General features: G+C 69.6%; 53 protein-coding genes (2 of these 53 only partly in view). 37 read left to right on the top strand and 16 right to left on the bottom strand.

Going from position 1 to position 56,736, the window contains the following annotated elements; all coding sequences use genetic code 11:
* Positions 1-1,022 carry the 3' portion of an MFS transporter gene (locus P2Q00_RS17630; RefSeq protein WP_275773494.1) on the top strand. The gene continues 199 nt to the left of window position 1, outside the view, so the window shows 1,022 of its 1,221 coding nt (coding positions 200-1,221); the start codon falls outside the window, past its left edge; it ends in the stop codon at positions 1,020-1,022.
* Positions 1,023-1,075: 53 nt separating this feature from the next.
* Positions 1,076-1,777, top strand: coding sequence for a Crp/Fnr family transcriptional regulator (locus tag P2Q00_RS17625; protein ID WP_275773493.1), 702 nt, complete (start codon positions 1,076-1,078; stop codon positions 1,775-1,777).
* A 59-nt stretch (positions 1,778-1,836) separates the two neighbouring features.
* Here the strand turns inward: P2Q00_RS17625 and P2Q00_RS17620 are convergent, their stop codons facing one another.
* The gene (locus P2Q00_RS17620) at positions 1,837-2,355 is read right to left on the bottom strand and encodes a Pycsar system effector family protein (protein ID WP_275773492.1); all 519 of its coding nucleotides are present in this window, start codon (positions 2,353-2,355) and stop codon (positions 1,837-1,839) included.
* A gap of 290 nt (positions 2,356-2,645) precedes the next feature.
* Here P2Q00_RS17620 and P2Q00_RS17615 point away from each other — a divergent pair, with 290 nt between their 5' ends.
* The 4 genes from P2Q00_RS17615 (at position 2,646) to P2Q00_RS17600 (ending at position 8,673) form a co-directional block, all read left to right on the top strand.
* Positions 2,646-3,413, top strand: a complete 768-nt coding sequence (locus P2Q00_RS17615) for a hypothetical protein (RefSeq protein WP_275773491.1) — start codon at positions 2,646-2,648, stop codon at positions 3,411-3,413.
* An 18-nt stretch (positions 3,414-3,431) separates the two neighbouring features.
* Positions 3,432-5,888: an nSTAND3 domain-containing NTPase gene (locus P2Q00_RS17610; protein ID WP_275773490.1), complete on the top strand. Its 2,457-nt coding sequence runs from the start codon at positions 3,432-3,434 to the stop codon at positions 5,886-5,888.
* Entirely contained in the window at positions 5,881-7,257 is a 1,377-nt protein-coding gene (locus P2Q00_RS17605) for a hypothetical protein (RefSeq protein ID WP_275773489.1), read from the top strand. The genes P2Q00_RS17610 and P2Q00_RS17605 overlap by 8 nt, the downstream gene beginning before the upstream one ends.
* Positions 7,258-7,323: 66 nt before the next feature.
* A complete protein-coding gene (locus P2Q00_RS17600; RefSeq protein ID WP_275773488.1) occupies positions 7,324-8,673 on the top strand; it encodes a DUF4407 domain-containing protein in 1,350 nt (449 codons plus the stop codon).
* 48 nt (positions 8,674-8,721) lie between these two features.
* On the opposite strand, the gene P2Q00_RS17595 is transcribed toward P2Q00_RS17600, so the two are convergent.
* Positions 8,722-9,537: a slipin family protein gene (locus P2Q00_RS17595; protein ID WP_275773487.1), complete on the bottom strand. Its 816-nt coding sequence runs from the start codon at positions 9,535-9,537 to the stop codon at positions 8,722-8,724.
* Positions 9,538-9,610: 73 nt separating this feature from the next.
* Between P2Q00_RS17595 and P2Q00_RS17590 the strand changes: the two genes are divergently transcribed.
* Positions 9,611-11,140 (top strand): flavin-containing monooxygenase, encoded by a 1,530-nt coding sequence (locus P2Q00_RS17590; RefSeq protein ID WP_275773486.1) that lies wholly within the window; start codon positions 9,611-9,613, stop codon positions 11,138-11,140.
* Positions 11,141-11,299: 159 nt separating this feature from the next.
* On the opposite strand, the gene P2Q00_RS17585 is transcribed toward P2Q00_RS17590, so the two are convergent.
* The 3 genes from P2Q00_RS17585 to P2Q00_RS17575 form a co-directional block, all read right to left on the bottom strand.
* On the bottom strand, positions 11,300-14,209 hold the full coding sequence (locus tag P2Q00_RS17585) for a M36 family metallopeptidase (RefSeq protein ID WP_275773485.1): 2,910 nt from the start codon (positions 14,207-14,209) through the stop codon (positions 11,300-11,302).
* A 156-nt stretch (positions 14,210-14,365) separates the two neighbouring features.
* Positions 14,366-14,545, bottom strand: a complete 180-nt coding sequence (locus P2Q00_RS17580) for a DUF397 domain-containing protein (protein WP_275773484.1) — start codon at positions 14,543-14,545, stop codon at positions 14,366-14,368.
* 3 nt (positions 14,546-14,548) lie between these two features.
* A complete protein-coding gene (locus P2Q00_RS17575) occupies positions 14,549-15,430 on the bottom strand; it encodes a helix-turn-helix domain-containing protein (protein WP_275773605.1) in 882 nt (293 codons plus the stop codon).
* Positions 15,431-15,539: 109 nt separating this feature from the next.
* Here P2Q00_RS17575 and P2Q00_RS17570 point away from each other — a divergent pair, with 109 nt between their 5' ends.
* The 3 genes from P2Q00_RS17570 (at position 15,540) to P2Q00_RS17560 (ending at position 16,706) form a co-directional block, all read left to right on the top strand.
* A complete protein-coding gene (locus tag P2Q00_RS17570; protein WP_425579569.1) occupies positions 15,540-16,046 on the top strand; it encodes an ATP-binding protein in 507 nt (168 codons plus the stop codon).
* Between the two features lie 62 nt (positions 16,047-16,108).
* Positions 16,109-16,462 carry a hypothetical protein gene (locus P2Q00_RS17565; protein WP_275773483.1) on the top strand — a complete coding sequence of 118 codons (354 nt, stop codon included), beginning with the start codon at positions 16,109-16,111 and terminating at the stop codon, positions 16,460-16,462.
* The gene (locus P2Q00_RS17560) at positions 16,455-16,706 is read left to right on the top strand and encodes a hypothetical protein (RefSeq protein WP_275773482.1); all 252 of its coding nucleotides are present in this window, start codon (positions 16,455-16,457) and stop codon (positions 16,704-16,706) included. Before P2Q00_RS17565 ends, P2Q00_RS17560 begins: the two co-directional genes overlap by 8 nt.
* Before the next feature lie 415 nt (positions 16,707-17,121).
* On the opposite strand, the gene P2Q00_RS17555 is transcribed toward P2Q00_RS17560, so the two are convergent.
* A complete protein-coding gene (locus P2Q00_RS17555; RefSeq protein WP_275773481.1) occupies positions 17,122-20,487 on the bottom strand; it encodes a dsDNA nuclease domain-containing protein in 3,366 nt (1,121 codons plus the stop codon).
* A gap of 688 nt (positions 20,488-21,175) precedes the next feature.
* On the opposite strand from P2Q00_RS17555, the gene P2Q00_RS50945 reads away from it, so the two are divergent.
* The 4 genes from P2Q00_RS50945 to P2Q00_RS17540 all read left to right on the top strand — a co-directional run bounded on the left by P2Q00_RS50945 (position 21,176) and on the right by P2Q00_RS17540 (position 26,154).
* Positions 21,176-21,850: a DUF6338 family protein gene (locus P2Q00_RS50945; protein ID WP_369293669.1), complete on the top strand. Its 675-nt coding sequence runs from the start codon at positions 21,176-21,178 to the stop codon at positions 21,848-21,850.
* A complete protein-coding gene (locus P2Q00_RS17550; RefSeq protein WP_275773480.1) occupies positions 21,843-22,052 on the top strand; it encodes a hypothetical protein in 210 nt (69 codons plus the stop codon). The genes P2Q00_RS50945 and P2Q00_RS17550 overlap by 8 nt, the downstream gene beginning before the upstream one ends.
* 277 nt (positions 22,053-22,329) lie before the next feature.
* A complete protein-coding gene (locus P2Q00_RS17545; RefSeq protein WP_275773479.1) occupies positions 22,330-22,545 on the top strand; it encodes a hypothetical protein in 216 nt (71 codons plus the stop codon).
* Positions 22,546-22,941: 396 nt separating this feature from the next.
* Positions 22,942-26,154 carry an amidohydrolase family protein gene (locus P2Q00_RS17540; RefSeq protein ID WP_275773478.1) on the top strand — a complete coding sequence of 1,071 codons (3,213 nt, stop codon included), beginning with the start codon at positions 22,942-22,944 and terminating at the stop codon, positions 26,152-26,154.
* Positions 26,155-26,178: 24 nt separating this feature from the next.
* Here P2Q00_RS17540 and P2Q00_RS17535 read toward each other — a convergent pair whose 3' ends face one another.
* The 4 genes from P2Q00_RS17535 to P2Q00_RS17520 all read right to left on the bottom strand — a co-directional run bounded on the left by P2Q00_RS17535 (position 26,179) and on the right by P2Q00_RS17520 (position 30,375).
* Complete coding sequence (locus P2Q00_RS17535; RefSeq protein ID WP_275773477.1) at positions 26,179-27,210, bottom strand: LacI family DNA-binding transcriptional regulator; 1,032 nt, start codon at positions 27,208-27,210, stop codon at positions 26,179-26,181.
* A 75-nt stretch (positions 27,211-27,285) separates the two neighbouring features.
* Positions 27,286-28,122 (bottom strand): ATP-binding cassette domain-containing protein, encoded by an 837-nt coding sequence (locus tag P2Q00_RS17530; RefSeq protein WP_275773475.1) that lies wholly within the window; start codon positions 28,120-28,122, stop codon positions 27,286-27,288.
* Entirely contained in the window at positions 28,119-29,114 is a 996-nt protein-coding gene (locus P2Q00_RS17525) for an ABC transporter permease (protein WP_275773474.1), read from the bottom strand. Before P2Q00_RS17525 ends, P2Q00_RS17530 begins: the two co-directional genes overlap by 4 nt.
* Positions 29,115-29,358: 244 nt before the next feature.
* Positions 29,359-30,375: a sugar ABC transporter substrate-binding protein gene (locus tag P2Q00_RS17520; protein ID WP_275773473.1), complete on the bottom strand. Its 1,017-nt coding sequence runs from the start codon at positions 30,373-30,375 to the stop codon at positions 29,359-29,361.
* A gap of 191 nt (positions 30,376-30,566) precedes the next feature.
* Between P2Q00_RS17520 and P2Q00_RS17515 the strand changes: the two genes are divergently transcribed.
* Together P2Q00_RS17515 and P2Q00_RS17510 are read left to right on the top strand one after the other, a co-directional pair.
* On the top strand, positions 30,567-31,556 hold the full coding sequence (locus P2Q00_RS17515; protein WP_275773603.1) for a carbohydrate kinase family protein: 990 nt from the start codon (positions 30,567-30,569) through the stop codon (positions 31,554-31,556).
* Positions 31,553-31,846, top strand: a complete 294-nt coding sequence (locus tag P2Q00_RS17510; RefSeq protein ID WP_275773472.1) for a putative quinol monooxygenase — start codon at positions 31,553-31,555, stop codon at positions 31,844-31,846. Before P2Q00_RS17515 ends, P2Q00_RS17510 begins: the two co-directional genes overlap by 4 nt.
* Before the next feature lie 14 nt (positions 31,847-31,860).
* Here P2Q00_RS17510 and P2Q00_RS17505 read toward each other — a convergent pair whose 3' ends face one another.
* The gene (locus tag P2Q00_RS17505; RefSeq protein ID WP_275773471.1) at positions 31,861-34,812 is read right to left on the bottom strand and encodes a SpoIIE family protein phosphatase; all 2,952 of its coding nucleotides are present in this window, start codon (positions 34,810-34,812) and stop codon (positions 31,861-31,863) included.
* Between the two features lie 208 nt (positions 34,813-35,020).
* Positions 35,021-35,965, bottom strand: coding sequence for a LysR family transcriptional regulator (locus tag P2Q00_RS17500; protein ID WP_275773469.1), 945 nt, complete (start codon positions 35,963-35,965; stop codon positions 35,021-35,023).
* An 80-nt stretch (positions 35,966-36,045) separates the two neighbouring features.
* Between P2Q00_RS17500 and P2Q00_RS17495 the strand changes: the two genes are divergently transcribed.
* Both P2Q00_RS17495 and P2Q00_RS17490 read left to right on the top strand, forming a co-directional pair.
* A complete protein-coding gene (locus P2Q00_RS17495; protein WP_275773468.1) occupies positions 36,046-36,996 on the top strand; it encodes an EamA family transporter in 951 nt (316 codons plus the stop codon).
* Entirely contained in the window at positions 36,993-37,682 is a 690-nt protein-coding gene (locus P2Q00_RS17490; RefSeq protein WP_275773467.1) for an NAD(P)-dependent oxidoreductase, read from the top strand. Before P2Q00_RS17495 ends, P2Q00_RS17490 begins: the two co-directional genes overlap by 4 nt.
* Before the next feature lie 344 nt (positions 37,683-38,026).
* Here the strand turns inward: P2Q00_RS17490 and P2Q00_RS17485 are convergent, their stop codons facing one another.
* The 4 genes from P2Q00_RS17485 to P2Q00_RS17470 form a co-directional block, all read right to left on the bottom strand.
* On the bottom strand, positions 38,027-38,248 hold the full coding sequence (locus tag P2Q00_RS17485; protein WP_152784187.1) for a hypothetical protein: 222 nt from the start codon (positions 38,246-38,248) through the stop codon (positions 38,027-38,029).
* Between the two features lie 128 nt (positions 38,249-38,376).
* Positions 38,377-40,176: an endo alpha-1,4 polygalactosaminidase gene (locus P2Q00_RS17480; protein WP_275773466.1), complete on the bottom strand. Its 1,800-nt coding sequence runs from the start codon at positions 40,174-40,176 to the stop codon at positions 38,377-38,379.
* A 207-nt stretch (positions 40,177-40,383) separates the two neighbouring features.
* Positions 40,384-40,686: a hypothetical protein gene (locus tag P2Q00_RS17475; protein ID WP_275773465.1), complete on the bottom strand. Its 303-nt coding sequence runs from the start codon at positions 40,684-40,686 to the stop codon at positions 40,384-40,386.
* A gap of 295 nt (positions 40,687-40,981) precedes the next feature.
* Complete coding sequence (locus tag P2Q00_RS17470; RefSeq protein ID WP_275773464.1) at positions 40,982-41,662, bottom strand: response regulator transcription factor; 681 nt, start codon at positions 41,660-41,662, stop codon at positions 40,982-40,984.
* Positions 41,663-41,998: 336 nt separating this feature from the next.
* Between P2Q00_RS17470 and P2Q00_RS17465 the strand changes: the two genes are divergently transcribed.
* From P2Q00_RS17465 to P2Q00_RS17375, 19 genes are all read left to right on the top strand, one after another.
* Positions 41,999-42,319: a TcmI family type II polyketide cyclase gene (locus P2Q00_RS17465; RefSeq protein WP_275773463.1), complete on the top strand. Its 321-nt coding sequence runs from the start codon at positions 41,999-42,001 to the stop codon at positions 42,317-42,319.
* 35 nt (positions 42,320-42,354) lie between these two features.
* A complete protein-coding gene (locus tag P2Q00_RS17460; RefSeq protein WP_275773462.1) occupies positions 42,355-42,618 on the top strand; it encodes an acyl carrier protein in 264 nt (87 codons plus the stop codon).
* Between the two features lie 22 nt (positions 42,619-42,640).
* Positions 42,641-43,126 (top strand): SRPBCC family protein, encoded by a 486-nt coding sequence (locus tag P2Q00_RS17455; protein ID WP_275773461.1) that lies wholly within the window; start codon positions 42,641-42,643, stop codon positions 43,124-43,126.
* A 92-nt stretch (positions 43,127-43,218) separates the two neighbouring features.
* Positions 43,219-43,656: a cupin domain-containing protein gene (locus P2Q00_RS17450; RefSeq protein ID WP_275773460.1), complete on the top strand. Its 438-nt coding sequence runs from the start codon at positions 43,219-43,221 to the stop codon at positions 43,654-43,656.
* Positions 43,653-43,877: a hypothetical protein gene (locus P2Q00_RS17445; protein WP_275773459.1), complete on the top strand. Its 225-nt coding sequence runs from the start codon at positions 43,653-43,655 to the stop codon at positions 43,875-43,877. The genes P2Q00_RS17450 and P2Q00_RS17445 overlap by 4 nt, the downstream gene beginning before the upstream one ends.
* On the top strand, positions 43,874-45,178 hold the full coding sequence (locus P2Q00_RS17440; RefSeq protein WP_275773458.1) for a beta-ketoacyl-[acyl-carrier-protein] synthase family protein: 1,305 nt from the start codon (positions 43,874-43,876) through the stop codon (positions 45,176-45,178). Before P2Q00_RS17445 ends, P2Q00_RS17440 begins: the two co-directional genes overlap by 4 nt.
* Positions 45,175-46,410 (top strand): beta-ketoacyl synthase N-terminal-like domain-containing protein, encoded by a 1,236-nt coding sequence (locus P2Q00_RS17435; protein ID WP_275773457.1) that lies wholly within the window; start codon positions 45,175-45,177, stop codon positions 46,408-46,410. Before P2Q00_RS17440 ends, P2Q00_RS17435 begins: the two co-directional genes overlap by 4 nt.
* 73 nt (positions 46,411-46,483) lie before the next feature.
* Positions 46,484-46,843: a SchA/CurD-like domain-containing protein gene (locus P2Q00_RS17430; RefSeq protein WP_275773456.1), complete on the top strand. Its 360-nt coding sequence runs from the start codon at positions 46,484-46,486 to the stop codon at positions 46,841-46,843.
* Between the two features lie 27 nt (positions 46,844-46,870).
* Positions 46,871-47,242 (top strand): SchA/CurD-like domain-containing protein, encoded by a 372-nt coding sequence (locus P2Q00_RS17425; RefSeq protein WP_275773455.1) that lies wholly within the window; start codon positions 46,871-46,873, stop codon positions 47,240-47,242.
* Complete coding sequence (locus P2Q00_RS17420; protein WP_275773454.1) at positions 47,239-48,192, top strand: NAD(P)-dependent oxidoreductase; 954 nt, start codon at positions 47,239-47,241, stop codon at positions 48,190-48,192. Before P2Q00_RS17425 ends, P2Q00_RS17420 begins: the two co-directional genes overlap by 4 nt.
* A complete protein-coding gene (locus P2Q00_RS17415; protein ID WP_275773453.1) occupies positions 48,189-49,316 on the top strand; it encodes an amidohydrolase family protein in 1,128 nt (375 codons plus the stop codon). Before P2Q00_RS17420 ends, P2Q00_RS17415 begins: the two co-directional genes overlap by 4 nt.
* Entirely contained in the window at positions 49,309-49,689 is a 381-nt protein-coding gene (locus P2Q00_RS17410; RefSeq protein ID WP_275773452.1) for an antibiotic biosynthesis monooxygenase family protein, read from the top strand. Before P2Q00_RS17415 ends, P2Q00_RS17410 begins: the two co-directional genes overlap by 8 nt.
* 1 nt (position 49,690) lies before the next feature.
* The gene (locus tag P2Q00_RS17405) at positions 49,691-50,857 is read left to right on the top strand and encodes an FAD-dependent monooxygenase (protein ID WP_275773451.1); all 1,167 of its coding nucleotides are present in this window, start codon (positions 49,691-49,693) and stop codon (positions 50,855-50,857) included.
* A gap of 152 nt (positions 50,858-51,009) precedes the next feature.
* Complete coding sequence (gene metK / locus P2Q00_RS17400; RefSeq protein WP_275773602.1) at positions 51,010-52,203, top strand: methionine adenosyltransferase; 1,194 nt, start codon at positions 51,010-51,012, stop codon at positions 52,201-52,203.
* Positions 52,204-52,216: 13 nt separating this feature from the next.
* A complete protein-coding gene (locus P2Q00_RS17395) occupies positions 52,217-53,191 on the top strand; it encodes a carbohydrate kinase family protein (RefSeq protein ID WP_275773450.1) in 975 nt (324 codons plus the stop codon).
* A 122-nt stretch (positions 53,192-53,313) separates the two neighbouring features.
* Entirely contained in the window at positions 53,314-54,036 is a 723-nt protein-coding gene (locus tag P2Q00_RS17390; RefSeq protein ID WP_275773449.1) for a LuxR C-terminal-related transcriptional regulator, read from the top strand.
* A 263-nt stretch (positions 54,037-54,299) separates the two neighbouring features.
* On the top strand, positions 54,300-55,133 hold the full coding sequence (locus tag P2Q00_RS17385; protein ID WP_275773448.1) for an AfsR/SARP family transcriptional regulator: 834 nt from the start codon (positions 54,300-54,302) through the stop codon (positions 55,131-55,133).
* A gap of 223 nt (positions 55,134-55,356) precedes the next feature.
* The gene (locus P2Q00_RS17380) at positions 55,357-55,812 is read left to right on the top strand and encodes a MarR family winged helix-turn-helix transcriptional regulator (RefSeq protein ID WP_275773447.1); all 456 of its coding nucleotides are present in this window, start codon (positions 55,357-55,359) and stop codon (positions 55,810-55,812) included.
* Positions 55,813-55,932: 120 nt separating this feature from the next.
* Positions 55,933-56,736 carry the 5' portion of an ATP-binding cassette domain-containing protein gene (locus P2Q00_RS17375; protein ID WP_275773446.1) on the top strand. It continues 183 nt past the right edge of the window, so only the first 804 of its 987 coding nucleotides appear in the window; it begins with the start codon at positions 55,933-55,935; its stop codon lies beyond the right edge, outside the window.

The raw sequence follows: 56,736 nt of genomic DNA, 5'->3' as shown, positions 1-56,736 counted from the left end.
TCTCGGGCTCCGACCGGCTGCCCCCTCGCTCGACGATCTCCGGGATGGGGCTCGCCTTCGCGGCCGGTACGGCGGTGACGGCGCTGCCCGGACTACCGGTCGGGGCGGTCTTCGGCCTCGTGTTCCTGCAGGGGCTGATCGCCTCGCTGGGCGGCGGGGTGCGCGGCGGCCTGCTGAACGAGATCCTCCCCAAGGACGGCTATGTACTGGGGCGTTCGGTGTTCAACATGCTCTGGGGGCTCATCCAGATCAGCGGCTTCGCGACCGGCGGCGTCCTGCTGACCGTCCTGTCCCCGCGCACCTGTCTGCTGCTTGCGGCCGGGCTCTACGCCGTCTCCGCCCTCGTCACCCGCCTCGGCCTCACCGCCCGGCCGCCGCGCTCCTCGGGCCGCCCGTCCGTCTCGGCGACCTGGCGCACCAACGCCCTGCTGTGGTCCTCGCGCCCCCGCCGCCTGACCTATCTGGGCCTGTGGGTGCCCAACGGCCTGGTGGTCGGCTGCGATTCCCTCTTCGTCTCCTACGACCCGCGCCACGCCGGTGCGCTGTTCGCGTGCGGGGCGGTGGGCATGTTCGCCGGTGACCTGACCGTGGGCCGTCTCGTGCCGCCGGCCCTGCGCCCCCGGCTGGACATCCCGCTGCGGCTGCTGCTGGCGGCGCCGTATCTGTTCTTCTTCCTGCGGCCGGGAACGGCGCTTGCGGCCCTCGCGTCGGCCGTGGCGTCCGTCGGCTTCGCCGCGAGCCTGGTCCTGCAGGAACGCCTGATGTCCCTGACCCCCGACGAACTCGCGGGCCACGCCCTCGGATTGCACTCCGCCGGAATGCTCACCATGCAGGGCGTGGCCGCGACCGTGGCCGGCTCGGTGGCCCAACTCACCTCGCCCGCCACGGCGATGACCGTGATGGCGGCCGGGTCGCTCGCCGTGACGCTGGTGCTGGGGATCGAGCGCAGGCGGGCGGAGCGTGCCGTCGACGAGACGGGCGGGTTGGACGGCGAAGGGTATTTTCCGCTCCCCAGGGCATGAACAGCGGGCAGGATGCAGGGACGTTCGCCGACACCGGCTGGGGGAGTCCGCTCATGCCGAACAGTTCTGCCGCCCGGTGGCCGTCGCGCAGTCTGCTGGGCGCGATGTCACCGGAGGCGTGCCGGGAACTGCTCGGGCTGGGTGTGCGGACCCGGTTCGAGGCGGGAGATGTACTGCTGCGGGAGGGCGACACCGACAGGCATGTGCTGGTGCTGCTCTCCGGCTTCGCCAAGGTGACGGCGCGGGTGGAGAACGGCGAGGAGTCGCTGCTCGCGGTCCGGGTCGGCGGTGACATCGTCGGGGAGATGGCGGCCATGGACGGGGCGCCGCGTTCGGCCACGGTGGCGGCCTGCGGCACGGTGGACGCGCGACTGCTCCGACACGACCTGCTGCGGGGCCTGCTGGTGCGCCGGCCCGAGGTGCACCTGGTGCTGACCGGGATCGTCGCGGACCGGCTGCGCTGGGCCAACCGCAGGCGCCTGGACTTCAGGGGCTACCCGGTCAAGGTGCGGCTGGCCCGGCTCCTGGTCGAGCTCGCCACCTCCTACGGCCGCCCGACGGAGCGCGGCCCCGAGATCGGCTGCCGGCTGACCCAGCCGGAGCTGGCGGCGCTCACCGGCGCCGCCGAGACGACCATCCACAAGGGGCTGCGCGAACTGCGCAGGTCCGGCCTGCTGGAGACCGGCTACGGCTCCACGGTCATCCTGGACCTGCCCCGGCTCCGGCGGTTGGCGGACCTTCCGCCGGATGACTGACCGGATGACTGACCGGATGACTGACCGGATGACTGACCGGAGGTCCGTCCGGACAGGGCCTACGACCACAGCGGTCGCAGGACGACCAGCAGCCCGGCGACGGCGCCCATCACCGCGGTGCAGACCACGGCGGCGGTGAGGCACCGGTACTTGCGGACGGCCACCAGGGAGAGGAAGCGGATCGTCCCGGACAGCTCCCGCCGCTCCTCGGCCGCCGCGCCGCCGGAGCCGTCGGCGGGCAGGATGTCGGGGCCCGAGGCGAGGCCGACGAAGCTGTAGCGATTGGCGCCGACCGGGCGCAGCACCCGGGGGCGCAGGGTCGCGGCGAGGAATCCGGCACCGCCCAGCAGAGCGCACACGAAAACGGCGAGCAGGGTGCCGGACACGACCGCCGCCGGGCCGCCGCGCCCCAAGGCGCGCATGGCGGGGCCGCTCCAGGAGCCGGCGGTGCCGACCAGGGCTGCCTGGGCGGCGGCCAGGATCCCCGCCTTGGTGTCCGCGTGCTGATGGGTGGTCTGCAGGGCGGAGAACATGAACTCGGCGGGACGGTTGTCCGAGCGGGCACCATGGGACGGCATACGGCTCCTTCTGCCGACGGGCGGACGGTCGCCTTCAAGTAGGGCCCGAAACGGGGCGCGGAACCCGGGATTTCTCCGGGATTCGCCGAGCCCGTCCTGCCGTACCGGTGGGCAACTCATCGAACCCGTCCGTAACTCGCAGCCGCCCCGGTATGTTTCCGCTCCTTTCCGCATCCCGTACTTCGACGGGGTTCGCCGTGTCCCGGGCGTGTACCACTGGCCTACCGGCGTCCGCCTGACCGGGGGAGCGGACGCCGGTGTGATCCATTGAGTGAGCGGGGAGTTCGAGCATGGCAACGTTCGGTCGCAGACTGCTGCTGGCAGTCGATGCGAAGGGTTACGGCGGCGTCCGCGTGGTGACGCAGGGCCAGTTCCAGGAGGCCATCCAGAAGCTGCTCGGCCAGGCGGCCGAAGCGGCCGGGCTGGAGCGGGAGCGCTGGCAGACGCAGGAGGGCGGGGACTCGGTGCTCGCGGTCCTGCCCGAGGGGGCCTCGGAGCCCGACCTGGTCGACACGTTCATGCGCAGACTGGACGCCGGGCTGCGGGACTTCAACCACGACCGCCTGCCGGAGAGGTGGCTGCGGCTGCGGGCCGCCGTGCACTTCGGCACCGCCTCACCGGCCGCCAACGGGTTCGTCGGCCGGGCCCCGGTCGAGATCGGCCGGATCCTGGACAGCGCCCCGCTGCGGTCGGCCCTGGCGGCGGCACCGGACGCGTGCCTGGCCGTCGCGGTCTCCGCGACCGTCTTCAACGACGTGATCAGCGAGGCCTATACGACGATCCGGGCGCAGGAGTTCCGCGAGGTGCGGATCGCGGAGAAGGAGTACAGCGGGACGGCCTGGATCTGGGTGCCCGGGTACGACGCGCGGGCGCTCGGCATCGAGGGGCCGACGGTGCACGCGGGTCCGGACGAGCCCAGCGCGCAGGGTGGTGACGGGGGTGGTGCAGAAAATCCCGCGCGCCCCCAGAGTGCGCCAACTGCCCCCGGAGACACGGTCGTTCAGCACTTCAACGGAACCGTGAACGCCGAGGGTGCCGTCTTCGGAATCTCCAAGTGACCCGAGCGACGGTCGAGAATGAACACCGAAAACGAGGAAGACAACGCATCGCCGGGGGAACCGCCCCGCCCCGCCGACGGCCCTGAGCCGGACGGGGAACGGGCGGCCCGAGGGCCCGGTCCGGCACGCACCCGCGAACCCGGTCCCGCACCCGCCCGCGGCCCCAAGGCCGCGGGAGCGGCCGCTGATGCCGGTACGGGCGCCGATGCCGATACGGGCGCCGCTGCCGCGTCGGCCGATGGCGCCGCGTCCACGTCGGGTGCCGCGCCCGTGTCGAGCGCCGTGCCTGCGCCGAATGCCGCGCCCGCGTCGAACGCCGCAGGCGACCCCGCGCAGGGCATCGCGTCCGGATCCGCCGGCCCCGCGGGCCCGTCCGATACGGCGGATCCGGCCGACCCGGCGGCGGACTCACCCGCCGCAGCGTCCGGGACCCCCGCAAAACCGGTTCCGGCGGATCACGAAACCCCTGCGCAGGACGATCCCGAAGACCCCGGACCCGAGCCCGCCCAGGTGCACCACAACAACGTCTACCAGTTCTTCAACGGCGCCCTCGACGCCCGCCAGGCCCGTTTCGGCATCGGCGGCGCGGAAGCCGGCGGCACCCGGCGCCGGGCCATCGGCCGGCTCGACGCCGGTGAGGCGCACGCGCTGCTCGCGCCGTACGTGAGACCGCCCGGCTTCGAGGGCACCTGCAAGGCGCTCGAGAAGGACGGCGTGGTCGTGCTGGTCGGGCCGCCGGGCGTGGGCAAGAGGTCGGCCGCGGTGAAGCTGCTGCACGAGGTCACCGGAGGAGTGGAGTACGTGGTGCTCTCGCCCGACCGGAGCCTGGAGGAGCTGGCCGGCCGGCCCACCTGCTACCTCCTGCTCGACCGGATGGACGAGGGGGCATCCGGGACGGCCGACTTCGACTGGCGGCGGGTGCGCGACAAGGTGCGCGAGAAGGGGGCGTACCTGGTCGTCACGACCGTGCACCCGGTCGACGGGCAACCGTCCGAGTCGGTGCGGCACGTGGACTGGCAGCTGCCCGACCTGGCGAACGTGGTCCGGGTACGGCTGCGGCAGGCGGGCTGCGCCGACACGCTCGTCAAGGAGGCCGTCGAGCGGCTGCCGGGCGGGTGCCGGATCGCGGAGGCCGCCGCGGCCGCCGAGCGGATCGCCCGGGGCGGCGATCCCGAGAGGGTCTGGTCGGAGTACGGCAGCAGTGCGGCCCGGCCCGTGCGCGAGTGGTTCGCGGCCGACCGCTCGCTGCAGGAGGTGGCCGAGGTGACGACGCTGGCCTTCGTCACCGGCGCCGGACGCCGCGACTTCGAGTCGGCGCAGACCCTCCTGGAGCCGCATATCGCGCCCGCCTTCCCCGATGTGCCGGCCGGGGCGGGGGAGGCGCCCGTGCCGCGGCCGTTCGTCGACCGGCGGCGCTCCCTGAGCCGTAACGCGCTCGCCGCCACCGAGGACCAGAAGCACGACGCGCTCACCCGGACGGTCGTGGTGTTCCCCAGCCCGCAGTACCGCCTGTGGGTGCTCGAGGAGCTGTGCCGCACCCACTCCACCGAGTACTGGAACGGCGTACGGGACTGGCTGACCGAACTGGTCCGCACCCAGCCGGACCCGGCCCTGCAGATGTCCGTCGCCTCCGGTCTGGCCCTGCTGGCCCGGCCCGACTTCGGCGAGGTCGTCCGCTGCTATCTGACCCCCTGGGCGCAGGGCGAGGCCGGGCCGAGGGGGCAGTCCGCGGCCGCCATGGTGCTGTGGTGGATGTGCCTGGACGAGGCACTCGGCGCCACCGCGCTCACCCTCGCCCGCGGCTGGGCCCAGTCCTTCGATCCGGTGATGCGGTCGACGGCGGCCTGGGCGTTCAGCGGGGAGCTGGGCGTCCGCTTCCCCACGGACGCCGTGAAATGGCTGTGGCACCTCATCCGCCGGGGCGGCATCGGGGCCACGCGGGCCGTGTCCGCCCTGGCCGACCTCGTCGCCGTCCTGGCCGAGAGCCGCCAGAACACGAGCGTCGTCTTCCGGGCCCTCGCACACCGGCTGGAGCTGCAGCGCGGCACGGCGGTCACCACCCAGCTGAAGAGGACCACCTTCGACACCGTCCTGGCCGTCCTGACCGTGCGCGACCTGCGCACAGGACGACCCGTGTGCGCCGCGCTCGCCGACCGGCAGCCCCAACTGGCCGACCCCATGGGCATGTTGTGGGCCGGGGTGGTGTGCCACCGCCCCCGGCGGGCCGCGGCACTGCGGGCCCTGTACGACACCCTGCGCGCCCTGCCCGCCACGAGCGAGGACCCCGAGCCGGTCGCCGGACGGCTGGGCACGGCCGTCGGCGTCGAACTGTCCCCGCGTGAACGCGAGCTCCTGGAAGCGGAGTTGGGGCCACTCGCGGCACGCGGCGACGACGCCATCGCCGAACGGCTCACCGGCATCTTCCTCTCCGCCGTACTGAGCGCACCGAGCACGAAGGAAGCACACCATGGCTGACAGATACCCCCTGGTCGAACAGCGGGAGTTCGGGCGGGCCGGCAAGCGCGTCGGCTTCCTGGCCCGGCGCCAGGCCAGGTCCGACGACGAGCTGCCGAGGCTCGCGCCGCACGAGGTGCGGGTGTTCCGGGTCGGCGCGGACTACATCGAGGACAGCGGGCAGCTGAGGCCGGACCACGGCATGGTGGTCGAGGCGACCTCCGTCACCGTCGTCGACCGCAGTGTCGGCGTGCCCGTCGTGGTGGAGATGCGGATCCCCTCCGCCGAGGCGGGCGACTTCACGCTGCGGACCACCTTCCACTGCACGGTCACCGACGCCCGGGCCGTCGTACGCGACGGTGTCACGGACGTCGAGGCGCTGCTCCTCGGCTATCTGCGCTCCGTCCCCGGCCTCGCCGAGGAGGGCGGCGACCTCGGGATCACCGACTCGGCCCTGGTACGCCGCCGGATCGACGCCCGGCTGACCGCGTACCAGGAGATGCAGCCCCCGCAGGTCTCCGGACTGCGCGCGCTGCCCGGCGCGGTGGACGTCCTGACACCCGAGGAACTGGCCGCGCATGTCCGGGAGGTCGAGGAGGCCCGGCGCCGGCGCGACAAGGAACGCTTCGAGGAGGAGCTGGCGCTGGAGAAGGCGCGCGCCGACTCGGAGATGGAGCTTCTGCGCGAGCAGCACCGGCAGGAGCTGGAGCGGCTGCGCATGAGCTACGAGCGGGACAGCAGCGCCGTAGGACAGCAGCACGACCTCACGCTGAAGGCGCAGAAGAACAGGTTCGACCGGGATCAGGTGACCGAGGACCTCAGGGTGCTCAGGGACGACCCCGCCGCCGCCGAGGTCCTTGCCCACCACAGGGAAGACGCCGGCCCGCTCGCGGAACGGATGCGCGAGGACGAGCAGCGCCGCTACGAGCGGGAGATGGAACTGGCCAGGCTGGAGCAGGAGGAACTGGAGCGCCGCAACGCCGTCGAGTGGGAGCAGCAGCGGTTCCGCCTCGAACGCGGCGACCGCATCCGGGAGTCGCACCGCCAGGACCGGCGCGAGGACGAGGCGGCCCGGCGCGAGGACATGCACATGCTGCGCAACGAACAGCGCGAGTGGCGGGAGAAGATGCTCAGCGCCGAGCACGACCTCAAGAAGCAGGCCATCGCCCGCGGGCACGGCGACAGTTCGCACGTCGACATGGACGACCTCATCAAGGTCAACAGTGCCCAGTACGCCCCCCAGGCCCTGGAACAGGGCGCGCAGCAGGTGAAGGTCGAACGGGCCGACCGGCCCGCCGAGGCCGACGTCGTCGACGCGGACGGCGAAGGCAAGGACGGCGACGGCAAGGACAGCGACCTCGGCCCCGGTCTGATGGAGGAGAACGCCTGATGCGGGAGGACTGCCCGATGGGGGACAACCGCCCGATAGTGGAGCACGGCCCGATGGGGGAGAACGTTGGCCACTGACGTTCCGGTCCGCCCGGCCGATGCGTTCGCCGGGCCGCCCGCGCCGTTCCGCCCGGACCGTCCCGACCGCGGCCGCGTGGCCGTCCGGCTGCGCCGGCTGATCGGGGTGCGCGAGGACGTCCTGGACTATGTGCCGGAGGAACGCCCCCGCTACACCAGGTACGGGGTCGTCGTCCTCAACACCGCGCTGCTCGCCGGGCTCTCCATGGCCGTGGCGCTCGCCACCTACCGCAGCGGCATGCCGCTCGCGGCCCTGATCACGGTCGCCGTGGTGTGGTCCGGGGTGATCCTCTCCCTGGACAGCTGGCTGGTGTCCACCACCCACGGCATTCCGGCCGGCCGGCTGCTGCGGACGGTGCTGCCCCGCCTGGTGATCTCCCTGCTGCTGAGCATCTCGATCGCCGAGCCGCTGCTGTTCCAGTTCTTCGACAAGGAGATCCGCCAGCAGATAGCGGTGAGCAACGACGAAGCGGTCAAGCACTACGAGGGCATGCTGATCCGCTGCAACCCCAAGACCGGGGAGGTGGACGCAAGCGCCGCCTGCCACGACTACCAGCTCAACGTGAAGAACTCACCCGCCCAGCTCGCCAAGAGCATCGCCGGCAACACCGACGCGACACAGCAGATGCAGAGCCGCGTGGAGGCCATCACCAAGACCTCGAAGGGCAATTGGGCCGTCGCCGACCGGGAGTGCGACCGGAAGAAATGGATCTGGATCACCCCGACCGCTGCCCGCACCACCGAGACCTGCGAGAACGCCAAGAAGAGCGCCAAGGCGTACGACAGGTCCAGCAGGATCGACTATTACCAGGGTCAGCTCAAGAAACTGACCACGACGGGCACCACCCTGTCCGCCCAGCAGGACCGGGCGTCCGCCTCCTACGGGCCCGCCCTGCAGCGGACCGTCGCGGCCGCCGTGCACAAGCGGCGGGCCGAACTCGCCGACGACGGCCTGCTCACCCGCGCCCACGCGCTTGAGGCCGTCGCCTGGAACGACTGGTTCGCAGCGCTCATCTTCGTCGTTGTGCACCTGCTCCTGCTGGGCATCGACTCCATGCCCGTCCTGGGCAAGCTGATGAGCGGCTCCACGACGTACGACGGGCTGCTGGTCTCCCGCTTCGAGACGAGCCGCCGGATCCACGCCGACGAGATCGAGGTCCAGTACGCCTGCGCCGAGATGGAGCACGAGGTTCAGCGCCACCGCGTCCAGCAGGAGACGACCGAGCGGATGCAGCGCCTGGAGCACGAGCAGCGCCTGGCCCAGGCCGAGCGCTCCCTGAAACTGCGCGCCGAGCTCGACCGCCGGTCCGCCAACCTTCTGCGGGGCGACCGACGGTGAACGACCACGGCCGGTGCCCGAGGCGTCGGGCACCGGCCGTGTCCTGCGTTACGGCTGCCGGGGGTCGACCGGCGCCGCGGGAGCCGTAGCAGCCCCGGACCCGAAGTGCTGCGCCGCCTTGTCGAAGTACCGCAGCAACTCCACCGGGAACGGCATCACCAGCGTCGAGTTCTTCTCGGCCGCGACCTCCACGACCGTCTGGAGGAGCCGCAGCTGCATTGCCTCGGGAGTGTCCGACATGATGCGGGACGCGTTGGCGAGCTGCTGTGCGGCCTGGAACTCGCCGTCCGCGGTGATGACCCGGGCGCGGCGCTCACGCTCCGCCTCGGCCTGACGGGACATGGACCGCTTGAGCGACTCCGGCAGCTGTACGTCCTTGATCTCGACGCGGTCGATGTGGACGCCCCACTGGGCGGCCGGGCTGTCGATCATCAGCGCCAGCCCCTCGTGCAGCCGCTCCCGGTCGGTGAGCAGGTCGTCCAGGTCGCTCTTGCCGATGATGGACCGCAGGGAGGACTGGGCGACCTGGCCGACGGCGAAGACATAGTCCTGCACCTCGATGGCGGCCCTCAGCGGGTCGGTCACCTTGAAGTAGACGACGGCGTCGACCTTCACCGAGACGTTGTCCTTGGTGATGCCCTCCTGAGTGGGCACCGGCATGGTCACGACCTGGGTGTTCACCTTCCGCATCCGGTCGACGAACGGGATCAGGAACGTCACGCCCGGCTGCCGGTACGTCGGCAGCGCCTTGCCCATCCGGAACACGACCCCGCGCTCGACCTGGTTGACCACCCGCATACCGCTGCGCAGTACGAGCAGGGCCGCCAGGGCCACCAGCGCGACCGCGACCACTGTGCCTTCCATCGCACTCCATTCCTAGGAAGGATTCCCCGTAAGGATTGAGACAAGGAAGTAGACACCGGACGGAGTTGGCCGGATGCGGTTGCAGACGTCAGGAGATCGTCAAGAAATCGGCCCCGCACACGGCCCCGCGCCGAGGGTCGTCGTGGTGGGCGCGGGCTTCGGCGGGATCGCCGTCGCCGCCGAGCTGCTGCGGCACGGCATGGCCGACGTGACCCTGCTGGAGGCGGCGTCCGGGCCCGGCGGCACCTGGCTCCACAACCGCTATCCGGGCGCCGCCTGCGACGTACCGAGCCACCTGTACTCGTACTCCTTCGCCCAACGCGCCTCCTGGGCCCATGTGTTCTCCCACCAGGAGGAGATCCTGCGGTATGCGCGGGAGACCGCGGACGCGCTCGGGATCACCCCGCGGATCGTCACCGACACGACGGTGACCTCGTGCACCTGGGACGACAGCACGCGTACGTGGACGGTGCGCAGTCGTCGTACCGGATCGGAAGGGGAGGTGGAGGAGGAGCGGGTGGCGGATGCGGTCGTGCTCGCCACCGGGCAGCTCGACAAACCGGCCCTCCCGGCCGTGGCGGGCCTGGACGACTTCGCCGGGCGCAGCTTTCACTCCGCCCGCTGGGACGATGGCTACGACCTGCGCGGCAAGCGGGTGGCGGTCATCGGGACGGGGGCGAGCGCGACCCAGCTGGTCCCCGAAATCGCGCCGCTGGTCGGTCATTTGACGGTGTTTCAGCGCACGGGCAACTGGTTCCTGCCGCGCAGGGACCGGCCGATGCCGGCGTTCCTGAACCGCGCGATGCGGTGGCCCTGGGCGCGCCGGGCATGGCGCCGGCTGCTCCACCACGGCATCGAGTTGCTCACCCTCTGCATCCGTCACCCCCGCACTTTCGGCCGCGTCGGCGCGCTGCTCTCCGCCGCCCATATGCGCCGGCAACTGCCCGACCCCGGACTGCGCCGTAAGGCCTGGCCGGACTACCCCTTCGGCTGCAAACGGGTCCTGCTCAGCTCCGACTTCCTGCCCGCCCTGCGCCGCCCGAACGTGGAGCTGGTGACGGACGGCATCGCCCGTATGACCCCGAAGGGTCCGCTGACCGAGGACGGCCGCCTGCACGAGGTCGACTGCGTGATCCACGCGACCGGGTTCCGTACGAACACCTTCATGCTGCCGATGGAGGTGCGGGGCGCCGACGGCCGCTCGATCAGGGATGTGTGGGCGGAAGGAGCCCGGGCGCACCTCGGCATCATGGTCCCCGGCTTCCCTTCCCTGTTCCTCATGTACGGGCCGAACACCAATACCTCCGGCGGCTCCATCCTGTTCTTCCTGGAGGCCCAGGCCGCCTATGTCCGCCGGGCGTTGGAGCTGGTCCGTGGCGCCGGAGCGGCGGCGCTGGACGTGCGGCCGGAGGTCGAGGAGGCGGGGCTGCGGGCCCTGCGGGCACGGTTCGAGGGCACGGCCTGGCAGTCCTGCTCGTCGTGGTACCGCACGCCGGACGGCCGGAATGTCGCCAACTGGCCCGGCTACATGGGGGAGTACGCGGCGCAGACGCGTCGGCCGGCGTCCGCGGAGTTCCGTTTCATTCCGTCCCGGGCGCGATGAACCGGGGCGGTGCGTCGGCGAGTTGCAGCAGGGAGCGGGCGCCCTCCGCGCCGCCGGCCACTGGGCGACCGCCTCCGAGGTCGGCTGTGTCTGCGGAAACGCCCGAGGGCGGCGTGCCGTCGCCGGTGCGCCGCCCTCGGTTGTCGGGTGACGGTCTCCTCAGCTCCGGTGGGCAGAGCCGTGGACGACGAGCTCGGTCACGTCCAGGTAGCTGCAGCCCGAAGGGCTGGGGTCGGTCGCGCAGTGGGCGCCGTTGTCGGCGGCCTGGTTGCCGAGCATGGTCAGGCGGACGTACCGGACGTTCTGCCCGGTGCCGGCCTTGAGGGACACGGCGTTCTCCCGGCCGGTGTCGGCGGGCTTGAAGTGGCCCTCGGCGGCGGTGACCCAGGTGGTGCCGTCCGTCGAGGTCTCTACCCGGTAGTCGCCAAGGGAGGCTGTCTTGTCGTCCCCGCAGCCCGCCGTCGGGTCGATGCGCAGTTCGGCGACGTCGACGGCCGAGGGCAGCTTGACGGTGTTGTGCACCGGGTCGACTCCGGTGCCGTTGGTGCCGCCCTTGGCGTCCGAGCCCCAGACGGTGCCCGACATGTCGATCAGGCCGTTCGGTCCGCAGCCGGACTCGGTGTTGTCGGGCCCGGTGAACTCCGTGACCGTGGCGCCGCCGGAAGCGGCGGCCCAGTCGCGGCGCAGAGCCCAGTCGGCGCTGTTCGAGGAGCCGACGGTCACCGTGCGGATCTGCGGCTCGTAGCCGTTGCCGCTCGCGTACACCTTCCGGTAGGTGCCCTTGGGGACGTTGTGGATCGTGTACGTGCCGTCCGCCCTGGTCACGGCGGAGAAGTCGGCGCCGGGGAAGCCGGAGGCATGGCCGCTGATGCTGACGGTGACCCCGCCGACGGGGGTGCCGGACGCGTCGTCGGTGACCTTGCCGGCGAGGGTCGCCATCGGGGTGTGCGGGCCGGGCGGCAGCGAGAAGTCCTCGTCGGGCTTGGTGTCGTCGGCGGTGAGCGCGGCGGCGAAGTAGCCCATGCCGCGGTGCGCGAACACCTTCCAGATGCGGTCGTGGGCCCGGCCGCGGTTGACCACGGTGTCGGCCTGCAGGATGGCGTTGCGCTGGTCGAGGAAGGTGGGGTTCGCGGGCGACAGCTCCATCGCGCGGGTCAGCAGCGACTCGGTGAGCCTGCTGCCGAGCCGGTCACGCAGGTCCCACAGCGTCTCGCTCCAGATCTCGCCGTCGGCGTGCACCTCGGGGCCGCGGCGCGAGATCTTCCCGTAGTCGCCGTAGGTGTACCCGCCCTTGCCCGCCGCCGACGTGCCGGGGCACTTCGCGGATGTGGAGCCGACCGGGCAGTCCAACGGCTGGGAGCGGGACGGCAGTTCGTCGGTCCAGTGCGGCGGGTCGAGGGCCACCTCGCCGTCCGTACGACGGCTGTCCTTGAGCAGTCCCCGGTTGTTGAGGAAGTCCAGCGCGTACCAGTCGCTCCACGCCTCGCCCATCGCCCCGCCCTGCTGGCCGGTGAGGGCCGAGACCCCGGCGGCGTCGACGACGAGCCGGTTGGACAGGCCGTGCGTGTACTCGTGGTAGACGGTGGCGGCGTCGTCGCCCCAGTTGCCCTGCAGCACCGTGTAGCCGGGCCCGGACCCGGTCAGGTACATCTGCATCGTGGGCGCCTGCCCGTCCGGCGGCGTCCCCATGTTGGCGTTGTTGAGGTGGTTCTCGTCGGGCAGCCCGTGGTCGACGGCCGCGCCGTCGTCGGTCTGCGCGTCCACGGCATCCCCGTCCCGGCCGTCGAAGTTGCCCGCGGCCCGGGTGAAGCCGATCGGGCCGGCTTCCAGGTGGTCGTGGTAGGTGCCGAGGTAGTAGTAGACCTGCGCGGCGTTCTGCTCGCGGTTGGTCTTCCAGGAGTACGGCGTCTTCTGGTCCCAGGAGCAGGGCAGCGGGACGTCGCAGCCGGGACCGGTGACGTGCTTGAACGGGAAGGAGAACGTCCCGTCGGCCGCCGGGGTGATCTCCTCGCCCGCGTCCACCTTGTTGTTGTCGTCGACGTCGCTGAAGACGTGCGCGATACGGCCGTCGAGGGTCTTGGCGCCGACGGGCAGCCAGCCCCGGGCCGTGAGGTGGCGGGTGTGCTGCCTGCCGCCGGCGGGGGCGCCGGGGTACCGGTCCCAGACGAGGACCTTGCCGGTGCGCAGGGGCTTGGCCGGTGTAGCGGACAGGGGCTGCCCGGAAGAGGGCGCCGCCCCGGTCGCTGCGGACAGGTCGGAGGAAAGGTTCTGCCGATACAGGACCCGACCCGTTGCCGCGTCGACGACGTGCAGCCACATGCCGTGGCCGTCCGGCACGGTGACCGTCTGCCACGCGCGCCGGGCGGTGCCTCCCGGCGCCGTATAGACGACCTGCTTGGCGGTGTCTCCCTTGCCGACGCCGTCCGCCTTGGCGCCGGCGATGTCACGAACGGCGGTGTGCTTGGCCTGCGTCGAAGTGATACGGCCGGGGGCCAGCTGCGAGGGCAGCTTCGGCACCGGGGAGCCGAGCACACTGATCAGCCGCCCGTCGCGGGAGACGTTCGCTTTGATGCCGTTGCCGAACACCGCCACGCCGTCGACCGACTGGACGAACGACAGATGACGAACCCCGGCGACATCGGTGTACTCCTTGCGCAGGGTCAGATCGCGGACCTGACCGGTGGAGAGACCGAAGACATCGGGGTGGTCCCGCACATACTGCCGGACGATGTCCTGCGGGCCCTTGTCGCTGCGGGGTGTCAGATATCCGTCGAGCTTGGCCACCTGCCGCGCCGTGCCGGTGGCCGGGTCCAGTTCGAGCACGCCCTGGGCCCCGAGCTGCTGTCGCAACTCCCTTACACCGGATCGCTGTTCGGCCTTCATCAGCCCGGCGTCGCGGCGCACCAGCGTCTGCTGCGAGGGTACGGACGGTGCAGGTGACGGGCCGTCGGCCGCGGGGTTGCCCGGGGTCGCGTTCGCGGCGCCGGGCAGAAAAGCGACGGCCAGCGTGAGGCCGGCCGTCGCGGTGAGTATGGTCGCGCGTCTACCGCGCGAGGAGGCTCTCGTCATGTTCAACGCCTCGTGGGGGGTGAGGGGTCCAATGGCCGTTTTTTACGGCCGAGTTGTATGCCTCGCACCCTTTCAAGGCTGCCTGCACGACAGAAGACCTCAAAGATCAGGTGTCACAGAAGTCACACAGACGTCATGCAGCGAAGGCTGTCCGGATCAGTTGGCGGCCAACGACGCTGTGAAGTCCGTCCATGCCTTGGGGGGCAGGCGAAGTATCGGGCCGTTGGGGGTCTTGGAGTCGCGGACGGCGACGGTGTGGTGGATGTTGCGCGCCACTTCGACGCATTCCTGGCCGGGTTGGCTGTAGCTGGACTTCACGAAGGCGAACTCGGGCATGGGTTACGTTTCCTTACGCAGGCTGTCGATCAGTGTCACGGAGTCACGGGGTGCCAGGCTGAGCCGGGATGTGCGGTCGAACAAGTCACCGTACGTGCTGCTACCGGCCTCGTTTTCCACCCACACCATGTCCGTCAGGCCATCACTCTGCACCACGTCCAGAGCGTCGTCCTCTGCGAAGGAGAGGATGCTGAACGGGCCGCTGATGCACGGATGGGCACCCGTCCGAAAAGGGAGCACCTGTAGCCGCACGTTCGGCAGTTCAGTGACCTCCAGCAGGCGTTCCAGTTGCGCGCGCCTGGTGTGGGGCCCACCGATCTCCTGTCGTAGCGCGGCTTCCCAGATCACGGCGTGCAGTTGGAGAGGGCGCTCACCGAGAAGGCGCACCTGGCGCTTCTGCTTGACCTCCACGTCGCGCTCGATGTCGTCGGGGTCCTCCCAAGCGGCGTTGGCAACACACAGCGCACGTGTGTACTCGGGGATCTGGAACAGCCCGGGAATCAGTGAGGACTGCCAGCTGCGGATGCGTGTGGCGGCATCCTCCATCGCGAGGTACTCGGCCATGGCACCCGAGTCGACTGTGCCGCGCCACCACCCTTTCGCCTTACGGCGTTCGCGGTCCAGCCGGGCCAAGTCCAGCAGGCGGGCGAGCGCCTTGGTGTCGTCCAGGCCGTAGAACTCGCACAGCACCCGGATATCCGGGTCCCTCATCGGCACCCAGCCCCGCTCCATCTTCACGACTTTGGTGCCGGTTGCATTGATGGACTCGGCGGCCTGCTGCTGGGTCTTTCCGGCGGTGTCACGCAGGCGCAGCAGCTCTCCACCGAGCCTACGTGCCAGGACAGTTGAGACCTGTCCCTGTCGGGGCTGAGTTGGTCGAGTCATGGTCACAGTGTGTCCCACGCCAGTTACCCGGTCGAGCAAATCCCTTCTCCGAGGAAGAACTTCCTCAGTTCGATTGCGCTTAGGCAGGTCACTTCACTACCGTCGGCGCATGGTCACTCACTCAACGGAGCCGAGCCTCGGAGGCGCCACCCCCATGCCCCGCATCAACCCCACCCCCGAACCCCTCCGCCACGAAGACCAGCTGGACTACACCCCCGTCCCCCGCAGCGTCGCCCTCGCCCGCCACCGCACCACACGCCTTGTCGCCGAGTGGGGGCATCCGCACCTCGCCGGAGACGTCGCCCTCGTCGCCAGCGAGCTGATGACCAACGCCCTGTTGCACGGCAGCCTGCGTGACCGGCTCATCCGGCTGAGGATCATCGCTACGGCCGCGATGCTCCGCGTCGAGGTCAGTGACCCCCGCGGGGAGCGGCTGCCGTGCCCTCGGGACGCAACCGGCGAGGATCAGTTCGGGCGCGGGCTGGCGCTGGTCGGGGCGCTGGCGGACGGCTGGGGTGTCGCACCACGGGTGGGTGTCGGCAAGACCGTCTGGGCGGAATGGGGCCTCGGCCTCACCCTCTGCGGCGGCGATCCGCTCGCGCGCACGCGGGAGTGAGGGGAATGGCGCTAGCGTGGGCCCGTGCCGGAAGGGCGCTGGACGAGCGGAAGGGGCAGCCCATGACCACGCCGTACGCGGACGGAAACGGCCCGCTCATTCCCAGGCCCGAGCTGACACTGCCGGCTCTGCGACAGGCCGTGGCGACGGTGGCCCCCTCCCGCCTGCCCGAGTTCTTCGAGGACCTGCAGAAGGCGTTCGTCCGCGCCGGGGACGAGGACAGCGTCGTACCGATTCGCATGTTCTACCGGCAGTGGGGCGTCGTGGTGGAGATCGAGCGGCACCCGGAGACGGCCCGTCGCCTGCACGCCGCCGAGCAGGCCATCAACAGCTCGGACCCGGACGTACGCGAACGTGCCATCCGCGAGGCCGGAGAGATCGTACGAGCCGCACACCGCGAGGTCGCCGGTGGCTGACTGGCGCTGGGAGCTGTTCCAGGACGACCTGCTGGACGGGCTCCCGGATGCGGCATGTGCCGAGACCGAACGGCTGGCCAACGAGATCGCCGTACGTGAGTCGATGGTCTTCCTGGAGGGAGCCGCCTACACCGGACCGGGGCCTGGCGTGCGGACCGAGAGCCGTGGCCTCCTCATGCTCACCTACCTGACCGATGTCCGTGGTGAGCGGATCGTGGTCGTGCAGGTGACCTGGTTCGGCTGAGGCGCCGCCGGATCCAGGCCGTATCGATCGTGTCCCCTGCCTGCGGCATTTCCGTGAACAAGGGTTTGTTGCTGCCTTGGGGCCGGAGGTCCATTCATGACGTGCATGGAAGGCCCGGCTTGGTCGCTGAACTGAGCTCCGAGGGTTGGGCCGATCATGGCCACTGTCAACCATCAGCTGGGACCGAAGCGTCAAGCATCACCCGGGATCGGACAAGCCCCACACGTCCGACTGAGTTACATCTCTACGGGTTCAAGGCGGCTCGCTCCGCTCACCGCGCGCGGCCCGCCCCCCGGCCGGGCCTGCGCTCCTGTCTCCGCCCCGCTCCAGCCCGGCCGGCGCCCGTGCCGCACGCACAGCATGCAGCCGCTTCATGCCAGAGAAGGTACGTCGCGGCTGGGGCGGTCGGCTGCGCTCAGATGCTTGCCCAATCGAGGGGGAACTTACGCTGACGCATCTGCCCTAGGAGGGAACGACAAGACATCGTCTCGGGGTGATCGGCACCAAGTTTGGACTCAAAAATTTCCACGGCTTCACTCATGGCAGAAGCCCCTTCGGCAGCATCACCACTACTGTACGCGCAAACAGCAATCTTTTCCAAACAGTATCCAACTCTAACGTTTCCAGACCCAAATGTCTCTAGGGCGATTTCATACCCTTTGCGAAGCCACTTCAAGGCTGCTCGATAGCTCCCTGCCATCATCAACGCGCCAGCCAAGTTATTGTAATCAGGGATAAGTTCAGGATGCCCCTCACCATAAACCACGAGATCGATCTTGATCGCCCGATGGGCTGCCGAGGCCGCATCCCCAAAAAGTCGCATACCTGTATAGACGACCGCCAAGTTGGTCAACGTCGATGCAATGTCGCGATGCCTAGGGCCGAGCACCTCCTCTTGACGCTTCAATGTCTTTTCGAACGTCTCTCGCGCTGTTCCGAAATCCATTCCAGCCAACTGCGCCCGGCCGAGATTCATGCGCACAATGAGATCAAGCGTCGACCCCACATTTCCTAGGTGCTCATGTATACGCAATGCAGCCTCGAAGGCTGCGGCAGCATCATCGGCTCTACTCAATTCTAGTAGCGCGAGCCCTGCATTGTTCCAATCACGGGCCGCATCAAGATGAAATCCGTCGGAATTCTCGTAATCAATTTCGAGCGCCTTCTCTGATGCCGTCAACGCATCCTGGAACTCCGTGGCGTCTAGATGCGCGAGAGCCAAATTGCTGTAAAGGGTGGCTAGACCGTTACGTGTTGAAGTCTCTGGATACTCCGAAATCAGCGCCCTGAACTCCTGGGCTGAACCATGAGCGTCGCCCATTTCACGTTTCAGCGTGGCTCTATTCGCCCTCACTGAGCGTTTGAGAGTTGACGTGTCATCAGAGTCAATGCAGGATTCAGCGTAGGTATGAGCCTTATCAAATTCAAGGAGCGCCTCTTCTAGCCTACCCTGCATGTGGAGAACCGCTGCCTTCTTCGTGCGCAGAGTCGCCATCGAGACGCTATCCACTGACTCTTCTGCAGCGAGTGCCAGAGTTTCGTCTACTACGCGAAGAGCTTCGTCCCAACGGTCAGAACCAGTTAGAGCCTCAACAAGCAGCGTACGGACAAATACCCTCGTGGTTACGGCTACGTCATCTCGGCTGGTTATCTTGGCCATTGCCTTGTCCGCATAGGAAAGGCTAGCCCCCTTGAAACCCTGCATTCCGAGATTCAATGCAATCGCAGAATAAAAGAAGATCGTATTTGCAGGAAGCTGACCGCGATCCTCCACGTAGGAAAGTAGAGCCTCGAAGTGAGGCATCATGTGCCTATAGTGCGGCCAGAACCGCGAGTCAAAGGGACTCAGGTTGGCGACCTTATTCAGGAGCACGGTTGCCACTTCCAAGGCCTCAGCCGTCTGCTCCTGTGCGAGCGCCTGGCGTACCACGGCTTGAGTGAGAGCGTGGCAGCTAACGCCGTTCTGCTGCGCTTCAATCAAGGAAAACCTTTGAAGGTCCGCCACCGCATCAAAGAGGGAAAGGTGATCCTTGAGAAGTTCAAGAAGCCTAGCCGCGCTCTGAGAGATATCCGTAAGCTCGACAGCTGCAAGCTGTTCGACTTCTACGGAAGTTGGTAGAACCACAGCGCCATCTTCTAGTTCTTCCCCGGCTGGAGGCAGCTCGATTTTGAAAAGCTCGGTCGGAAATCCGTGCGGGGCCAGGAAGGATAAGACATGCAAAAGCGCAAGAGCGTTTGGATGATCTTTCTTCAATCGTTCAGTGGTTATCGATAGTGCAGCAGTGAGCCCTACATGCTCCGGTGGTGCTGACCGACTCAAGAGCTCACTCGCTCGGTCATGCACCATGCTTGTATAGGTGCCCAGTGGGATGCCCGAGGCAGCGATGTAGCCGGCGGCTTGTCTCAGTGCCAGGGGAAGCCCATTCAAGGCTTCATTAAGGGCTACAAGATCGTCCTGGGATACATCAGAGAGAGTCGATGCCAACAGTGCTACGGCATCGGCATCGCTAAGCGGAAAGACGTTAATTGTTGCCACATTTGCCGCCCAGCTCTGGTCAAGGCTTGAGATCAAGAACCGAGTCGCAGAAACTCTTGGAATGAAATTCAGAATTTCCTGACTCGCGGGCGCCCCATCCAAGAGAATCAGGCCACGATTCTTGAGGAAATATTTCTTCAACTGCCGGAGTCCGTTATCGGAATCCGGTGCCAACAAGCCAAGTTCCTCGGAAAGAAAGGATAGATCGGTTAGCACGGCGTTCAAAGAATCCGCTCGAACCCACCAAACGAACTTATACCGCTCCGCGTGCTCCCAGGCGTATTGTGCAAGCAGCTCACTTTTTCCCACGCCACTCATCCCGATGAGCGCAAGTGAAGGCTTAGACGCCGGTCCGTCCTTCAGTGATTCTTCAATTTTCTGAAGAGTGTCTCTTCTGCCGAAGAAATCGGATACGGGTTCACGCATCCACAAGTTAGAGGTGTGGGGATAATCCGCTATGGCCTCCCCGCGTGGCAACGAGAGAGCGTCCACCACTTGAGGCCGTGTAATCGTGCGCCTGAGAGCCTTAGCGGAAGTAAGGACGTCTGAGTCGAGGGCCTTCGGGCTCGCCAAGTCAATGGATGAGAAGTCACGGTTGTCGAGATCTCTAGACTTCGATGCCACAAGATTTACGACAGCGTCCCAAGCCTCAGCAGCGCTGCGATCTCTAATATTCGACTCAGCTAGTGCGCCCTCCACGATATTTACGATCGAATGTGCGCGCAGAGTGACTCTGTCCGGAATTCCATGCTCGATGCGTAGCGCTTTCAGAAATTCCCTTGCTTCTTCTGTATCGCAATCGAGTTTGTCCGCAGCATCAGTTACGTAATCTTCAAAATCCTGACTGGTCAATGATTGAGAAAATGCTGCGGCTACGTCTCGGGTGGATTTCATGGAGCCATTGGTGACGAGACGGCATTTCGCCTCGGGCGTGACCCTCCAGCGGGAGTATAGCGTCGCCAAGCCACCCTTTGTCCAAAGTTCCGAGAAAGGCCATGGGCCCGTTTGGGGCTCTCGATGTTTTACTGATACTAGTTCATTTGTTCCGTCGTCATATATAAGCACATAGTCAACGTGCCATTCGCAAACCACACCTTTCAATGGCGAGTCGGTGAGCATTGCAAAGCAGTGGCGCGCTGCGCATTGATGCTGGAAGTTGTACCTGGAGGAAGTATCGCTCCCTGAGTCTTCTGCCGGCTCGGCAATTAGCGCTTTCGCCAGACCAGAGATTTCATGGAGGCTCACTCACGTCTCCCAGGTGCTCAAACCGCTACTATGCGTTGAATCTTCCCAGCACAGGCCGTAGCTGGGCAAGCCCAGAACGCTATCGTCGCACCTAGGCTGTTTACGCCCTCCGCAGCAACGTCAGCGCGTCTGTGAGTCCAGCAACGAAGTGCAGCTCACCGACCATGAGCGCCAACCCCTTCTGAGGACCCACGGCAGCTTCTAGGAGCCGGGGCCGACCGTCGCGGCTTGCTCTGGTCGACGACGCAAGCCGGTAGCAGGGCTGAGGCCAGTGGGGGTGCGGCGAGGCATACGCGTGCGTAGTGGGTCGGCGCACCCGCCGTCGTGGCTGACTGTCGTCGGCTGAGGTTCGTGCCACTGCCGTGCCAGATGCAGGGATCAGTCACGGTCAACGAGGTTGTCTCGCGGTCGAGTTCTCGGCAGCCTGACCAGGTATTAGAGCTCCAGGTCAGCGGCCCAACTCCCCGCCTCTCTCCAAAAGGCGCGTGTCGGAAGTGAGTCTCGAGACGTCGCTTTGGCCGTCAATTCTGGGTCAGCCGTGCAGCGCGAGCCACGGACTCCACGAACCTGCGATCCCGCGCAGCGGAGAACGTAGTGAGCCTTAGCTGGTAGTCGCCCCTATGCATCCGCTCAAGAACCTTATAGAATCACTCGCCTGATTTTAGGCGCCAATTGTATTGGATGCTAGATGCCGAGCACCTTTGAAGCTTTTTGGGTAATCATTTTCGCTCTCCTGCCTGGAGCTCTGTATACGTGGGTTTTTGAGCGTGAGGCAGGTGCGTGGGGCCTAAACTTGTCAGATCGATTGCTGCGCTTCGTTGGAATGTCGGCTATCTTCCACGCGGTCGCCGCGCCCCTCACGTACGAAATCTACAGTCGATACATCCAGAAGAAGACCCTAGCCCAGGGACAACCTGTTTCCTGGTGGCTTTGGGTTGTCGTGCTTTTGTATGCCGCAATCCCTGTTGGGGCCGGGTGGCTCGTAGGTGCGGCCACTCACAAGCACAGGCGCTGGACTCGCATGGTTGTGGGTCCAGCACCCGCGCCGAGTGCATGGGAACACTTCTTCGCGACACCAGAGCTTTCGGGGTGGATGCGGCTTCGCTTGAAGTCTGGGGAATGGATTTGCGGCTCTTACACCAAGTCCCCGTCTAGTGGAATTCAGTCCTACGCGGCCGGCCATCCGAATAGCCCGGACGTTTATTTGGCCGAGACCGCAGTATGCGACCCTCAAACGGGCCAATTCATTCCGGACGCTAACGGAAAACTACAACCTCGCCAGGCTGGCGTGCTAATCCGATGGGATGAGCTATCCTACATCGAGTACATCAAGCCTCCGGCCACAGGGAGTGGGAATGTCTGAAAATCCCAGCGATCTCAACAAGATCGAAACGGCCACCGTTGACACCAGCGATCTCTTGGAGAAGGGGGGACACGCATCAGGGAACACCGCAATGATCGACCTGCCCTCTCCGCCAGCGCTCTTCATGCAGGCACCCGCCGAACCACCCCAGCCGGCCCCGGAACCGACCGCGCAAGCCGACACGTCGGCATCTGACGACTGAAGACACCGGCGAGTGTGAAGATCTGCCGTAGCGCACCACAAGCGCACCAGATCAGGCGGGGAACAGCGGGGACTCACGGTGAAGGACGCCGAGCCCAATGAGGCCGCGTGGCGGTCGTTTGCACAGGTCAGCGACCGAACCGCCCCCAAATGCTCGCAGCTTCCCAAGCTAATGGCGGTACACCGGGGTCGGCCTCGACACAGACAGACAGCGGCAGCTCCGTGCGGTCCTGACCTCGCTCCTTTGCAGGCACCGCGTTGACTGTCACGATCAAGCCGTGGCCAACCTTCCGAAGATCGCAAGCCGCCTGGACGCCTTCATGGACCTGATGGGCCCAGTGATCGGCGTCATGCTGCTGACCGTAGGCCTCGAGACCTACCGCAACGGTGGATCCATAGGCTGGCCCATCGCGGGAGCGGTCCTACTTGTGATCAATCTCTGGGTGGCCTGGCGCCGCCTCACCAGGCGCCGGAAACCGAAACCCTCGCCGTAGCGACGCCACGCAACCGCCAGCTTCTGACATCCACGGCTGACATCAACGACGCCGGACGGGGACGTACACCAGCACCCTTGTCCGGCCGTCGCATCAGTCGACGGCCGCAGCCGGAGCGGCCTCGGATCGAACTCCTAAAGCGGTTGTCGACCTTGGAGTTGGCCATCAACGATCCGCCGCAAGTCGGCGAACCGCTCGTCCTGCCGAGTCCCACCTGCCAGATCGCTCAGGGCGTACGCCGTGTACGTGAACCCGTCCATGGTGTGGAACTACGCACCCCAATTGCCGAGACGCACTGCGCTGACACGCGACCATGGCCGCGCGCCGGTGATACGACAGAGTGATGGCCGGGGACAGCGTTGAGCCCGAGGCTGCCGGTGCAGCAGTGTTGCTGCCATGGACTGTGACCGGACCTCCGAGACCTCCGCCGCCTCCTCCTTTCGCCCGACCCGCCGTCAACTCCTCGCCGCCGCAAGTGTCGTGCCGCTGGTTGGCGTAGCCCCGGCGGCGGTCGCACGCCCCCGTACCGGCATCCCCTCCCTGTCCTTCACCCAGGCCACCAACGGCTCGGCCACCCTCGCCCCGGCCGGCGACCGGTTGATCGCCGAGGTGCAGGGCACCCTGTGGTCCCTGCCCCGCACCGGCGGCACGGCCCGCCCGCTGACCCCGGCCGACCTCGAACCCAACCGGCCCACGCACTCCCCGGACGGCACCCTCGTCGCCTTCTGCGCCTACCGGGGCGGCGGCTTCCACCTGTGGACCATGCGCCCCGACGGCTCCGGTCTGCGGCAGCGCACCGACGGCCCCTGGGACGACCGCGGTCCGGCCTGGTCGCCCGACGGCACCCGGCTCGCCTTCGCCTCGGAGCGCGGCGGCGACCCCGAGGCCCCCGCGAGCGGAAGCCCGTACCGCATCCATGTCCTGGACCTGCGCACCGGCCGCATCACCCGTGTCACCGGTCTGCCCGGCCAGGACGGGCCCCTGCAGGACGGCCCGTGGGAGGACTTCGACCCGGCCTGGTCGCCGGACGGCACCCGCATTCTGTTCGTCCGGGCAAAGCCCGTCGCCACACCCCTGGGCACCGGCCTGGACGCCCGTACGATCGCCGCCGTCCCCGCCGACGGCGCCGGCCCGGTCGCCGTACGCCACACCGAGACCGAGTCCGTGCAGGTCCTGACCCCCGCCCTGGCCCCCGACGGCCGCCTGGCCCATCTGCGCACCACGGCCGCCCCGAACGGCTCCTGCACGCTCGTCGTGGACGGTCATCCCGTCCCGGTGACCGGGGACATCGCCCCGGTACCCCCGCGCTGGACACCGGCCGGAGAGCTGCTCGTCACCCTCGACGGCGCCTTCACCCTCGTACGACCGGACAGCCCCGAACAGCCGGAGCGCCTCGACTTCGAGGGCGTGCTGCCCGTGCGGCGGCCGCGGTACGAGACCAAGGAGTACGACCTCGGGGAGCCGGGCCGGGCCCGCCCGGTGCGCGGCATCCACCTGCCCGCGCTCTCGCCCGACGGCCGGCAGATCGCCTTCGCCGCCCTCAACTCGCTCTGGCTGGCGAGTAGTTCGGGCGCGCGCCCGCCCCGGCGACTGCGCACCGCAGCCCGCACCCGGTATCTCCTCGCGCCCACCTGGGCACCCGACGGGCACTCGCTCGTCTACGCCGACGACCGCGACGGACTCCTCGGCGTGTACCGCCACGATCTCGCCACCGGCGAGGAGACCGCGCTCGCGACCGGTGGCCGGGTCCATCCCGCGCTGTCGCCGGACGGACTGCGGCTCGCTTGCCTCGACCTGACCGGACGGATCCTCGTCCGCGACCTGGCGTCCGGGGAGGAGCGAGTGCTCGCCGCGCCCCTCGGCGGGGGCGGGCTGCCGGGCCGCCCCAGCTGGTCGCCGGACGGCCGCCACCTCGCCCTCTGCGACCGCAACCGCCTCAACTCCCGCTTCCGCGAGGGCTACAACCTCATCCGGATCGTCGACACGACGACGGGCACCGCCCGGCTCCACACCGTGGCACCCCACACCTCGATCGCCGACCGCTACGACTCCGGGCCCGTCTGGTCGCCCGACGGCCGCTGGATGGCGGTGATCGTCGAGTCGGCGCTGTGCCTGCTGCCCGTCGACCCCGACGGCACCCCGCGCGGCGACCTGCGCACCGTCACCACCGAACCGGCCGACCACCCCTCCTGGTCCGCCGACTCCGCCACCCTGCTCTACCTCTCCGGCACCCGGCTGCGGCTCGTCGGCGTCGACGGCGGCCCCGCCCGCACCGTCCGCGTCCCCCTCGCCGCTCCCAGACCCGCACCCGCGGACGTGGTGGTGCACGCCGGACGCCTGTGGGACGGCACGGGTGAGACGACCCGCGAGGACGCCGACATCGTCGTACGAGCCGGACGTATCACGGCAGTTGAGCCGCACCGGCCCGGCCGACGTGCCGCCCTCCGACGGATCGACGCCTCCGCCCGCACCGTGATCCCCGGCCTGTGGGACACCCACACCCACCCTTGGCAGAGCACCTACGGCGGCCGCCAGACCGTCGGCCAGCTCACCTACGGCATCACCACGGCCGTCTCCCTCGGCGGCTTCGCGTACGAGCAGGCCCGCATCCGCGAGGCGGTGGCCGCCGGACAGCTCGCCGGGCCGCGGCTGCTGACCACCGGCGAACTCCTCGACGGGGCACGCGTCGCGTACAGCATGGGCCGCGCCCACCGGACCAGGGAGGGCCTGCGCCGCTCGCTGGAACGGGGCGCCGCACTGGACTGGGATTTCGTCAAGACGTACGTCCGGGCGCCCGGCTGGGTCATGGCGGAGGCCGCACGCTTCGCCCACGAACGCCTCGGCGTACGCACCGGCGGCCATCTGCTCTCGCCCGGCGTCCAGCTGGGCCAGGATCTGACGACCCATCTGCAGGCCACCCAGCGGGCCGAGTTCGGGCACGCCATCACGCCCACGGGTCACGCGTACCAGGACGTGGAGGAGATCTACACCGCGAGCGGAGTGCGCTTCTCCATGATCGCCACGCCCTTCACCTCCGCACCCCTCCTCGGCGCGGACCCTGCCCTCGCCGACGACCCGAGGGTCACGGTGGTGATGCCCCCGTGGGACACGGCCGCCGTACGGCAGTCGGCCGGCGTCCCGCCCACCGCGGCCCAACTCGCCACCCTCCGGCGGGAGACCGACATCTACCGCCGGATCCTGGCCGCCGGCGGGATCGTCGCGCTCGGCACGGACCAGCCGCTCGTCCCCGTGGGCCTCTCCCTCCACCTCGGCCTGCGCGCCCTGCACCGGGGCGGCCTCTCCCCGGCCCAGACCCTGCGCACCGCCACCGTCCTGCCCGCCCGCCTCTTCGGAGTCGACGGCGACCTCGGCACGGTCGAGGAGGGCAGGCTCGCCGACCTCACGGTCGTCGACGGCGACCCGTTCACGGACTTCGACACCCTCGTCCGTACGGTCTCGGTCCTCAGAGGCGGAGTGCCGTACACCACGGAGGAGTTGACCGCCGCCTTCGAGCCGTCGGCCGCGCATACGACGGCGGCCGAGGAGGACTGGCTGGGGATGGGGCGGCTGATGCGGAGGGACGGGTGCTGCGACGGGCACGCTTCCTGAAGAGGTGTCCCTCCGGACCCCGGGTCAGGCCTCCTGCAGCGCAGGGGCAGGGCGTTCCGCCGAGCCGCGGACGATCAGGCGGGTGGGGACGGTGATGGTGCGGGCGCGGGAGCGGTCGCCGTCGAGGCGGGACAGGGCGGTGGCCGCGGCTGCCCGGCCGATTTCCTCGGGGTCCTGGGCGACGACGGTCAGGGCCGGTTCGAGTGCCTCGGCGAGCGGGACGTCGTCGAAGGCGACGACGGCGATGTCCTTGCGGTTGCTGCGGGCGAGTTCGGCGACCAGGCCCAGCGCGACCATGTTGTTGCCCGCGAACAGGGCGGTGGGGGGATCGGCCAGGCCGAGCAGTCCGGCGGTCGCGGTCGCGGCTCCCTGCTGGTCGTGGGCGTTGGCGACCAGGGAGCGGTCGTAGGAGAGACCGGCCTCCTGCAGGGCGGTGCGGTAACCGGCGAGGCGTTCGCGGCGGGTGTACAGCTTCACGGGCAGGTCGCCGATGAAGCCGATGCGCCGGTGGCCGTGGGCGACGAGGTGGGCCACGCCGTCGTGGGCGCCCGCACGGTTGGAGCTGACGATGCTGTCCGTGGACAGACCGACCCCCGGACGGTCGAGGAAGACCACGGGCAGTCCCGCCGCGCGGTGGCTCTTGAGGTGGGAGTGGTCGGCGCCGACGGACGGCACGATCATCAGGATGCTGACGCGCCGGGCCAGGAACTTGTCCGTCAGGGCGCGTTCCCGGCCGGCGTCGTCCGCGGAGGAGCCCATCAGCAGCGTCAGTCCGCGTTCGCCGACGGTGTCCTCTATGGCGCGGGCCACCGCTCCGAAGAAGGGGTTCGCGAGGTCGGGGATGACCAGGCCGATGGTGGTGTCCGGGCCGCCGACGCGGATGTTGCGGGCCATCAGGTTCGGCTGGAAACCGAGCCTGGCCACCGCGGCGAGGACCTGTTCCCTGGTCCGGGCCGAGGCCGGCCCGTCCTCGTTGAGGACCCGGGAAACGGTCTTGGCACTGACACCGACTTCTCGGGCGACGTCGGCCAGCGTGGGGCGGCGGCTCGCAGCCATGGAGGAAACGTCTCCTGTGGGCTCCCGGGTTCCGGCCGCGGCCTCGGCCGGAACATGCGGGAGCTGGTCGTGTTGTCAGTTGGCCTGGACTCCGGCCGCCTTCGCGGCCTCCGAGTCCGCTACGACGGTACCTCCGGCCTCATCGACGGTGAGCGCGCCGGTCATGATGGCGACGACCTCCGCCATGGAGTAGTCGGAGGGCTTGATCACGGCAACACGCTTGCCCAGCCGGTGGACGTGGATCCGGTCGGCGATCTCGAAGACATGCGGCATGTTGTGGCTGATCAGGACCACCGGCATGCCCTTGTCCCGGACGCGCCGGATCAGGTCCAGGACCTGGCCGGACTCCTTGACGCCGAGGGCGGCGGTGGGTTCGTCCATGACGACGACGCTGCTCGCCCAGGCGACGGACCGGGCGACCGCGACGGCCTGCCGCTGTCCGCCGGAGAGGGTCTCGACCGACTGCGTGAGCGAGCGCAGGCCGATCTTCAGGTCGGCCATGTGCTCGGAGGCCTCCTGGCGCATGCGCTTCTTGTCCAGCATGCGGAAGACGCTGCCGAGGACACCGGGGCGGCGCAGTTCGCGTCCGAGGAACACGTTCGAGGCGATGTCCATGGAGGCGGCCACGGCGAGATCCTGGTAGACGGTCTCGATGCCGTGGGCGCGTGCGCTCTGCGGACCGGAGAAGGTGATGGGCTTGCCGTTCAGGAGTATCTCGCCCGCGTCGGGGACCAGCGCCCCGGTGAGTGCCTTGATCAGACTGGTCTTGCCGGCGCCGTTGTCGCCGATGACGGCGAGCACCTCGCCGGGCAGCAGATCGAAGTCGGCCCCGTCGATGGCGGTGACATGGCCGTAGCGCTTGACCAGACCACGGGCCTGCAGCACGGGCGTGGGGGAGGAGATGGCGGTCATCGGGCCTTCTTCCGGGAGATCTGGTCGACGGTCACCGCGAGGATCACCAGCACGCCGGTGATCAGGGTCTGGTAGATGGAGGCGACGCCCATCAGCTGCAGGCCGTTGCGGAACACACCGACGATGAGGACGCCGATGAAGGTGCCCAGGACCGAGCCGCGTCCGCCGAAGAGGCTGGTGCCGCCGAGCACCACCGCGGTGATGCTGTCGAGGTTGTCGGTCTGACCGGCCTGCGGGTCGCCCACTCCGGTGCGGGAGATGAGCAGCAGGGCGGCGATGCCGTAGAGCAGGCCCGCCACGGTGTAGATGCCGATGGTCAGGCGGGAGGTGCGGATGCCGTTCAGACGCGCCGCCTCCTGGCTGTTGCCCAGGGCGTAGACGTGCCGGCCCCAACCGGTGTTGCTCAGCGCGTAGGCGAGCAGCAGGAACAGGGCGATGGTGACCAGGGAGCCGTACGTGATGTCGGTGTGGCCGAGCGGGAAGGTCTGCCCGAGGGCGGTGAGCGGGCCGGGCAGGCTGGTGATCGTCTGTTCGTTCGAGTAGATGTGGGTCAGGGCGAAGGCCACGTTGAGCATGCCGAGGGTGACGATGAACGGCGGCAGCGGGATCTTCTGCACCAGCAGCCCGTTGAGCAGCCCGAAGCCTCCGCAGACGGCGATGCCCAGGGCGATGGCGAGGAGCGGGGGCAGGGTGCCGTTGGCGGCCATCTTGGCGATCACGATGCTGCCGAAGGCCATCACGGCACCGCAGGACAGGTCGATGCCCGCGGTGAGGATGATCAGGGTCTGACCGATGGCGAGCGTGCCGACAACCATGACCTGTTGCACAATCAGCGAGAAGTTCCCGCCGGTGAGGAACTGGTCGGTCGAGATCGAGAAGAAGGCGCAGGCCAGGAGGAGGGCGACCAGGGGGCCGGTGGTCGGTGCCGTGAGCAGTCTGCGGGCCGTGGTCGGCGCCTTGAGCTCGGCGTACGGCGTGGTCGTGGCAGTCATGCGAAGTCCTTGTCGGGGACATGGGGGCGGCCGCCCCGGGGGGTCGGGGGAGGGGGCCGGGGCGGCCGCCCCGCTGAGGGGGAGAGACGGTGTCGTACGGTCCTTGGGAGCGTCCAAGAAGGTCGGGCGAAGACCGCTGCGGTTCGGCAGCGCCCCTTTTAGGGGCGCGGGGAACTGCGCGACCAGCCACGATGGCGCCGCACACGACAGACGGCACATCGCGGCTCATCCCGCGAAGCGGCACTCACCCCCAGCAGTTCTGCAGGCCGAACCCGGTGTCCTTGGAGGTGACCCCGGTCTGCGCCTTGTCGGTGATCAGGTTGACGCCGGTGTCGGTGTAACCGGACGCCTTCTTGCCGTTCTTGGCGTACGACACCACGGCCTTGACGCCCTCGGAGGCCATCTTCAGCGGGTACTGCTGCGAGGTCGCGGCGATCTTGCCGTCCTTGACCGCCTGGGTGCCGGTGCAGCCGCCGTCGACGGAGACGATCAGTACGTCCTTCTCCCGGCCCTTGGCCTTCAGCGCGGTGTACGCGCCCAGGGCCGCGGGCTCGTTGATCGTGTAGACGAGGTTGATGCCGGGCGACTTCTGCAGACAGTTCTCCATGGCGGTCTGGCCCTTGGCCTGGTCGCCGCCGGTGTCCTGGGCGCAGACGACGTCCTTGTCGGTGGCGCCGAAGCCCTTCAGGAAGCCGTTGTGCCGCAGGACGCCGACGGATACGCCCGGCGCCAGGTCCAGGGTGGCTATCTTCGCCGTCTTGCCCTTCATGGCGGCCTTGGCGTACTGGCCGATCAGCGTGCCGGCGTTGAAGTTGTTGGTGGCGAAGAGGGCGTCGACCGCGCTCTGCGGTTCGGTCGGGGTGTCCAGCGCGATGACCAGGACCCCCTTGGCGCGGGCCTTCTGGACCGCGGGCACGATCGCCTTGGAGTCGCTCGGGGTGATCAGGATGCCCTTCACCCCGGCGGCCACCATGTTCTCGATGGCGGTGACCTGTCCGGCGTTGTCGCCGTCGAACTTGCCCGCGGCGGTCATCAGTTGGGCACCGTCCTCCTTGGCGGCCTTCTCCGCGCCTTCCTTCATCTTCACGAAGAACGGGTTGGTGTCGGTCTTGGTGATCAGACCGACCTTGACCTTGCCCGAGCCGGCGCTGGTGGAGCTCGACCCGGAGCCGGATCCGCAGGCCGTGAGAGCGAGGGCCGCGACGCCCGTGACTGCAGCGGCCCTGAGGAGGGAGGGGGACAGACGAGTGGTGCGAGACATGAACGACTCCTGCGGGGATGCGGGATGGCGAGCGGTGCTGCCCTCGGTGTCATCGATGACTTATGTCAACGTTGACACCGCATGGCGAGGATGATGGACTCCCGTTCGCGGCAACGTCAATGCCTTGTACTCGTCACAAATCGGCAACGTCCCCCGCTGCCGGTCCGAAAGAGGGGCAGCCCATGAGCCCGCTGAACCCGCGCCAGATCACGGTCCTGGGAGAGTGCGTCGCAGACGCCTTCACCGAACCGGCACATGCCCCGGACGAGCTCGCCCTGCGCGTGCTGCCCGGCGGCGGACCCGCGAACACCGCAGTGGCGCTGGCGCGGCTGGGCACCCCGGCCCGCTTCCTGGCACGGCTGTCCGGCGATGTGTTCGGCCGCCTCTTCCGGGCGCATCTGGAGGCGTCCGGAGTGGACCTGTCCCACGCCGTCGCGGCCTCCGAGCCCAGCACGCTGGCGGTCGCGGAGCTGGATGCCGAGGGTCAGGCCGCGTTCTCCTTCCACGCACAGAACACGGCCGACTGGCAGTGGACACCGCCGGAACTGGCAGGCGTGGACCTGTCCGAAACCGCCTGCCTCCACACCGGCTCCCTCGCCCTGGTACGTGAGCCGGGCGCGCCGGTGGTGGAGGAGTTCCTCGCGGCAGCCTCCGCCCACTCCACGATCAGCATCGACCCCAACGTACGGCCGCTGCTGGTCCGTCCCGAGGTCTACCGCGCCCGGCTGGAGCACTGGTGCAGCCTCGCCGATGTGCTGCGGCTGAGCGAGGACGACCTGGCACTCCTTCTGCCGGACACGCCTCCCGAGCAGGCCTGCGACCTCTGGCACGCCGCCGGGGCCCGCCTCGTCGTGATCACGCGCGGCGCCGACGGGGCCCTGGCCTCCCTCGACGGCGAACGGCTCCAGGTGCCCGCCGTCCCGACGCAGGTGGTCGACACGGTCGGCGCAGGGGACTCCTTCACGGCCGGGCTGCTGCACCACCTCGGTGCCGGCGGACTCCTCGGCGGCAGGCTCACGGACCTGAACTCGGCCGCGGTCGCCGAAGCCTGTGTGTTCGCCACCCGGGTTGCGGCCCTGACCTGTTCGGTCGCCGGGCCCAATCCGCCGTGGCAGCACGAGTTGGCGCCGATCGGGGCCGATGACCGGCCACGCCCACAACACACGGAGGCATCACTGTGACCAAGACCCTGTTCGCCGAGTTCACCGCCCGCGAGGGAACGGCGGACGAAGTCGCCCGCCTGCTGCGGGACTACGCCAAGCAGGTCCGCGAGGAGGAGGGCAACCTCGCCTTCGACGTCTACACCAAGGCGTCCGAACCGCGGGCCTTCTGGATCTTCGAGGTGTACCGGGACGAGGACGCTTTCCGGGCGCACCTGAAGCAGCCGTACGGCGGGCCGTTCAACGCCGCCCTGGCACCGCTGATCGAAGAGGACGCCTCCGTACTGACCTTCCTCGATCCGCTGACCTGACCGCCGCAGCGCGGTCAGGAATCGACCGCGGCGGCGGGGAGGGCCTGTTCGGTCCAGATGGACTTGCCGGTGCGGGTGTGGCGGGTGCCCCAGCGCCGGCAGAGTGCGGAGACGAGCTGCAGGCCGCGGCCGTCCTCGTCGGTGGCGGAGGTGTGGCGGATGTGCGGCGTGGTCAGGCTGGCGTCGGAGACCTCGCAGATCAGTGCGCGGCTGCGGAGCATACGCAGCCGGATGGGGCCGCAGGCGTGCCGGACGACGTTCCCGACCAGCTCGCTGACCAGGAGTTCGGTGGTCATGATCAGGTCCTCGTCGGCCAGGTCCCACTCGGCGAGCTGGGCGCGGACCAGTTCGCGGGCCTGGCCCGCCGCCACCGGGTCCTCCGGCAACGGCCACTCGGCGACGTTCTTCGCGTCCAGGGGGTGGGTGCGTGCCAGCAGCAGGGCGGCGTCGTCGGTGAGTGCGCCGTGGGCGGGGAGCAGGGCGGAGGTGATGGTGGCGCAGAGGGCGTCCAGGTCGGACGCGTCCGCCGGTGCGGCCGGCATGGCCTTCACGGACTGGAGCAGCAGCTCGGCGAGGCGGTTCATACCGGTGGTGACATCCCTGTCCTTGCTCTCGACCAGGCCGTCGCTGTACAGCGCGAGCAGGCTGTCGGCGGGCAGCAGGGCCTCAAGGGTTTCGAAGGGGGGTGTGGCCACCCCCAGCGGCGGATCCGGGGTCATGGGCAGGAAGGTGACGGTGCCGTCGGGGTGGGCCACCGCCGGGGGCGGCTGACCGGCGCAGGCGTACGACAGCCGCCGGGTCACCGGGTCGTAGATGCCGTACAGGCAGGTGACGAACGCATCGGTGCCCAGTTCGCCGACGATGTCGTTGAGATGGTCGAGGATCTCGTCGGGCGGCAGCTCCAGCTCCGAGAGGGTGCGGACCGCTGTGCGGAGCCCGCCCATGGTGGCGGCCTCGGCCATGCCATGGCCCATGACGTCGCCGATCACGAGCGCCACCCGGGCCGCGGAGAGCGGGATCACGTCGTACCAGTCGCCGCCGACATCGGCTCCCTGCTTGGCCGGCTGGTAGCGCGCCGCCACCGTCACCTCGGGCAGCTCGGGCAGTGCCTGCGGCAGCAGGCTGCGCTGCAGGGTACGGGCCCGGGTCGTCGCCTCGTCGTAGAGCCCGGCCCGCTCCAGGGCCTGCGCGATCAGTCCGCTGAGCGCGGTCAGCAGCGTTCGTTCGTCGTCGTCCAGCGCCCGCGGCCCGCCCCAGGAGATCACCGCCGCGCCGATCCCGCGCCCCGATACCGCCAGCGGCAGAAAGGCCCACGCCTGCTTGCCGCCCTCCCGGATCAGGTTCTCGGCCCCCGGGTAACGGGTCAGGAACTCCTCCAGGGAGGCGATGGAGAGGGGGGTGCGGGTGCGCAGGGCGTCCCCCACCGGGTGCGTGGTGTCCCGCACCGTCCACTGGCCGTCCAGCAGCCGGGTGAAGCGCTGCGAATATCCCCGGGAGCCGACCACGGTCAGTCCGTCGCCGACCACGCCGAGCACGATGAGTCCGGTGGCGCCGAGGGGCGTCATCACGCCGTCGGCCACCGCCGCGATCACGTCCTGGGCCGTGACGGCCTCGGCCAGCTCCCGCGTGATCCGCTGCACCAGGGCCGCCCGCTCTGCGGCCGCCCGTTCCGCCGCCGCCCGCTCGGCCTCCCGCAGATGCCTCTCGGTGGTGTCGGTGATGTAGAGCGTGAGGCCCTCCGGTACCGGCACCAGCCGCAGGTGGTACCAGGACGTCCCGTCCGGCCACGGCACGTCGAATCCGGCGGGCCGGCCCTCGGCCGCCGTGGCCCGGCACTGCCGCTCCAGCTCCGGCACGGCACGTACCGCGGGAACGTTCCACAGCAGGGCTCCGGCCACGTCTCCCGCCGCGCCGAAGAGCCGCTCGGCGGCCTGGTTGAGGAATCCGATGCGCCAGTCCGTGTCCAGGGAGACGAAGCCGTCGCTCATGTGCCGCAGCGCCCGTCCCACCGACTCGGCGGCGGCATGCGTTTCGTTGCTGTTCCGGACGGTGCCGATCACCTTCACCGGCGCCCCTTCTTCGTCCGTGATCGTCCGGGCACAGGCCTCGATCCAGAGGTAGATGCCGTCCTGGCGCCGGATCCGGTACTCGCTCTGGAAGCCGCCGCGCTGCTGGATGCCCCGGTCGAAACCGGCCACCGCCCCCGGCAGGTCGTCCGGGTGGATCAGCGCCGCCCACGCCTCGATGCCGCCGTACATCACCTCCGGATCGACGCCGGCCAGCACCTCTTCGACAGGCCCGTCTGCGGTTAGCTCGCCGGTGCGCAGGTCCCAGGTGTACGTGAGGGAGGGCACCCCGTCCCCTTCCACGTCCCGCGGGGCGGCCTCCCGCGGTCCTGGCCCGTTCTCCAGGGCGTGCAGCAGGGTGGGGGACGGATTGAGGATCCCGGACGACCTGAGCCTCCCGGACATCCAGGCCGCCACCTCGTTCAGGAACGCGTGCTCCGCCGCGCCGGGCTCGGCGCCCGGGGCGAACAGGACGGACAGCGCGCCGCGTCGCCCGCCACCGCCCGGAACGGGGACGGCCAGGTGACCGATGCCGGCGGGGAGCCGGGAGGGCCACAGGGCGGCGGGGTCCCGGCCGGGCACCGGGTCGGGCGGGGCCAGGTCGGGCTGCCAGGCGACGGTGTCGCTGCGGGCGGCCCTGCTGGGCGGCGCCGTGCCCCGTACCGGGATGATCAGCCAGGGCCGGGTCATCGACTCCGGCAGGCCGCTGTCGGCGACCAGGTAGAGGATGCCGCTCATGCCGCCGCCCGGGAGATGCACCATGCCGCCCAGGCCGTGTACCTCGGCCACGGCCTGCTGGAGCCCAGTCAGCAGCACCTCGACATCGCGCCGGTCCTCGTCCACGGCGCCGAGCAGCCGAAGCCGTGTGCGCTGTCGCTCCGAGGGCGGCACGGTCTGCATGGTCCCCAGTCCCTGCGGGCTGTGCAGCGGACGGGGGGCGGGTGGCATTGACGAGCCGGTGTTGTCGGCATCGCCACCTCTGGCATTCACCACAGCAGACTGTCGCCTCCGCTCCCCCTTGGCTACCCGCTGGACCGCATGCGATCGGGACCTGCAGCGATCTGCATCCCTCGAATCCATCCTGCGAATTCATCCCCGTCCGAGCAATTTAGGCGATTTCGTCTCCCTTGGGGAGGTTCACGCGTCCGATGGGCGACCGGACCGTTGACGGCGCTCCCACTCCGAGGACGCCGAGCATCGCCCGGGTGGCCGGGCTCGGGTTGAAGCGGCTCCACACCAGGTACTCGATCCGGCGCGGTCCGCCGACCACCGGGACCAGGGCCAGTTCGGGGTCGTCGGCGGCCCGCGGCCGGATGAACGCCGACGGCAGCAGCGCGATGCCGAGCCCGCGCGCGACCAGCCGGGTGATCAGCTCCACGACGCCGGCTTCGTACGCGACGTCGCGGACCAGGCCCGCGGCGGCGAACGCCTGATCGGACTGGGCCCGGGCGGGCGTCCCGCTCACGAAGTCCACGAACGTCTCTTCGGCGATCTCCGGCAGCGTGACCCGGGCAACGCCCGCCAGCCGGTGCCCGGCCGGCACCACCAGCACATGCTCGTCGCGGGCGAGAACGACGCTCTCCACACCGGACGGCGGTTCGCTCTCCGGCACGCCCAGGAAGGCGATGTCCAGCTCGCCGCTGCCGACCGCCGCCGCCAGCTCGTCGCTGCGCCCGGAACGAAGGGCGACGCGGACGGCCGGGTGCCGGGCGCGGTACCGCTGCAACAGCTCGGGTACGTCGACGGCAGCCGTCGTCACGATCACGCCGACGGCGAGCCGGCCCCGTACCACGCCGGTCGCGGCGGCGGCGTCGGCAGCCGCGCGGTCGGCGGCGGCCAGGCACTCGCGTGCGGCGGCGACGAACGCCACTCCCGCGGGGGTCGGCTCGACCCGGCGGCTGGACCGGGCGAACAGCTTGACCCCGAGCTCCCGTTCCAGGCCGGCGATCCGGTGACTCAGCGACGACTGCACCACGAAGCAGCGCTCCGCGGCGCGGGTGAAGTTACGGGTTTCGGCGACGGCGACGACGTAGCGCATCTGTTGGAGATCCACCCGTTCAATCGTTCTGGTTCATGGCTGCGATGACAAGCATGTGTTGGACTCATGACGGGAGGGTTCCGAGACTTCATCACATGCATACCTCGACCGAGCGGGCCGCCGGCCCGCCGCGGATCTCGTACGCCCAACCCGCCCTGCACGCACGGCAGTCGGCCACCGTTGCCCTCACCGCACTCGCCCCGGCGTCCTGGGGCACCACGTACGTCGTCACCACCCAGCTGCTCCCGCCCGGCCATCCGCTGTTCGCCGGGATGCTGCGCGCCCTGCCCGGCGGGCTGCTCGCGCTGGCGATCACCCGGGTGCTGCCGTGCGGGGACTGGTGGTGGAAGGCCGTCGTCCTCGGCGCGCTCAATATCGGCGCCTTGTACCCCCTCCTGTTCGTCGCGGCCCAACGACTCCCCGGGGGTGTCGCCGCCACCCTCGGTGCGACCCAGCCGCTGCTGGTCGCCGGGCTGGCCGTAGTACTCCTCCACGTCCGGCCGACGGCCTGGCGACTGACCTGGGGTGTGCTCGGCGTGGTCGGCGTCGGGCTCGTCGTGCTGGGGCCGCAGGCCCGGCTGGACGTCGTCGGTGTCCTGGCCGGGCTCGGCGGTACGGCCACCATGGCCGCCGGGATCGTCCTCACCAAGCGTTGGGGGCTCCCCGCTGGGGTCGGCCCGCTGACCCTGACCGGATGGCAACTGGCCGCGGGGGGCCTGCTGTTGCTCCCGCTCGCCCTCGTGGTCGAGGGGGCGCCGCCGCACATCGATGCCGGAGCCGCGGGCGGCTACCTGTGGCTCGGCAGCGTGGGCGGGCTGATCGCGTCCACGCTGTGGTTCCGCGGTATCGGGAAGCTGCCGGTCGGTGCGTCTGCTCCGCTGGTGCTGCTGTCCCCACTGGTCGCGACCGTCATCGGCGTCGTGCTGGGGGAGTCGCTGAGCCTGCTGCAGACCTTCGGCTTCGTCCTCGCCCTGGCCGCGTTGCTCGCGGCGCAGCTCAATGCCCCGAGGCCGTCGCGCCGTGTACGAGAAGGACGGATCCGATGAGGACAGGCATGACGATCGCCGTACTGGGCGCCACCGGGATGGTCGGCAGCCGGGTGATCGACGAGGCGGGAGCGCGTGGCCACCAGGTGATCGCCCTGTCCCGCAAACCCGCGGCCGGGAGCCCGGGCAACCAGAACGTGACGCCGGTCGCGGTCGACGCGAACGACTCGCACGCCGTACGCGCGGCGCTCGACGGCTCCGCCTCCCACGGTGTCGCGGATGCCGTCGTACTGACCTTGCGGACCACGCCGGTCGACGAGGAGTTCCTGGTCGGTGCCACTCGGACGGTGCTGGACATCGGCGCACGGCTCGGGATCCGCGTCCTCGTGGTCGGCGGTGCCGGCGCCCTGCGCAGCCCCGACGACCGGAATCTGCTGGTCGCCGACAACCTGGCGTACGTGCCTGCCGACCTCAAGGCCGTCGCCGCCGCCGGAATCGCCCAGCTGCGAACCTGCCGGTCCCACGCCCATGCCGATCACGTCTACGTGAGTCCACCGGCCCTGCTCGAACCCGGCATACGAACCGGCCGCTATCGGCGCGGCACCGACACCCTGCTCACCAGTGCCGACGGCCGATCCTGGATCAGCGCCGAGGACCTGGCCGTCGCCGTGGTCGACGAACTCGAGACCCCCGGCCCCGACCACCTGATCACGGTCGTCCACCACGGTGCGGTACCGCGCCCCTGAAGGGGCGCGGGGCTGTATCAATATGCGGCTCCGCCGCGTGGGCGCGACCAGCCCCCACCGGCCGGGGCTTCATCACCGCACTTTCAGCGGAGCGCCTAGGCAGCCCTGGGCCGCGCCGCACGCGTGCCCGGGGCGGGCTCCTGTGCGTCCTCGGACCAGGAGGTCTCGTCCTCTCCGAAGTCCGGGGCCTGGAAGGGGCTTGTCGTCGGAGGCGGCGATACTGCGGTGGAACGGCGGGGTTGCCCTTCCAGGGCGGAGAACAGCGACGTCGAGTCGATGAGGGGTCTGCCTTTCGTTACAGGTCCCCGAGGGGGCCTGGCGTGCCGTGAACGGGCACAGTGGTTCTACAGCTTGGTCATCTTGGCGTACGGGCTCAAGATCCGCATTTGCGCCGAGCCGAAATCCACGAGCGCCGCGATTCCGTCCTCGATGCCGACTACCCGGCCGAGTCCGTACACGTCATGTGTGACTTGGTCGCCCATGGCGAAGTGCTTGGGAGCCGGTGCGACCGGCGCCTTGAAGGGGCTGGTGGGCAGGTGACGCTTCGGTGCCGCAGGCTTGGTCATGGCTCAGTATGAGCCCACGCGAAGCCTGCTCGCTGTGGCCGTCGGCACAGATCGGCACGGGAGCGGCCGCGTCAAGCCGCTGACCTGGTATTTCGAGTTCCGGAGAGGATCCGCGGAGACTTTGAGGATCAGCAGGTCTTGCGGAGATAGCCGCTCGCCCCCTCGGCCGAGACATCCTGGTCGCGGCGGACGATGCTCAGTCGGCGGCTCCAGCCGGCGCACGCTTTCGACATGCCCTTCGCCGTGTACTCGACCACGAACACGTTGTTGTCGAAGGCCTCCGCGAACTCGCCGCACTCGTCATACCTGCCGCACTCCTCCACCACGGCGAAGTCCAGACCCACCGACGCCCGGTCCCGCACGAGTTCCGCGGTGTTCTTCTGGGCGACGGCCAGCCCCTTCCCGTGGGCGTGTGCCACCAGCAGTCTCATCAGCGCCTTGGCCTCGTCGGCCGTGAGGTATTTCGGGAAACGGGTGAAAGAGTCGTAGTTGTCCGGCTCGATGGCCTTGTACCCGGTGGCCGCGCACTCGTCGATCCACTTGTTCAGCTTGGCCGCGATGCGCTGCCGCTTGCCGTCCGTGCGGATGTCCAGGACCGCCTCGCCCCAGTCCTTGTCGTAGACGACATGCCCGCCGGCGTCGCGCAGCAGCAGGTCGGGGCCCCAGTCGCCCTCCGCGTGCTCCTGTGCCTGGAAGGCGTTGATGTTGCAGATGTTGTACGCACCGGGCGCAGCCTCGTCCTCATGGCTGCGACCGACCACCCGCACACCGGTCGGCAGGGGGTACGCGCCGCTGATCTGGTAGTCCCACGGCACGTGCTTCGGCGGCAGCGTCACCGCGGCGGCGTTGGGGGACTGGGAGCTGCCGTTCTGGTGCGACCCGACATTCACGGCCGCGATGCTCAACCCGGTGACGGCCACCGCCGCGGCGAGGCCGACGAGGATGCGCCGCCGTCGGCGTCTGTTTCCGGTGCGGGCCACCGTGTCCGTTTCCCCCGTCCCCACGGTGGTGGCCGGGTCCCGAGGGCCGGAGGCCGTAGGGGAAAACCGGGGGTGGGTTTCCGCTGCGTCTGCTGCGTCCGCTGCGTCTGCTGCGTCCGGTGCGGCGGAATCCGGCAACCACAACTCCCGCAACTCCCGCAACATCCGCTGCAGTTCGGCGAGTTCGGGCCGGGCCGCCGGGTCCTTGTCCAGGCAGCGTTCGGCGATGCTCCGGAGCGGTTCGGCGACTCCGTCCAGGGCCGGTGCCTCGTACATCACCTGATAGCCCGTCAGGTATGGGCTGCTGCCGTCGAACGGACGGTTGCCGGTGGCCGCGTACACCAGCAGCGACCCCAGCGAGAAGACGTCCGAGGCCGCGGTGACGTCCCGCGGCGCGGCGAACTGCTCCGGGGACATGAAGGGCGGGGTGCCGATCAGCCGCCCGGTCACCGTCAGGGCCTCGTTGTCGACGGCGTGCGAGATGCCGAAGTCGATGACACGGGGTCCGTCCTCGGCCATCAGGACGTTGCTGGGCTTCAGATCGCGGTGCACCACACCCACCCGGTGGATGTCCCGCAGCGCCTCGACCAGACCCAGCGCGAGCGTGTGCAACTCGCTTCCGTGCAGCGGGCCGTCCTTGGTCACGATGTCCGACAGCGTGCGGCCCGGCACATACAGCGTCGCCATCCACGGCGGTACGGCGTCGGGATCGGCGTCCACCACCGGGGCCGTGAACGCCCCGCTCACCCGGCGGACCGCCGCGATCTCCTGCCGGAACCGCGTCCGGAACTCCTCGTCCTGCGCGTACTGCGCGTGCACGACCTTGACCGCGACCCGGCGTCCCGTTTCCGAACGGCCCAGATAGACGACACCCATGCCGCCACTGCCGAGCCGGTCGACCAGCGTGTAGCCGCCTATGGACTCCGGATCGCCGGGGCTCAGCGACATCGCCGGTCACCTTTCCCATGCGTCGTGCTGCGAAGAGCCGTTGAAGGTGATCAGACTAATACGAGGACTTTTGGACGGGGCGGCACGGCCTCGAACGCGACAACTCGCATACGACACCTCGAACACGGAAAAGGGCCGACCCAGGAGGAAAGCCCTCCTGGGCCGGCCCTTCTCACTGTCCCCCGAGCTCCCCGGGGCCCGGGTGGGCTACTTGCCGAGGACGAGGTTGTTGTCGCACCCGAGGCGCGAGCCGATGTTGGTGCTCTGCGGGCCGTACGTGCCCTCGCTGTTGGGGCCGTCCCAGCCGTTCCCGTACGCGGACTCGCCCTGTACGTCGCTGTTGTTGTCGGCCGTCTTGCATGAGGTGCTCTGGTTGATGACGATCGTCTTGGGCGCTCGTCCGTGGTGCTTCCCGTGTCCGTGGTCGTGGGCTTGGGCGGTGCCGGCGCCGAGGAGGCCGACGGTGCCGAGGAGGACGGCCAGGACAGCGGTCTTGCGAGTCTTGCGCATGTCTTCTCCGAGCGTTGAAGCGGACGCATATGCGATCCGCCACGTCATAAGTTGACGAGAGGTTAATGCGCAAATGTCCGATATCCGCTCGTCGGCACGCCGGATGGTCCGATCAACGAGCGCAGGCGTCGGCCGGGCGGCCGGCGCAAGTTTCCTGTGCGGTCAAGGCGTCACGAGGCCGAACTCGGGTGTGGGTGCTCCGCGCAGAACCACCCGTGTGGCCGCGCCGCGAGCGCGAGTTGGCCTGGGCCGTTCGGCCCTGAACCAGGGGCAGGGACGAAACTCCCGGGCGGCGTCAGGGCCCGACCGACTCCGAGTGCGGCGCCGGCAGGCCGTGGGCCACGAGTGCGGCTTCCACCCGGCTGGCGATGTCGCACTTGGCGTAGATGCTGCTGATGTACGCCTTCACGGTCCCGGGGCGCAGCGCGAGCCGACGGGCGATCTGGCTGTTGGACAGGCCGCCACCGAGGAGGGCCAGGACCTGGTGTTCGCGTGACGACAGCCTGCTCAGGGCGGAGTCCGGGGCGTCGGGGTCCGGCCGCCGGGCCGCCACCGGGGCGCGCAGCAGCAGGTCCCGCAGGCTGGTGCGGGGAAGGACGGCGGCACCGTCGGCGACGGCGTACAGCGCGTGCGCCAGCGTGTGCGGCGGGAGGTCCCCGGGGATGAAGCCGGCGGCCCCGGACATGAGCAGGGGCAGCGGGACGGTCTCGGCGTCGCCGATCAGCACGATCGGTGGCTCGCCGGACAGGGGGTCGGCCCCGGCCGTCAGCTCGCGCACGCCGGGCAGCAGGGCCTCGACCAGCAGGATGTCTGTCTTCTGACGGTCACCCGGCTCGGGGTGACGGCCGGGTCTGTCGTCATCGGCAGCCTCCGCTTCGGCCAGGCTTTCCCGTTCTTCGACGAGGAAGTCGCCTCGCGCCTGGAGCAGTTGGACGATGGCCGCGCGGCAGAGAGCGCTGCGATGAATCAGCGTCACATGTATCACTTCAGTCCCCCAGCTGGTGATCTTCCGAACGCAATTTCGACAGGTTAGTCAGTTTTTTCGCTCCCCCAGTCCAAGATCGAGCAAAGAGTTGCACTTGGCAACGGTGTCTGTCGCTGGGCGGTAGCCGTGCGGATGAGTACAGACCGTTTCCCCCGGCGGGCGAGGCATCGGACCCCCCGGTCAACTCATTGGATGAGTCAAGGAATTCCGCCTGTGGCTGGAAGACCATCCCCCGCCCGCTCCCTAGCGTTTGACGTGTCTTCGGGGCCGCTTCACCGCCGGTCCCCGTCCCCAGCGCCCAACCGGCGCCGCAGACCGTGGAGTTCCATGAACCGATCGTTGATCATCGCCAGGATCGCACCGGGCACCGAGGCCGAAGTGGCCCGCGTCTTCGCCGCATCGGACGCCACCGACCTGCCGCGGGACATCGGGGTGCGTGAGCGCTCCCTCTACTCGCTCGGCGACCTCTACGTCCACCTCGTCGAGTTCGACCGGGACACCGAGGACGCCATGGCCGTGGCTCAACAGCTCCCGGGTTTCCGGGACATCAGCCGGCAGCTGGACCCCTTCATCTCCGCATACGACCCGCAGACGTGGCGTTCGCCGAAGGACGCGATGGCCCGTCGCTTCTACCACTGGCAGCCCTGAACACCTTCCGAAGGTTCCGACCGAGAGGCTCCGAGATGTCCGCACCACTTTTCACGCTCGCAGATCTGATGTCCCTGCTCACCACGAAGGCCGGTCTTCCCGTCGCCGCGCAGACCGCCGACCCCGCACTCGGCTTCGAGGACCTGGACCTCGACTCGCTGGCGTTTCTGCAGCTCCAGGGCGAACTCCAGGACACATACGGCTTTGAGCTCCCCGAGGAGGACTTCAAGGCCTGGACCTTCGGCCGGATCGTCGCGTACGTCGACGAGCGGGCCGCCGACCGCAGCCAGGCCGCCTGACCGGCCGGGGAGGACCGCCCGTATGACGATCGAACAGCAGGCCGGGCAGATCGGGCACACCGACAACTCGGTCTACATCGACGCCGACATCGACCTGGTCTGGGAACTGACCAACGACGTGTCGTCCTGGCCCCGGCTCTTCACCGAGTACGCGTCCGCGGAGATCCTGCACCAGGAGGGCGACACCGTCCGCTTCCGCCTCGCCCTGCACCCGGACGACACCGGCAAGGTGTGGAGCTGGGTCTCCGAGCGCACCGTCGACCGCGCCGCCCGGCGGGTGACCGCGCGCCGGGTGGAGCCCGGACCCTTCGTCCACATGGACATCCAGTGGTTCTACCAGCCGGAGGGCGACGGCACCCGGATGCGCTGGGTGCAGGACTTCAAGATGCGCCCCGACGCCCCGCTGGACGACGCGGGCATGACCGACCGGATCAACGCCAACACGCTGATCCAGATGGATGTCATCCGCCAGAAGATCGAAAAGGCCGAGGGCCGCGGACGCGACTGACGTCGGTTCGGCCGCACCTCGTCCGTGACCACCCGCACCAGTAACAGCGACCACTCGTACCACTGACAGCTTCACTGTGACCGAGGAGAGACGTGACCATCCAACACCCGGGGCGGCGTCCCACTGCCTCCGCGAGCGTCAGCCGCCACGACGTACCGTCCAACCGCCGCCGCGGCGGCGACATTCGTACCCTCCTCTCGCCGGCCACCGTGGGAGCCGAGGCAGGCTTCCTGGGCACGCTGACCCTGGAGCCGGGGGAGGTCGTCACCGAGCACTGGCACCCGTACTCGGAGGAGTTCCTGTACTGCGTGCGCGGCGAGATCGAACTGACCGCCGACGACGAGAAGCAGACGCTGGGCGCCGACCAGGCCGTGCACCTTCCGATCGGGGTACGGCACCGGCTCGTCAACGACGGCACCGAGACCGCGTTCCTGGTCTTCTGCCTGGGGCCGCTGGCGCCCCGGCCCGAACTCGGCCATGTCGACACCGAGCCGCTGCCGCAGGAACAGTCCGCGGGGAGCAGCCGATGACCGCGCTCGCACCCCTGGTCGCCGTGCGCGGCATCGAGCCCACCGCATCGGCGGCCGTACCGGCCGACGTCCGCTCCACACCGGACGGTGTGTCCGAGGCGGCCGGGCCGATCGGGTTGCTCGACGTCTTCTGCCTCGGTCCGCTGGCGCTGCGGCCCGAACTCGGCCAGCGGGACATCCGGTTGGCGCCGCTGACGGAGCACACCGGGAGCGCCCGATGAGCGGCGCCCGGCGGGTCGCCGTCACCGGGATCGGCGTCGTCGCACCCGGCGGCGTCGGCCGCGAGAACTTCTGGGACGCCCTCACCGCCGCCCGTACCGCGACTCGTCCGATCAGCCTCTTCGACGCCTCGGACTTCCGCTCGCGGATCGCCGCGGAGGTCGACTTCGACCCTGCCGCCCGCGGGCTCACCGTGCAGGAGATCCACCGCAACGACCGGTTCATACAGTTCGCGCTGGTGGCCGCCGACGAGGCCGTGGCCGACAGCGGTCTGCGCGACGGCGGTCCGGCGGCCGGCCCGCTGCTCGCCGACGGGGACCGCGTGGCCGTCAGCATCGGCAGCGCGGTGGGCGCCACCACCCGGCTGGAGGACGAGTACGTCCTGGTCAGCGGCAAGGGCGCCCACTGGGAGGTGGACCCGCGCTATGCGAGCCGCTTCCTGCACCACGCCCTGGTCCCGTCCGCCGCCGCCACCGAGGTGGCCGTCCGCTACGGCGCCCACGGACCGGCCACCGTCGTCTCGACCGGCTGCACCTCGGGCATCGACGCCATCGGCTACGGCAGCCAGCTCATCGAGGACGGCGACGCCGACATCGTGATCGCCGGCGCCTCGGACGCGCCGATCTCGCCCATCTCCATGGCGTGCTTCGACACGATCCGGGCCACCAGCGCCCGCAACGACGACCCGGAACACGCCTCACGCCCCTTCGACGGCACCCGCGACGGGTTCGTCATGGGAGAGGGATCGGCGGTGCTGGTCCTGGAGGAGTACGAGCACGCGGTGCGCCGCGGGGCACGCATCTACTGCGAGGTCTCCGGCTACGCCAACCGCTGCAACGCGTACCACATGACCGGGCTGCGGCCCGACGGAGCCGAGATGGCACAGGCCATCGGCGACGCGCTGCACCAGGCCCGGCTCGACCCCACCGGGATCGGCTACATCAACGCCCATGGGTCCGGCACCAAGCAGAACGACCGGCACGAGACCGCCGCCTTCAAGCGCAGCCTGGGCGAGCACGCCTACGCCGTACCGGTCAGCTCGATCAAGTCCATGGTCGGGCACTCGCTGGGCGCCATCGGATCCATCGAGGTCGCCGCGACCGCCCTGGCCATACAGCGGTCCGTGGTGCCCCCGACGGCCAACTACCAGGTCCCCGACCCGGAATGCGACCTCGACTATGTGCCGAACACCGCCCGCGAGCATCGCATCGACGCTGCGCTCTCGGTGGGCAGCGGCTTCGGGGGCTTCCAGTCGGCGATCGTCCTGACCCGTCCCGGACACCCCGCGAGGAGTGCGGCATGAGCGCGTCCCGAGTGCTGGTCACCGGAATCGGAGTGGTGGCCCCGAGCGGCGTCGGCGCCGAGGAGCACTGGGCCTCGCTGCTGCGGGGCGAGCTGAGCGTGGCACCGGTCGAGGGTTTCGACACCTCGCGCCACTCCGCCGTACTCGCGGGCCAGGTCCGCGGGTTCGTGCCCGCGGAGCACGTCGACGAACGGCTCATGGTGCAGACCGACCGCTGGAGCTGGATGTCCCTCGCGGCGGCGCGCATGGCACTGGACGACGCGAAGTACGACCCGGCCGACCATGACCCCTACGCCACCTCGGTGTTCCTCTCGGCGGGCTCCGGCGGCAACGAGTTCGGGCAGCGTGAGATCCAGGCGCTGTGGAGCCGGGGCCGGCGCGCGGTGGGGGCCTACCAGTCGATCGCCTGGTTCTATGCCGCGAGCACCGGCCAGGTCTCCATCAAGCACGGCACCAAGGGTCCGTCGGGTGTCGTCGTCAGCGAGGCCGCGGGCGGCCTGGACAGCATCGGCTGGGCCCGGCGGGCGCTGCGGCGCGGTACCTCGGCGGTGCTGGTCGGCGGTACCGAGGCCGGGATCACGCCGTACGCGCTGACCTGCCAGGCCACCAGCGGGCGGCTCAGCGGGGCACGGGAGCCGCGGCAGGGGTACAAGCCCTTCGACATCGGCGCCAACGGCCATGTGCCGGGCGAGGGCGGCGCGGTGCTGCTCCTGGAGGAGGCGGACGCCGCCGAGCGGCGCAGCGCCCCACGCGTGTGGGGGGAGATCGCGGGCTACGGCGCCACGCACGACGCGCACCACCACGAGGAGATCGCCCCGGACTCCACGCAGCTGGCCCGGGCCGTGCGGATCGCCCTGGACGACGCTGGGGTCGGCGCGGACCAGGTGGACCTGGTCGTCGCCGACGGAGCGGGCAGCCCCGAGCTCGACGCCCTGGAACTGGACGCGCTGGGTGCGGTCTTCGGGGGCCGTGCGACCCCTGTTCCGGTGACCGTGCCGCAGGGCTTCACCGGGCGGATGATGGCGGGCGGTTCGTCCCTGAACGTGGCCACCGCGCTGCTCGCGATGCGCGACGGGTTCGTGCCCGCGGTGGGCAACCTGGACCGGCCCGTGCCGGCGCCCGGCCTCGACCTGGTCCAGGGTTCCGCGCGCCGGACGCAGGTGCGTACGGCGCTGGTCGTCGCCCGCGGGTTCGGCGGCTTCAACAGCGCGCTGGTGCTGCGCGCGGCCTGAGCCGGGGCGGCCCGCAACCGAATGGAAATTCCCTGCACAACCGGTACTTGTCTCATGCCTGAGGAGCTCCGAAATGAACCGTTATGCCCTGGCTTTCCGTGTCCGGCCCGGCACCGAGCAGGACGTCGCCGAGCTGCTGTCGACCTATGACCCGCCGAAGCTGGAGATAGACGAGGAGACCCGGCTGCTCGGCACCGCCGTCTTCATGAAGGGCAACCTCGTCGTCCGCGTGATGGAGATCGAGGGCGATCTCGCCAAGGTCGCCCCGCACCTCGCCGCCGACCCGTCCGTCCAGGCGGTGGAGCGCAAGCTCAACGAGTACCTCGAAGAGCCCGTCGACCCCTCGGACCCCGAGGCCCGCCGCACCTTCCTGGCCAAGCGGCTGATGCACACCGTCCTGCACCGCGAGGCCCCCAAGCCCGCGGCCGAGTGAATTCCCGCCCTTCTCCGAGGAGTTGACATGCCCCGCTATGCCCTGCTGTACCCGGTGAAGCCGGACAAGGCCGAGATCGCCAAGCGCATCTTCGTCGGCAGCGGCGACCCGCCGCTGCGCGAGGGAGGCATCCGTCTGCACAGCACTTCGGTGTTCAGCAAGAACGGCCAGTTCGTACGGATCCTCGACCTCGACGGCGACCTGACCGCGGCGGTGGAGATGCTCTCCCGCGCCACCGCGGTGCACGACGTCGGCCGGCAGATGTCCCAGGTCTTCGAGGGTGACTACGACTTCACCACGCTGGACGGCCTGCGTGCCTTCTTCGCCGACAACCTGATGACCACGGTCACCGACCGCCGGGCCGAGGCGTCAGTCGGACACGAAGGAGCCGCCGCGTGAGCAGAATTGCGGTGCTCGGGCTGGGGGCGATGGGGCTTCCCCTCGCCCGCCGCCTGGAGGAGACGGGGCACACGGTGCGGGCCTGGAACCGGACACCGGGCCGCGCCGGTCTCGCGGAGTCCGGGATCGCGCTGGCGGCCACACCCGCCGAGGCGGCGGCCGGAGCGGAGTACGTGATCACGGTCCTCGCCGACGACGCCGCCCTGACCGCAACGCTGCAGGGCGGACTGCTCGACGCCCTCGGCGCCGGCCAACTCGTCCTGAACTTCGGCACAGTGGCCTCCGCGACGATCCGGGAACTCGCCCTCCGGGTGGCGGAGCGCGGGGCCGAACTCCTCGACATCGGGATGCTCGGCAACGCGGTGCACGCGGGACAGGGCGAGCTGCGGCTGTACGTGGGCGGGGCCCAGGACCAACTGGAGCGCGTCCAGCCCCTGTTGCGTGACCTCGCCAAGGAGGTCACGCACATCGGGCCGCTCGGCTCCGGCATGGACCTCAAACTGGTGCTCAATCTGCTGATGGGCCTGGAGATGCAGGCCCTCGGCGAGGTCGTCGCGCTCGGCGAATCCCTGGGACTGGACCGGTCCGTGGTCCTGGACTCGGTCACGGTCAGCGGCTTCAGCGCGCCGGTGATGGGCTTCAAGGCGCGCCGTATGGCTTCCGGCCGCTACGGCGCCCCCGACTTCCGCCTCGCCCTGATGACCAAGGACCTCCGCCTGGCCGAGCAGGCGGCGCACGCCCGCGACACCGCCCTGCCCATGACCGCGGCCGCCCATTCCGCCCACCACGACGCCGTGACCCGCGGCTGGGGCGACCTGGACTGCGCGTCCATCGCGCACGCGCTGCCCGGCGGCACACCGGACCCGTCGCACCGGGCGGCCGGGGGGCGGCCCGGGCCGCCCGGAAGCCGGCCGGGAGCGACCGCGGAAGCGGCCGGAGGTGCGCGGTGATCGTCGACATCCATGGGCATCTGTCGCCACCGGAGGCCGCCCGGCGGTTTCCGATGCCGCCGAGTCTGACCGATGTGGACGGGATGATCGCGGACCGCGAGGCCGCCGGAATCGATCTCACGATCATCGGGAGCCCGGTGGGCGCGGGCGCGATGATGCGCGTGCCGGGGGTGGACAACTACGCCCAGTCCCGCGACCGGTTGCGCGCCTTCCACGACTGGATGGCGGGGGTGTTCGCCCGCTTCCCGGACCAGCTGCGCGGCTACGTCTACGTGAACCCGTTCGGCGACGACGACCACTTCGAGGGCGTCCGGGAGACCCTCGCCAACCCTCACTTCGTCGGCCTGATCGTCAACTCCTCGGTGCAGGGCCGCTTCCTGGACGCGCCGGACGCGGACTCCTTCTTCGGCTTCGCCGACGAGATCGGCAAGCCGGTGCTGGTGCATCCGCCCGCGGAACCGGCGGGCGGCGCCGCGGTGACGGACTTCCGGTTTGTCGAACAGATCGTCCGGCACGCCGACATGGGCACCGGCCTCGCGATGATCGCCTTCGCCGGGTGGCTGGAGAAGTACCCCGACCTTACGGTCATCGGCTCCACGGGCGGCGGAGCGATCGCAACCCTGGCCGAACGCCTCGACGCCGCGGCCCGCCCCCGCCCATGGGGTGCCGGGGGTCCGCCTGCGGAAGGCTCCGCGGGACCGCCCGGCGTCGGGTCGGACGCCGCGGTCCGCCGCGACTCGTGGGGTGCCGGAGGCCCGCCCGCGCAGGGTTCCGCGGCACCGGCCGGTCCTCCGGCCGGCGCCCGGCCCGACGCCCCCGCCCGCCCGGCGGCCCCCGGCGCCTCCGTCCGGCGTATGTACGTCGACACCGCCGTCTCCAGCCAGGCGCACCTCAAGCTCAACGCGGAGGTCCTCGGCCCGGAGCGCATGCTCTTCGGCACCGACTCGCCGCCCCTGCCGCGCAAGCTTCCGGATCTGCTCCGCGCCGTAGAGCAACTGCCCTTCGACGAGGACGGCCGACGCGCCGTGCTCGGCGGCAACGCCGTACGTCTCTTCGGACTCGACCGGACGGCCGCGCCCGCCCTCGTCCCCCAGCCCACCGCGGAAAGGTCTCCGCATGTCTGACACCCTCTCCGAACGCCCCGAAGCACACGAGGGGCTGCTCGACGCCGAGCCGGCCGCCGACCGCGCCCGGATCGTCTTCCTGGTCCGCGTCCCGCTCGCCCGCACCGCCGACTTCCTGAACGCCTATCAGCAGATACGGCACCTCGTCGCGGGCGGCACCCCGGGCCATCTAGTGGACCAGCTCTGCCGGTCGGACACCGACCCCGAGCAGTGGCTGATCACCAGCGAGTGGCGGGACATGGCCTCCTTCCGCGCCTGGGAGAGCAGCGAGGAACACCGTGAACTGGTGCGACCGCTGCGCGAGGCGATGACGGAAGCGCGCTCGCTGCGCTTCTCCGTACGCGCCCAGACGTCCGCGGGCGAGGTGGTCTGAGATGTCCCGCGGACGTGTCCTCGTGGCCGGCGGCGGCATCGGCGGCCTCGCCACGGCGATCTCGCTGCGCCAACAGGGCTTCGACGCGGTCGCGTTCGAGCAGGCTCACAAGCTGGTCGCGATCGGCGCCGCCATCGGCGTCCAGACCAACGCCGTACGGGCCCTGCGGGAAATCGGCGCCGTGGACGACGTACTGCGCGCCGGCGTGCCCATCGAGCACTACCGCTACTACTCCTGGCGCGGCCACCGCCTGGTCTCCTGGCCGCAGGGCGACATCGGCCGCAGCATCGGCGAGCCCACCGTCGTCGTCCACCGCGCCCAGCTCCAGCAGGCGCTGCTGGACGCGCTGCCGGAGGAAGCGGTCCGGCTCGGCCGTACCGCCGTCGGCTACCGCGAGGACGAGGACGGCGTCACCCTGCTCTTCGAGGACGGAACCGAAGAGCGCGGGGAGCTGCTGGTGGGTGCCGACGGGCTGCGTTCGGTGATCCGCGGGCAACTGCTCGGTCCGGCCGAGCCCCGCTACTCCGGCTGGGTCGCACTGCGCGGCATCGCACCGTCATTCAGCCATCCCGCCGTGCCGATCGGCATCGCCCGCCAGACGCTCGGCAGCGGCCGCAGCTTCGGCATGTGGCACATCAGCGACGGGCGGCTCTACTGGGTGGCCACGATCGCGGTACCGGAGACCGTGCGGGACGTTCCCGGCGAGGCGCGCAAACGCTGGATCCTCGACCGGTTCCGCGACGCCCACGCACCTGTGGCCGAACTGATCGAGGCGACCCCGGCCGACGCGATCCTGCGCAACGAGATCCACGACCGCCCGCCCGCGCCGACCTGGAGCGGCCGCCGGGTCACCCTGCTCGGCGACGCGGCGCACCCCACCACTCCGGTCACCGGCCAGGGCGGCGGCCAGGCCATCATCGACGCGCACGTACTGGGCCAGGAGCTGGGCAGCCGCCCTGAGTTGACCACCACGTCGCTCGCCGAGGCCTTCGCGGCCTACGAGGCCCGACGGCGCCCCGTCACCTCCTCCATCACCGAGGAGGCACGGCGCATCGGCGCGATGCACCACTTCACCAGCCCGTTCCTGTGCCTGGGCCGCGACCTGTCCCTGAAGCTGACACCCCCACGCGTGTGGCGCCGCCGCATGGAGGACCGCCTGGCCTTCTGAGCCGGCGGGCGCTCGCCCGAAGCACCCCAACCCCGCGGGCCGACGAGGAACCCCCGCCTCGCCGGCCCGCGGCCCCTCCCGCACTTCAACCCTGTACGTCATCGACGCCTTGCAAAGGACGGTGTCTGTCACCCATGCCGGAGATACCGGAGATATCGGGGCTCCTGTTTTCCAGTGAGTCCGTCACCGAGGGCCATCCCGACAAGATCTGCGACCTGGTCAGCGACACCGTGCTCGACGCGTATCTCGCCCAGGACCCCACCGCCCGGGTCGCCGTCGAGACGATGGTGACCACCGGGCAGGTGCATGTCGCCGGAGAGGTGACCAGCTCCGCGACGGTGGACGTCCCGGCGGTCGTCCGCGAGGTCGTCCTCGGCATCGGCTACGACTCCTCGCTGAAGGGCTTCGACGGCGCCTCCTGCGGTGTCAGCGTGTCCATCGGCAGTCAGTCGCCCGACATCGCACAGGGCGTGGACACGGCGTACGAGACCAGGACCGGCGAGGCGACCGGGGACCTGGACCGACAGGGCGCCGGGGACCAGGGGCTGATGTTCGGGTACGCCTGCCGGGAGACGCCCGAGCTGATGCCGCTGCCGATCACGCTGGCCCACCGGCTGGCCCGGCGCCTCACCGCCGTGCGCAAGAACGGCGTGGTCCCCTACCTGCGTCCGGACGGCAAGGCACAGGTGTCGGTCGAGTACGCCGGCGGTGCCCCGGTGCGGCTGGACACGGTGGTCGTCTCGGCCCAGCACGCCGCCGATGTCGATCTCGCCGAGCTGCTCGAACCGGACGTCCGCGAGCACGTCATCGCCCCCGTACTGGCGGACCTGGCGATCGACACCTCCGCGGTGCGGCTGCTCGTCAACCCCACCGGACGGTTCGTCACCGGCGGCCCCATGGGCGACGCCGGCCTCACCGGACGCAAGATCATCGTCGATACGTACGGCGGCACGGCGCGGCACGGCGGCGGCGCCTTCTCGGGCAAGGACCCCTCGAAGGTGGACCGCTCGGCCGCGTACGCGATGCGCTGGGTCGCGAAGAACGCCGTCGCCGCCGGGCTCGCGGACCGCCTGGAGGTGCAGGTCTCGTACGCCATCGGAAAGGCCGCGCCGGTCGGCCTCTTCCTGGAGACCTTCGGCACCGAGACCGTGGATCCGCTGAAGATCCGGTCCGCGATCCTCGACGTGTTCGACCTGCGGCCGGCCGCGATCGTGCGCGACCTCGGGCTGCTGCGCCCGATCTACGCACCGACCGCCGCATACGGGCACTTCGGCCGGACGGACCTGGACCTGCCCTGGGAACGGCTCGACCGCGTCGACGGCCTGCGCCACGCGACCGGTCTCTGACGGGGGTACTCGGGTGCGTATCGCGGTCACCGGGTCCATCGCGACCGACCATCTCATGCTGTTTCCCGGCCGCTTCAGCGAACAGCTCGTCCCCGACCAGCTCGCCGCGGTCTCGCTGTCCTTCCTCGCCGATGAACTCGACATCCGCTACGGCGGTGTCGCGGCCAACATCGCCTACGGCCTCGGCATCCTCGGCCGGCGGCCCCTCCTGGTCGGGGCGGCCGGACGGGACTTCGGCGAGTACCGCGGCCGGCTGGAGGCCGCCGGGGTGGACACCGCGCAGGTCCGCGTGTCCGAAAGCAGGTACACGGCCCGCTTCGTGTGCACCACCGACGCCGACCAGAACCAGATCGCGACCTTCTACAGCGGGGCGATGACCGAGGCGGCCGACATCGACCTGGAGGAGGTGCTCGACCGCGCCGGCGGTGCCGACTTCGTGCTCGTGGGGCCCGACGACCCGACGGCGATGCTGCGGCACGCCGCCGCCTGCCGCAGACTCGGGCTTCCGTTCGCCGCCGATCCGTCCCAGCAGCTGGCCCGGATGACGGCGGCGGACGTGATGGCGATGATCGAGGGCGCCCGGTATCTGTTCACCAACTCCTATGAGCGGGCACTGCTGTTGCGCCTTGTCGGGCGCCCGGCGTCCGAAGTGCTGGAGCGGGTGGGGGCGTGGATCGTCACCCAGGGCCGGGAGGGCGTCCGTATCGACCGAGCCGGGTCCGGATCCGTGCACGTCCCGGCGGTGCCCGCGGTGTCCGTCACCGATCCGACCGGGGCCGGCGACGCATTACGGGCCGGTTTTCTGGCGGGTCTCGTGCGGGGTCTCGGCGACCGGGCGTCCGCACAACTCGGAGCCACTCTGGCGACTTTGGCTCTGGAATTTCCCGGAAGTCAGGGATATCGATGTACAGAAAGCGATCTCATCGCCAGGTCGGCTCAGCACTATGATGTACGTCCCATGCCGAGTTCGTCCCAAGTTCAGCGATAGTGAAGCGGTCACGGGTATAAATAAATGTCGACGCGCCACCTTCCAGGTGGACCGCATCCAACAGGCACCATGTCCGTGATTTACGGGGGACGTTCATGCACGCCTTGTCCATACATACATCCATGGTCGCCATACCAGGCGACGAACAGGCGGTTTCGGCCGTCGAATCCGGTGTCCGGGTGCTGATCTGCGAGCGCCAGGAGATCTATCGCATCGGTCTGCGGACGGTTCTGGAGGCCGACGACGGCCTGGCCGTCATCGGTGAGGCCGATTCGCAGGCGGAGCTCCTCTGCCTCGCCGCCAACCTGCGGCCGCACGTGGTCCTGGCCGGGGACCCGGGCCCGTGCTCCGCCGTACCGGAGGTCATCAAGGGCCTGAGCAGCCTGGGGGTCGGGGTGGTGGTGCTCACGGAGAAGTCGGGGGACGTTCCCATGATGCTGCTGGCGGGTGCCCGCGGCTATCTTCCCCGGCTGGCGCCGCCGGACCGGCTGCGCGACGCCGTACGGGCCGTGGCACGCAACGACACGGTGCTGGACTTCGATGCGACGGAGGCCCTGGTCCGGCAGCTCACCCAGGCGGCGTCCCGGGCGCCCGAGGTGTCCGGGGCCGCGTGCGGCGCCGAGTGCGGGCCGACGGAACCCGGTGCCGACATGGAGGGACTCACCCAGCGGCAGCTGGATGTGACCAGGCTGGTCGCCCGGGGGTTCAACAACTCCGAGATAGCGGCTCGGCTGCATGTCGGAGAGGCCACGGTGAAGAGCCATCTCGCCGCGGTGCTGCGCAAGTACGGGCTCCGAGACCGTACCCAGCTCGCCATCCTGGCGCTCCAGGCGCACCAGCGGTAGCCGGACGTGCGCCAGGGCGGGGGCTCTGGCGCACTGTCGCGCACGATGGTGGAATGGTCTAATTTCTGGTGATTACTCGGGGGTAACTGCCGTACGGCAGTGGTGGATCGGCGGAATGGCGGCTCCCGCGAGGCGTTGGCATCCTGTCCCAGGCCGATCAACACCCCCCCACTGGTCAGAGAGCCGACGACGCCTGAGGCGATCAGCTGAAACGGCATCGTCCTGTACACGCCGGCTCTGTGGCGCTGTTCGGAGGGATGGGGATGTACGTCGAACTCCTGGGGCCGTTCCAGGCGGGCGTGGGAGAGACATCGATCGTCCCCACCGCCGGGAAACCCCGCAATCTGCTCGCTCTGTTCGCCCTCAACCCGGGCATCCTGGTGACGAACCTCGTGATCACCGAGGAGCTGTGGGCGGGACACCCGCCCCGGCGTGCCACCAGCGCGATCCATGCCTATGTGATGCGCCTGCGGCATGCCCTGGCCTCCGCGTTGCCCTGTCACGGGCGGGGGCGACCGGACGCCAAGGAGATCCTTCAGACGGTGCCCGGCGGATACGTTCTGCGGCCGGGGGAGTGCTTCGCCAGCGATGCCGCGGACTTCAGGCGGCTGGTCGACCTGGGCAACCGGAGGGGCGAGGCCGGGGACCGTGACGAGGCCGCGCGGCTGCTGCACGCCGCGCTCGGCCTGTGGCGCGGCCCCGCGCTGGCCGATCTGCAGCCGGGCCCCGTGCTGGAGCGCGAGATCCTGGCGCTCGAAGAGCGTCGCCGCACCGCGACGGAACGGCGTATCGCGCTGGATCTGGAACTCGGCCGGCACCACCTCGTGCTCGATGAACTCACCGAACTCACCGCGCGAAACAGAACGCACGAATACCTTCATGCGCTTCATATGGTGGCACTTCAGCGAAGCGGCCGGCGAACGTCGGCAATTGAACTTTTCGAGCGCCTGCGTCGAGACATGGAAAAGGGACTCGGAACGGAACCGGCGGCCTGGATCAATCAACTCAGGCTGACCGTTCTGGACGCCGACGCGAATCTCGACAATCCGCTACCGAAAGAGATTCCTCCGGTTTACGGAGATCGCCCGGCGCGGTGAATTCAGGCGTCGGCGGTGCACGCGGCGGCGCCCCGAAGGCCTCCGCGGCGGCTGCTTCGTCGCCGGCATGTCATGCGCACCCCCTCCTCCCCTCCTCGTACATGTTCGAGCCAATCCTTTAGCAAGTCAAGGAACAGGCCGTCCGTCTTCTCCGTGTCGATGGCACAGTCTATCCTTGACTGATTCAAGGTTCAGGCAAGAACGAGCCCAAGGGTGTGAGCGCGTGACCACTGATGCCTCCCGGTCGGAGCCGGCGAGCAGTCCCGTGGGGGACTCATTGCGGAAGGAGATCTTCGAGCTCTTCTTCGTGCTGTTCGGGAAGCTGCGCGACCACTACGCGGGGACGGCGGCGGCCTTCGGTCTCACCCCGCAGCAGGCCAAGACCATCCGACTGGTCGGCGACCCGCGCTCCATGCGGGAGATCGCCGATGTGCTCCAGTGTGACGCCTCCTATGTGACCGGCATCGCCGACAAGTTGGAGGACAGCGGCCTCATCGAGCGCCGCCCGAGCCCGGCCGACCGGCGGGTCAAACAGCTCGCCCTGACCCCCAAGGGGCGGCGGCTGCGAGCGGCTCTGGAGGAGAAGCTCTTCTCCGCGGTGCCGGGTCTGGAGGGGATGTCCGGCGAGCAGCGTGAGGTGCTGTACGGCGCACTGCGCGCGATGTTCGACGCCTGCTGAGCCGGCGTCAAGGTCCCCGGACGGCGATAACCCTTGAATCAGTCAAGCATTGACTGATACCATCATCGGGCACATCCCAGTTGGCATGGGCGTCACCGTCCGGAAGGACCGAACATGGACTTGAGTGCACGAAGCCGCGGACCCGCCATCGAAGTAACCGGCCTGGTCCGCGAGTTCGCCAAGGGGCGCCGTGCCCTCGACGGTCTCGATCTGCACGTCGGCCACGGTGAGATCTACGGCCTGCTGGGGCCGAACGGGGCGGGCAAGTCCACCACCGTGAACATCCTGACCACACTGCTGCCGCCGACCGCGGGCACGGTGCGCGTCGCGGGCCATGACGTGGTCACCGAGGCGGGCCGGGTGCGCCGCTCGATCGGTGTCGCGATGCAGGACGTGTCGCTCGACCCGCTGCTGTCCCCCCGGGAGCACATGAAGCTCCAGGCGGCCCTGTACGGCCTCGGCCGAGCGGAGCGGAACCGGCGCAGCGAGGAGCTGCTGGCGGCCGTGGGGCTCACCGACCGGGCCGGCGACAAGGTGTCCACCTTCTCGGGCGGCATGAAGCGCCGCCTGGACCTGGCGCTCGCCCTGCTGCACCGGCCCGCCGTGCTCTTCCTCGACGAGCCCACCAACGGCCTCGACGTGCCGAGCCGTGAGGCGCTGTGGGAGCAGATACGCCGCCTCTCCTCGGAGGAGGGGGTGACGGTTTTCCTGACCTCCCAGTACCTGGAGGAGATCGATGTACTGGCCGGCCGCATCGGCATCGTGGACCGGGGCCGGATGATCGCCGAAGCGACGCCGGACGACCTCAAGGACCAGTTCGGGCAGCCCGCCATCGAGATCGTGCCGACCGCGGAGCAGCGCCAGGCCGCGGCCGACCTGCTGGCGGGCTTCGGCCCGCTCGGCTCCGCGGTGCGTCCCGGAGCC

This window comes from Streptomyces coacervatus, assembly GCF_029223485.1.
GTDB classification, from domain to species: domain Bacteria; phylum Actinomycetota; class Actinomycetes; order Streptomycetales; family Streptomycetaceae; genus Streptomyces; species Streptomyces coacervatus.
Note: the sequence above shows the minus strand (reverse complement) of the source record. Positions and strands in the feature narration are given on the sequence as shown.

Coding starts and splice junctions, on each gene's coding strand:
- P2Q00_RS17625 (WP_275773493.1), top strand. CDS start 1,076: ATGCCGAACAGTTCTGCCGCCCGGTGGCCGTCGCGCAGTCTGCTGGGC.
- P2Q00_RS17620 (WP_275773492.1), bottom strand. CDS start 2,355: ATGCCGTCCCATGGTGCCCGCTCGGACAACCGTCCCGCCGAGTTCATG.
- P2Q00_RS17615 (WP_275773491.1), top strand. CDS start 2,646: ATGGCAACGTTCGGTCGCAGACTGCTGCTGGCAGTCGATGCGAAGGGT.
- P2Q00_RS17610 (WP_275773490.1), top strand. CDS start 3,432: ATGAACACCGAAAACGAGGAAGACAACGCATCGCCGGGGGAACCGCCC.
- P2Q00_RS17605 (WP_275773489.1), top strand. CDS start 5,881: ATGGCTGACAGATACCCCCTGGTCGAACAGCGGGAGTTCGGGCGGGCC.
- P2Q00_RS17595 (WP_275773487.1), bottom strand. CDS start 9,537: ATGGAAGGCACAGTGGTCGCGGTCGCGCTGGTGGCCCTGGCGGCCCTG.
- P2Q00_RS17590 (WP_275773486.1), top strand. CDS start 9,611: ATGCGGTTGCAGACGTCAGGAGATCGTCAAGAAATCGGCCCCGCACAC.
- P2Q00_RS17585 (WP_275773485.1), bottom strand. CDS start 14,209: ATGACGAGAGCCTCCTCGCGCGGTAGACGCGCGACCATACTCACCGCG.
- P2Q00_RS17580 (WP_275773484.1), bottom strand. CDS start 14,545: ATGCCCGAGTTCGCCTTCGTGAAGTCCAGCTACAGCCAACCCGGCCAG.
- P2Q00_RS17575 (WP_275773605.1), bottom strand. CDS start 15,430: ATGACTCGACCAACTCAGCCCCGACAGGGACAGGTCTCAACTGTCCTG.
- P2Q00_RS17570 (WP_425579569.1), top strand. CDS start 15,540: ATGGTCACTCACTCAACGGAGCCGAGCCTCGGAGGCGCCACCCCCATG.
- P2Q00_RS17565 (WP_275773483.1), top strand. CDS start 16,109: ATGACCACGCCGTACGCGGACGGAAACGGCCCGCTCATTCCCAGGCCC.
- P2Q00_RS50945 (WP_369293669.1), top strand. CDS start 21,176: ATGCCGAGCACCTTTGAAGCTTTTTGGGTAATCATTTTCGCTCTCCTG.
- P2Q00_RS17550 (WP_275773480.1), top strand. CDS start 21,843: ATGTCTGAAAATCCCAGCGATCTCAACAAGATCGAAACGGCCACCGTT.
- P2Q00_RS17540 (WP_275773478.1), top strand. CDS start 22,942: ATGGACTGTGACCGGACCTCCGAGACCTCCGCCGCCTCCTCCTTTCGC.
- P2Q00_RS17535 (WP_275773477.1), bottom strand. CDS start 27,210: ATGGCTGCGAGCCGCCGCCCCACGCTGGCCGACGTCGCCCGAGAAGTC.
- P2Q00_RS17530 (WP_275773475.1), bottom strand. CDS start 28,122: ATGACCGCCATCTCCTCCCCCACGCCCGTGCTGCAGGCCCGTGGTCTG.
- P2Q00_RS17525 (WP_275773474.1), bottom strand. CDS start 29,114: ATGACTGCCACGACCACGCCGTACGCCGAGCTCAAGGCGCCGACCACG.
- P2Q00_RS17520 (WP_275773473.1), bottom strand. CDS start 30,375: ATGTCTCGCACCACTCGTCTGTCCCCCTCCCTCCTCAGGGCCGCTGCA.
- P2Q00_RS17505 (WP_275773471.1), bottom strand. CDS start 34,812: ATGCAGACCGTGCCGCCCTCGGAGCGACAGCGCACACGGCTTCGGCTG.
- P2Q00_RS17495 (WP_275773468.1), top strand. CDS start 36,046: ATGCATACCTCGACCGAGCGGGCCGCCGGCCCGCCGCGGATCTCGTAC.
- P2Q00_RS17490 (WP_275773467.1), top strand. CDS start 36,993: ATGAGGACAGGCATGACGATCGCCGTACTGGGCGCCACCGGGATGGTC.
- P2Q00_RS17485 (WP_152784187.1), bottom strand. CDS start 38,248: ATGACCAAGCCTGCGGCACCGAAGCGTCACCTGCCCACCAGCCCCTTC.
- P2Q00_RS17480 (WP_275773466.1), bottom strand. CDS start 40,176: ATGTCGCTGAGCCCCGGCGATCCGGAGTCCATAGGCGGCTACACGCTG.
- P2Q00_RS17475 (WP_275773465.1), bottom strand. CDS start 40,686: ATGCGCAAGACTCGCAAGACCGCTGTCCTGGCCGTCCTCCTCGGCACC.
- P2Q00_RS17465 (WP_275773463.1), top strand. CDS start 41,999: ATGAACCGATCGTTGATCATCGCCAGGATCGCACCGGGCACCGAGGCC.
- P2Q00_RS17460 (WP_275773462.1), top strand. CDS start 42,355: ATGTCCGCACCACTTTTCACGCTCGCAGATCTGATGTCCCTGCTCACC.
- P2Q00_RS17455 (WP_275773461.1), top strand. CDS start 42,641: ATGACGATCGAACAGCAGGCCGGGCAGATCGGGCACACCGACAACTCG.
- P2Q00_RS17445 (WP_275773459.1), top strand. CDS start 43,653: ATGACCGCGCTCGCACCCCTGGTCGCCGTGCGCGGCATCGAGCCCACC.
- P2Q00_RS17440 (WP_275773458.1), top strand. CDS start 43,874: ATGAGCGGCGCCCGGCGGGTCGCCGTCACCGGGATCGGCGTCGTCGCA.
- P2Q00_RS17435 (WP_275773457.1), top strand. CDS start 45,175: ATGAGCGCGTCCCGAGTGCTGGTCACCGGAATCGGAGTGGTGGCCCCG.
- P2Q00_RS17430 (WP_275773456.1), top strand. CDS start 46,484: ATGAACCGTTATGCCCTGGCTTTCCGTGTCCGGCCCGGCACCGAGCAG.
- P2Q00_RS17425 (WP_275773455.1), top strand. CDS start 46,871: ATGCCCCGCTATGCCCTGCTGTACCCGGTGAAGCCGGACAAGGCCGAG.
- P2Q00_RS17410 (WP_275773452.1), top strand. CDS start 49,309: ATGTCTGACACCCTCTCCGAACGCCCCGAAGCACACGAGGGGCTGCTC.
- P2Q00_RS17405 (WP_275773451.1), top strand. CDS start 49,691: ATGTCCCGCGGACGTGTCCTCGTGGCCGGCGGCGGCATCGGCGGCCTC.
- P2Q00_RS17390 (WP_275773449.1), top strand. CDS start 53,314: ATGGTCGCCATACCAGGCGACGAACAGGCGGTTTCGGCCGTCGAATCC.
- P2Q00_RS17385 (WP_275773448.1), top strand. CDS start 54,300: ATGTACGTCGAACTCCTGGGGCCGTTCCAGGCGGGCGTGGGAGAGACA.